A 57,671-nucleotide genomic window follows, 5' to 3' on the forward strand; every position below is an offset into this window, starting at 1 on the left:
CCTGGTATTCCTTGAGCCAGCGGTAAATAGTTTGTGAAGCAATGTTAACAGCTTTGGCCAACTGCGGTACGGACTTATTTTTATCCAAAACAAGTTTACATACCTGGATTTTGAAATCCTTGGTGTACTTTTTTTGACTTCTCATAAAGACGCTCCTTCCTCCAGAAAAGTCACGCTTTCTACTGTCTAAATATATGGTACACCTTTCCACTCTGCACTCTTCCCTCTGCACTGTTTTTTCGGCACATAAAAACGGCCCTCCTTTGGGGAGAGCCGTTTTTTGCTTTCAATCGGTTGATTAGAAGGTGATGTTCAGTTCGGACCACAGGGTGCGGGCATGTGTGCCGGCGAAGTCCCCTGCATCGCCATTCTTGTCTTTCAGGTCATAGTATTCCACAGTAGCAACCATGTTCTTGGCTACAGTCAGGTTGCCGCCGAACATGTACCCTTTGAACCCGGTGAACGGGAACATGTAGTAATCACCGTTCATGGTGTGAGCTACTACAGTCTGTGCGCTCTGGTCATAATATTTGGCATACAGGCCCCAGGTGCCCGGTTTGCTGGTTTCAGCACCAGCATAGTTCAGGCCGAATACATAGCCGTCATCATCCAGATCCAGTCCGGTACCTTCTTTAAATGCATCAGCTTCATCAGCATCACCTTTCAGGTACATGGCACTTACGTTCCATTTCCCTGCAGTATAATCAGCACCCAGAGTCCAAATCTTGTTGTCGCTGTAAGCATAGCCAGGATCCAATGCATTCAAGAAATCCTGATTATCCACTTTGGTGTAGGTTGCTTCCGCATGCAGGTTGCCCCATCTGCCGCCCAAAGCTGCAGACCAGTAATCATCTGCTACAGATTCATTATTCTCTTTCCCATATACTACGTTGTTGGCCATTTTGCCGTAAGCAGCGGACAGATAGCCCTGGCCGAATTTCACATCGGCACGGACAGCATCAGCCCGGTCATCGAATACGTTCCCGTCGGCAATAAAATCATTGAAACGGCCAGCAGTCAGGTTCACAGCACCGATATTCCCAGTCAGATAAGCTCTCTGGAATTCAGTAGTGCTGTCGCCGGACTCGTTCTTGCCTTCAAAGCTCTGTATATTCTGGAGCATCCCTACATAATGCCAGTTGTCATTCACTTCCCCAGTGAACCACAGACGGGTACGCAGTTTGCTGTCAGATTTGTCAGCAAGATCTTCTTTATTCAGTTTGTCGACCCGATTTCCGCTGGCAACTCTGTTGTGGATACGGGCAGCCCCGGTAACCTTCACATTATCAGCGTTCTTTTCCAGTTTGGCAACACGAACACCCAGGTTGTCCAGTTCATCAGCGAATTCGCTGACCAGTTTGTCATCAGCACCGATAGCGCCTTTGGCCAGAGCCTTGGCAACAATCTGAGCCATTTCATAACGGGTCATGGTCTTGTCGCCTTTGAAGGTGCCATCAGGATAGCCGTCAACTACGCCGGCAGCAGCCAGTTTGGCAACAGCGCCGTAAGCCCAGTGGCCGGCAGGCAGATCGGAGAAGGGGTTGGCAGCGAAAGCGGTGGCGCTTACGCCCAGAGCCATAGCCATGGCAAATACTAAGGATTTTTTCATTGGAGATTCCTCCCTGATGTTATTTTTATCCAGGCAGTTCCTTCTGTTTTCTCCATTCCCGCGAGTCTCCTTGTTTCCTCTGTTCCTGGCAGAAAATTCCGGTCCCTGACCGGGATAAAGCAAGTGTGAATTATTTGTCATCTTTCATAAATTTACCATATTTTGAATGTGAACGCAACGAAGCAAGGTAAATGATATTACAGAAGTTAATTATTGTACTGTTTGAAACAATTTTGTATGTATTTTTATAAAAAAAAGACGGTTCCCGAAGGAACCGTCTTTTGGTTTGTTCTGTAATTAGAAGGTAACAACCATCTGAGACCACAGGGTCTTTGCATGGTTATCGGTAGCACCCTTATCCTTCAGGTCATAGTATTCAACCTGAGCTACCATGTTCTTGGCAACAGTCAGGTTGCCGCCGACCATCCAGCCTTTGAAGCCTTCAGGACCGAAGGAATCATAATGACCGTTCATGGTGTGGGCAATGTAGGTAGCACCACCCTGATCGTAGTATTTACCGAACAGGCCCCAGGAACCAGGTTTAGCAGAGGAAGCACCTTTATAAGCCAGGCTAGCTACCCAGCCATCGTTGTCGGGTTCTACGCCGTCAATCTTGTCATCAGCATCGCCGTGCAGATACATAGCGCCGATTTTCCAATCACCAGCTTTGTAGTTGGCAGCGGCAGTCCAGATATTGTCAGAACCTTTCACCCAACCATTCTTATATACTTTTGCATCAGCATTGGCGGTATTCAAATCTTTTACATGCAGATAGTTGGCTTCCAGGTTCAGGTTGCCGATGTCTCCGCCCAGTACAACCTGAGTGAATTCATCTGCTTTGGATTTCTTAGTAGCGAAATCCTGGTTAGCCATTTTGCCCCAGGTTGCGCCCAGGTAGGTAGCACCGAATTTGGTGTTGGCGTTCACAGCATCCACACGGGTATCATAAATGTTGCCTTCAGCATAGGTGCCATTGTAACGGCCAGCGGTCATGTTCACAACACCAAGGTTACCGGTCAGGTAAGCTCTCTGGAAACGGGTTTCGCTGTCACCGGAGTCATTCTTACCTTTGTTGTTCCAAGTTTGTTCGTTCTGCAGCATGCCAACATAATGCCAGTTGTCATTCACTTCGCCGGTGAAGAACAGACGGGACCGGGTCTTGGTATCGCTGCTCTTACCAAAGTCACCAGTGGTATGATCATAGTGAGTCCGGATGTTCCCGGTGATCTTTACAGCATCAGCGTTCTTTTCCAGTTTGGCAACGCGAACGCCCAGGTTGTCCAGTTCATCAGCGAATTCGCTGACCAGTTTGTCGTCAGCACCGATAGCGCCTTTGGCCAGAGCCTTGGCAACGATCTGAGCCATTTCATAACGGGTCATGGTCTTGTCGCCTTTGAAGGTGCCATCAGGATAACCGTCAACTACGCCGGCAGCAGCCAGTTTGGCAACAGCGCCGTAAGCCCAGTGGCCAGCAGGCAGATCGGAGAACGGGTTGGCAGCGAAAGCGGTAGCGCTTACGCCCAGAGCCATAGCCATGGCAAATACTAAAGATTTTTTCATGGGATATTCCTCCTTAGGAATCACAGAGTGAATTCCCCGGGAACGTCCGGCTGACCTCTGCCGCGAGTATCCTTGTTTCCTCTGGCTCTTTCAGCGTTCTGTCCCTGTGAAATTCGCATTACTATTGTGACAACTTCTTGTCACGATGTTATTTTAACACAAGATTACAGAAAAAAGCAAATTTGTGAACTTATTTTGGCTATGGATTACATTATTATTTGTTTTATTCTTTATAGTTCATGTTTTTATCACATATTTTAAAATTTATAGCACGAAAAAAGGACGATTCCAACGAATCGTCCTTTTTATATTGGTGATGAAAAACCCACCACCATGCTCCGCATGGTCCCCCGCCCTTAAAAAGGGCGGATATAGAAGGGACTGGCTGGGTCCCCCGCCCTTAAAAAGGCGGATATATAGGGACTGGCTGGGTCCCATCCTAAAGAGATGGATACCCAAGGAGGAATGATGAATTAGAAGGTTACTACCATCTGAGACCACAGGGTCCGGGCATGAGAATCGGATTCTTTGCCCTTCAGGTCGTAGTATTCAACCTGAGCTACCATGTTCTTGGCCAGGGTCAGGTTGCCGCCAACCTGATAGCCTTTGAAGCCTTCCCCGTTGAAGGAATCCCACATACCGTTCATGGTATGGTAAATGATGGTGGGAGCTCCCTGATCATAGTACTTGGCGAACAGGCCCCAGGAACCAGGTTTGGAAGCAGCAGCACCCTTGTAGCCCAGGGATACTACATAACCGTCATCATCGCCGTTCTTATAGTCGCTGTTTGCCAGGGTGTCATCGTCACCTTTCAGGTACATGGCCCCGATCTTGAAGTCGCCGGCTTTGTAGTTGGCCCCAACAGTCCAGATTTTGTTGTCACCGGTGAGGCCGTTGTCGATGTACGGGTTTACATCATCGGCCTTGGTGTAAGTGGCAGCCAGATCCAGGTTGCCGATGCTGCCGCCCAGTTCAGCATTCCAGAACTTGTCTGCTACGGAATCATCTTTGGTCCATTTACGGCCAGCGATGGTTCCCAGATCGCCATCCGTCCAGCCATAGGTATCCTTGCTGGCCATCTTGCCGTAGGCAGCGCTCAAATAAGCCTGGCCGAAAGGAACTTTGAACTGAACCGCATCTACACGGTCATCGTACACATTGCCTTCAGCAATGGTCTTGTTGAAACGGCCGGCTTGGATATTCCAGACACCGATGTTGCCGTCCAGGTAAGCTCTCTGGAAGGAGGTGTCGGAATCGCCGGATTCGTTCTTGCCCTGGAAGTACTGGTTGTTTTCCAGCATGGAAACGTAATGCCAGTTGTCGTTGACTTCCCCGGTCAGAAACAGACGGGTACGCAGACGGGACTGGGATTTGTCGGCTTTGCCGGTGGTCTTGCCACCTTCATTGTTGTAGTAGCTGGCACGGACGTTGCCGGTGATCTTTACGTTGTCAGCGTTCTTTTCCAGTTTGGCAACGCGAACACCCAGGTTGTCCAGTTCATCAGCGAATTCGCTGACCAGTTTGTCATCAGCACCGATAGCGCCTTTGGCCAGAGCCTTGGCAACGATCTGAGCCATTTCATAACGGGTCATGGTCTTGTCGCCTTTGAAGGTGCCATCCGGATAGCCGTCAACTACGCCGGCAGCAGCCAGTTTGGCAACAGCGCCGTAAGCCCAGTGGCCAGCAGGCAGGTCGGAGAAGGGGTTGGCAGCGAAAGCAGTAGCGCTTACGCCCAGAGCCATAGCCATGGCAAATACTAAGGATTTTTTCATAGGAAAACACTCCCTTGAATGATATTTGTCCTGCCCCCGGGTTTCCTTTCCGGCATCCTCCAGATTTTTCCGTGCGAGTATCCTTGTTTCCTCTACGTACACATTCCGGATTCTTCCATCCATTGGCCCATCAGCGGGACGGCGTGAATTTCTTCACACTGCCAGTGTAGTATGGTGAAAAAAAAGAAACAAGGCGCCTGGGGGAAAGTTTCCACTTTCGCCTGATTGTGCCTTGTTTCTTCGCATTTTACAGGAGTCATTTTTGTGACTTGCCAGTCCGTTGTTTCACTGTTTTATCACAAAGGAATCTTTTGACCAGTACCACGGCTGCCAGTCCATCCACTGCGGACGGTTCAGAAAGCAGGGCCGTGGGCAGCAGCTTTTTCCATCCCCGGGGCGGATTCAGCTGCCAGTAGAGTTTTTTGGCCTCCTGGGTGCTGCCGTATTCATCCACTTCATAAAGGGGCAGCTGGGGAAACGCCTCCGCCAGCTGCCGATACATGGTCTTTGAAGTTGTGCCGTCCCCCAGTACGCAGCCGGCGGGACGGTCTGCAGCCAGGAACTCTTTCAGATGGTCCAGGAACCCTTCCGTAGGCAGGATGGCCTGGCGGACCAGGGTTCCATCCCCGACCACCAGGGCGGCACCGGTTTTATCCCGGCCCGGATCCACCCCCAGATAAAGCTCAGTTTTCTTCACGAGGCAGACCTCCCACAGGACGGATTTCCAGATCCAGCAATACAGGCCCGGCCACGGTAATATCCCGGCGGGCCTTGGCGGTGATTACCACTTTGCCGCCCAGGCTGCGGATCTTTTCGCTGGCGTTGGACAGTTCGGTGCTGGTAATGGCCCCCACGTCCCCGGTAATGGGATTGGGGATCACCCCGTCGGCCTGGGCTGCCCGGTTCACGGCCTTCAGGAAGGCCATGAGGGCCAAGTCGGATTCGTTGGAATTGGGATCCACGGTAATGGACTGGGTAAGGATCAGGGTATCTTCCGGATAGACCACCTTGTCCCCCACCATTTCCAGACGGGACACCACCACTTCGCCGGACAGGATGTTGCCGGCGGCGCAGACACGAACGTACATGTCCCCTTTGGCTTTTTCCAGGTTGGAAGCAGCGTTCTCCACCGCTTCCCGGCTGAGCCAAATCACCGGTGTGGAAGGATCCACCCCGATGCGGCCGGCTACCTGGATGTTGGCCTGGTTCAGGAATTCCTGGAGCTGTTTCTGGGTGTTTTCTTCGCTCTGGCCGCTTTTCAGCACCCCGGAATAGAGGATTTCGCCGCTGCGGAACACCACGTGGCCCTCCCGGACGGCCACAATGCCTTCCCGGAGTTTTTTGGCAGTGTCTTCCAGGGATTTCACATCCTGCTGGAGCTGGTCACGGGCGGCTTCCGCCTGGCGCACCTGTTCCTGGGCCTCCTGGAGACGGGTGCTGGCTTCCGCATACCGGGCCTGGAGCTGCCCCAGGTCGGCCTGGGCCTGCTGCATCTGGGCCTGGGCGTCCTTCATCTGGGCTTCAGCAGCAGCCTTCTGCTGCCGTGCCTGTTCCGCAGCCTGGGTGGCTTCACTGATTTTTTGGTCCAGTTCTTCGATTTTAGCACTTTGGGCGGACAGTTCTTCGTTGGCCTTGTCCCGGGTGGCGGTAAGAGAGGCGATTTCCGCCCGCATCTGCTTCATGCCGAACAGGGCCGTGCGGACCTCCTTGGAGGCAATGGTCAGGACGGTGATGGTCAGGGCGGCAACCAGCATGCCGCTGACAATTGTCATGACCACGGAGGTGTCATGAGGGCGCAGGCCAAAAAGCCGGAGCCGTTTTTTGCCGATTTTGCTTCCCAGTTTGTCTCCCAGATAGGCGATCAGTCCGCCCATCAGGGCCAGAACCAGGATCAGGGTAATGCCGGTCATGGGATGCGCTCTCCTTTCGTGTGTATATTATCCTGTACATTATAGCATAAAACCGGGGCTCGTGGATGAGCTCCGGTTTTATGCGGTCAGCGGCCGATGGAAAGCAGATGCTGCTGCATCTGCTTTTGAACATATCTGCCCTCCGGGCGGCCGGGACGGGCTCCCCTGCGGGGAGCCCCTACAACGTTGGTGTCAAAGATGCAGCGGAAAATCCGTTTCCCGGACCGTAGGATCGGACATCTGATCCCAACGAGGTAGGGGCGCGCCAAAGGCACGCCCTTCCCGGCCTGCGGGTTTCACAGTCAAGAAATCAGATCACCCTTTCCGGCTCTTCCCGGTCTTGTAATCGATGGTGATGCCGGGCTGGTTGTTGTAGACGAACACGTTGAACTGGACGCCGGCCCCCTTGTCTTCCACGCTCCAGGCTTCCATCTGTACCCCCCGGGCCACCAGATCATTTCCCTGGAAAATCGGGGTCACCCGATACAACACGTGATGGTTGGTTTCTTTTACGTAGTCGGCCACCATATTTTCAAAGGGCAGCATGCCGGTAACATTGAGATACCGGGTGCCGGTGATCAGGTTTTTGGGGTTGGCGTTTTCCGCTGTCAGCTGATACCCGATGAGATGGCACCGGTTGTACAGATATTTCCCATCAATGCCCTCATACTTCACGGTCTGCCAGCCGGAGGGCTTGACGCTGCCGATGGGGCCCCGTTTCTCCGTGGGCATGGTTTGCCGGCTTACATTGGCATAGGCGGGGCCGCAGCGGCCCAGGCTGTCCAGATCACTGTACCGTTCAAAGGACTTTTTGGTCTTGTCCTTGTCGGGGAAATCGGGCACATTGTTGTTCAGCACCACATAGGGCTTGTTGGTAAAGGCAGGGATGGAAGAAAGGTCAAAGGAGGGCTGGTTCTTCCCCACTTGTTGGGTGACTTTGGCGGTGTTTTTGGGGGCTGCCTTTTTTTTGGCCGGCTGGGAGGACCCGCAGGCGGTGAGCAGCAGGGACAGGGAAACCAGGAGGGCGGACAGGAACGCTGTGAGTTTTTTCATTTTACATATACCTCTTCTGTAATTTTGTCATGGGAAGAACCGGCAAAATCGGCGGTGGACACCTTCTGCCAGCCCTGATTCAGGTCGATGTCAAAGAAAAAGTCTCCGGGGTAGGCCCGGTTCCAACGGTAGAGGATGATCTTTTCGATCCGGTCTAGGTACGGGGCCGCCGGGCGGTCTTCCAAAAGGCAGTATTCCCCGGGCCCGGCCTGGTCCAGGAAATCTTCTGCCACGCGGATATTGGCCGCAGGCGGGTCGAACAGGCCGGCGGTATAGGAGCACATCCAAAGGGGTGCCTCTCCCACCAGATCCAGGATATGGGCCCGAAGGACCCGGTCCTGGCTCTGGCGCCGGTGATTGAACAAAAGGCCGCCGGAATCATCGACGGCAGTGATGAGGATCATGGGATTTCCCTCCTTGGCAGGGTCGCGGGCCACAGGTCGTGGGTCCCGGGCTTTGTTGGTGCAGCCGGAAGTACGGCTGCTTGTCCATATATGGTATTTATTATATCATACTGTGAACAAAAGTTCACGTTCCATTCGGATTTGCAGATCAATTGGCCCGCGGCTCAGGGCCCGCGACCGCAAAAAAAGCTGCCTTCCGGCAGCTTTTTGCTATACATTATCCTTTTTATAAATCATCCAGCACCCGAAGGCTCCGCAGAGGAGGTTGGGGGTGGCGGCGGCCAACAGGGGCGGGATCACGCCGCCCTGTCCCAGGCCGGTCATGAAGGTCATGATGGAATAATAGATGAAAATGATCACCACGGAAAAGCCCAGGCCCATGGACGCCCCGGTCCGCTGGGACTGGACCCCCAACGGCACCCCGATGAGGGCAAAGAAGAAGCTGGCCAGAGGCACGGTGAACCGGCGGTAGATTTCCATCTCATACTTGCTGGTGGGCATGTACTGGCGTTTCAGGATGTCGATGTACATCTTCAGTTCCCCAATGGTCATCTGGTCCGGATCTTTCTGGTCCAGGGTAATGGCCTTGGGGGTCTCGCTGATGGGCAGCACCTGCTTGTCAAAGGTCATGGTCCGGGCCACCCCGTCTTTCCCGGTCAGGTCGGTGATGGTGCCCCCTTCCATGATCCAGGTCCCCTGGGTCCATTTGGCCTGAGGGGTCCGCTGGATCCGGGCCACTTTTCCGTTGTCCCAGTCTTCGATGGTAATGTCCTTCATCATCCCCTGCTTCTCGTCGAAGGTCCGGGCATAGGTAAGCCGTACCAGCTGGCCCTTGGACACCTGTTTGATCAGCACATGGTTCTGGGTCCGGGGCTTGGTATCCCGTTTGATTTCCACTTTGATGATCCGTTCATATTCGCTTTTGGCAGGAGGGACCACCTTTTCGGCCCACACCACGGAAAACAGGCTCACCACGAACCCGGCTGCCAGGATGGGGGCGGCGATCCGGCGGAAGCTGAGCCCCCCGCTGCGCATGGCGGTGATTTCACTGTTGCTGGACAGCTGGCCCATGGTAAGGAGGGCCGCCAGCAGCATGGACATGGGGAAGGTATAGTTGATCACTTCCGGCATGAGACACAGGAACAGCCGGATCAGGGAAGAATAGGAAGCCCCGTACTGGGTGATGTACTGGGTCACCCGGAACAGGAAGGAACTGGCCACAAAAATGGTGGAAAAGGCAGCCACCCCGAACAGGAAGGGCTGCATCATCTGTTTTAAAATGTACTTATCTAAAATGGACATGAGCAGCCTCACATTCTGAAATTATCGCCCAGATAGAACTTCCGGGCCACCGGATCTTCGGCCACCTGCTGGCTGGTGCCTTCCACCAGGATCTTCCCGGCGCTGAGGATATAGGCCCGGTTCACGATGCTGAGGGTTTCCCGGACGTTGTGGTCGGTGATCAGCACCCCGATGCCCCGCTTGGCCAGATGGGCCACCATCACCTGGATATCCGCCACTGCAATGGGGTCGATGCCCGCAAAGGGTTCGTCCAGCAGGATGAAGCCAGGATCCGTAGCCAGGGCCCGGGCGATCTCCACCCGCCGCCGTTCGCCTCCGGACAGGGCACTGCCCTTGCTTTTCCGGATGTGGCCGATGTGGAATTCCTGGATCAGGTCTTCCATCTTTTGCCGGCGTTTGTCCTTGTCCGGTTCGATTTCTTCCAGGATGGCCATAATGTTCTCTTCCACGGTAAGCTTCCGGAAGATGGAGGCTTCCTGGGGCAGATAGCCAATGCCCTTCAGGGCCCGTTTGTACATGGGAAGATCGGTAACGTCCTCGTCATCCAGGTACACATGGCCGGTATCCGGATGTTCCAGACCCACGATCATGTAGAAGGAAGTGGTCTTCCCGGCACCGTTGGGCCCCAAAAGTCCCACAATGGTCCCCTGTTCCACTTCCAGGCTGACTTCGTTGACCACCCGCCGCCCGGCGTATTCTTTTACCAGTTTTTCCGCACGTATCTTCACTCTTGACTCCCTTTATCCAATTTCAGTCTGGCCGATGGTCATGAGATGGCCGGGCCAGTTGTAAAACTTATACAGGAATTTCGGCACATTGGCCAGCCCTGCCAGGCTGAATACCGGCTGTGCCCCGCTCTCCTCCTTCTGGGAGGTGCTGTCCTGGGGCATCACCACCATCTTCACGTTCCCTTCGCCCATGGCCACTTTGCCCCCGGCCCCGGTAATGGTCAGGGTATCCCCGCTGACGGTATCGTCATTCTGGGTGGCGGTGGCATGGCCGATGAGCCGGATGGTGCCGTCGGCTTCCTTGGTATTGTAAATGGCCCGGTCCGCTCTGGCAGTCAGGTTCCGGGGCGGGCTGATCAGCCGCACGTTGCCGTCGGCGTTGGCCACGCCGGTGCCCATGTTGTATTTCATGTTGGCGGCATCCAGGCTGGACCCATCATCCATGGTGAGCTGGGCCCAGGATCCGATGGTCTCCGCAAACTGGGCATCGGAATCGTAATCCACCTGGGCGGCCCGGAGGGTCTTGTCCTCTTTCCGGAGCACGGCGTTGCCAATGGCGGAAAGGAATTTCCCCTTGTTTTTGATGATCAGTTCAGAGCTGGTCAGATGGGCATCCTTCTGGTCGGCCACCACGGACCCGGTAAGTTTTCCTTCCCCGGTCTTGGTGTTGTAGTCGGCTTCTTCCGCACTGGCGGTGCCGTCATCGTGGCGGATCTTCACATTCCCCACGGCAGCGGCCTGGCCGCTTTTGAAATCATACTGCACCTGATCGCCGCTGATGGAGGACGCCGCCCAGCAGGCAGAAGTAACGGACAGAAGGCCTGCCAGGAGTCCCAGCACTGCGATTTTCTTTACGTTCAGCATTAAAATTCTCCCTTCTGTACGTGAGCATCCTCTTCCAGTTTGGCCTGGTCCAGGGCAACATTGAAGGTTGCCTTTTTCGCCGTGGCCACCGTATCGTCTTTCTTCAGCCGGACATTGCCCTCACCCACCACCATCTGATCTTTGTTGATCCAGGTGAATTTGTCCGCCACTGCATCTCCTCCGTCGGAGGTGGTGCCGTGAGGATTCTTGGTAAGGACCACGTCCTTGGTATCCATATGGACTTCCCCTTCGTCAGCAGTCACGGTCATGGTCCGGCCGTCGTCCTGGTAAAAGGTCCCGCTGATGCCCTTCATGTGGGCCAGCTGGGCTTTTTTGTCATAGAGCAGGGACTGGACGGTAAGTTCCCAGACTTTTTTCCCGTTTTTCGTTTCCTGGATGGTGGAGCCGTTTACTTCCTGGAGCACGTCCTTGCCGTTTTCCTGGACCTTGCCCGTGGTGGGCTTGCTGCTCAGGAGCCAGGCAATGACGCCTCCCATCAGGAGCACAGCGGCTGCAATCACCAGCAGTGTACGACGTTTTTCTGCGAGCATGGAGGCATCCTTTCTTTACCCGTTCCAGGGAGTGTTCCAGCGGTGCTGGAACCAGATCCAGTTGTCCGGATACTGGCGGATGATCTTTTCCACTTCCTGGGTCATTTTCAGGGTAATCTTATAATCATCTTTTTCCTGATTTCCCGTATCTTCATAGTAAATGGGTTCTTTCACAAACACCTGGTGGCCATAGCCGCTGGGTTTGCGGACCATGAAGATGGGCACCACCGGAGCTTTGAACTTCCGGGCGAAATAGGCCGGCCCTTCCGGGGTGGAAGCCATCTTCCCGAAGAAGGGAACGAAAATCCCATGGTAGCCTCCGTCCTGGTCGGCGATGAGCCCCAGCATCCGTCCCTTTTTCATGGCACGGGCGCAGCCCAGGATCTCGTTGGTGCCCCGGGCGAAGATTTCCTGTCCCACCCCCCGGCGGAGCTCATTGAGGAAATCACTGTATACCGGGTTGGGCTGGGGCTTCTCCACGGCACTGAGGGGAAATCCGTTGAGGGCCAGAGCGGCTCCCAGCCATTCCCAGTTGTCCATGTGGCAGGCCAGCATCACGACCCCCCGCTTTTTGGCCAAGGCTTCCCACAGGATATCCGGCCGGTCGAAGCTGACCAGGCCCCGGATGTTGTCCTTGTTGAGGGCCGGCATGTAGAGGATCTCCATGGCGGTCATGCCCAGGTTCAGGAACAACCGATGGATAATGGCATGGGCTTCCCGGGCCGTAACCCCCATCCGTTCCTGGATGGTTTTTTCCGCCCGCACCCGCTGTTTTTTGGCAATATGCCAGTATAGTTTACCACAATTCCGTCCCAGCCGCACTACGAATTTGTAGGGCAGCAGGGACAGGAACCGGCTCAGGCCTTTCAAAAATCCGTAAAGCATTACTGTCTGTCTCCCTGTCCCTGGATTTCGTAACTGCGGACGATGCCGTCCCACAGGCCTTTGGCCTTGAGGATCCGTTCGATCACATCCCGGACGGCTCCGTGGCCGCCGTTGCAGGAAGAGACCAGCATGGCCCGTTCCCGGACTTCCGGGGCGGCATCTGCAGGAGCAAAAGTCACCGCCGCCCGTCCGAAAGCGGGCAGGTCGTTGAGATCATCCCCCATAAAGGCGGTTTCTTCCAGCGGAATGTCCAGTTCGTTGGAAGCCTGCTCCAGCACTTTGCCTTTGTAGACCACGTTTTCGTATATGGAGCTGATGCCCAGTTCCATGGCCCGGTGGAGAACGATTTCGCTGTGGCGGCCGGTAATGAGGGCCACCTGGATGCCGTGGCGGAGGGCCAGGCTGATGCCCATGCCGTCCCGGGCGTCAAAATGCTTGGACAGTTCTCCTTCCTGTCCGATGATGATGCTGCCATCGGTCATGACCCCATCCACATCCAGGGCCAGGAGACGGATCTTGGCCAGTTGTTCTTCTGTAATCATTTATACCACTCCCTGGTGTACCAGATCAGTAATATGCAGCAGCCCCACCACTTTCCGGTCCTGATCCACTACGGGCAGGACGGTAATGGGCCGGGGTTTGTTGGATTCCATAAGGTGCAGGGCTTCGGCGGCCAGTTTGTGATCCAGGATGGTCTTGGGATTTCGGGTCATCATCTGGGAAACCGGCCGGTTCAGGCAGTCCAGATCCTTGGCGATGCCTCTCCGGATGTCCCCATCGGTCAAAAGTCCCTGAAGATGCTGGTTGTCATCCACAACAGAGACAGCCCCCACGCCCTTGTCGGTAATGATGAACAGGGCATCCTTGACGCTGATGTCCGCATGGACCAGGGGATTTTCGTCCCCTTTGTGCATCACATCGTCCACCGTAAGCAGCAGCTTCCGTCCCAGGCTGCCCCCGGGATGGAAAATGGCGAATTCTTCCGGGGTGAATTTCCGGGCGCTGAGGAGTTCCATGGCCAGGGCATCCCCATAGGCCAAGGCTGCCGTGGTGCTGCTGGTGGGAGCCAGGCCCAGGGGGCAGGCTTCCCGTTTCACACCCACGTTCAGGACGATATCCGCATTTTTCGCCAGGGTGGATTCCGGATTCCCCACCATGGCGATGACTTTGGCGCCGATCCGCCGGATGGAGGGCAGGATGTTCAGGACTTCTCCCGTTTCCCCGCTGTTGGACAGGGCCAGGACCACATCCATGTCCGTGACCATGCCCAGATCCCCGTGGATGCCTTCCGCCGGATGGAGGAAAAAGGCCGGGGTGCCGGTGCTGGCCAGGGTGGCAGCGATTTTTCGGGCGATGATCCCGGATTTGCCCATGCCGGTGACGATGATCCGGCCTTTGCAGTGGAGGATCATCTCCAGCGCGGCGCCGAAATGGTCATCCACCCGGGGCAGCAGCTCCAGGATGGAATCCGCTTCGATCTGCAGTGCTTCTTTGGCTTTTTCAAACATACCGGTTACGCCTCCCTGCGGCCGATGGCGTCGATGGCTTTGGCGTCCGCCAGGACCTGTTCCAGATCATCCAAGGCAATCATGTTGGGGCCGTCGGACAAGGCTTCTTTCGGGTTGTCGTGGGTTTCGATGAAGAGCCCGTCAACCCCTACAGCAGCTGCCGCCCGGGCCATATGGGGCGCATATTTGCTCTGGCCCCCGGAGCTGGTGCCCTGTCCGCCGGGGATCTGGACACTGTGGGTCACGTCCATGATCACCGGGAAGCCCAGGTCCCGCATAATGGGCAGGCTGCGCATATCCGTCACCAGGGTGTTGTAGCCGAAGCTAACGCCCCGTTCGGTGAGCATCAGATTCCGGCTTCCGGAACCCACGATCTTGTTCACCACATTTTTCATGTCCCAGGGTGCCAGGAACTGGCCTTTCTTCACATTGACCACTTTCCCGGTCCGGGCAGCTTCCACCAGCAGGTCCGTCTGCCGGCACAGGAAGGCGGGAATCTGGATGATGTCCAGGACTTCGGCAGCCTTTTCCACCTGCCAGGTTTCGTGGACGTCACTGATCACCGGCACATTCAGATCTTTCTTGATCTGGGCCAGGATCTGGAGACCTTCTTCGATGCCCGGGCCCCGGAAGGAATCCAGGGAAGACCGGTTGGCTTTATCATAAGAAGCTTTAAACACATAGGGCAGGCCCAGCTTTTCACAGATGGCCTTGGCCCGTTTCCCGATGGCCAGGCTCCGTTCGTAGCCTTCCAGCACGCAGGGGCCGGCCATGATCAGCAGCGGGTGACCCTGTCCCACCTGGTAGGGTCCGATCTTGACGATTTCCATGGGATTACTCCTTTCCTTCCTGGTCCAGTTGGGCGAAGATTTCGTTGGCCCGGTCCAGATCAGCCTGGGTGTCGATGCCCACGCCCTGGAAGTCCGTAGCCAGGACTTTAATCTTTACGCCGTTTTCCAGGGCCCGGAGCTGTTCCAGCCCTTCCACCCGTTCCAGGGGCGTGGGCAGGAGCGCCGCAAACTTCAGCAGGAAGTCCCGGCGGTAGGCGTAGATGCCGATATGCTTCCATACCTTCACTTCCGGTTCTTCATTCCGGGGATAGGGAATCAGGCTCCGGGAAAAATACAGGGCGTAGCCGTTCTGGTCGGTGACCACCTTTACCGCATTGGGGTTCTGGTAGTCCTCCGGATTCATTTCCGTTTTGCAGGTGGCCATTTCCAGGTCGGGATTGTCTGCAAAGGCCTGGGCCAGGTCGTCGATGACCTGGGGCGGGATCATGGGTTCGTCGCCCTGGACATTGACGATCACATCCACATCCTCGAAGTTGAGAGCCACTTCCGCCAGCCGGTCGGTGCCGCTGGGATGATCTTCGGAGGTCATCACAGCCCGGCCGCCGAAGGCATTGACGCAGTCCAGGATCCGCTGGTCGTCGGTGGCCACCAGCACTTCATCAGGGATCCGGGCCAGAGCGGCCCGTTCATAGACCCGCTGGATCACGGGTTTGCCATGGATCAGGGCCAGGGGTTTCCCTGGCAGACGGGTGGACCCGTAACGGGCCGGAATTACACACAGTACTTTCATTTGGACGGATTCTCCTTTTTAATGGCGGCTTTGATGGTATCGGTAAAGGCTTCTTCGCCGCTGGTAATCTGGATTTCCATATCCAGGATGTACAGAGGCACATCCCGGTGGAGGTAAATAAACTCTGTGGGGATTTTCACCGCATCTTTCCCGGTGGTGACCAGGGCTTTGACGCCCCGGCTGATGGCCCGGTCCATGATGTACTGCATTTCCACCATGCCGTAATCGTGGTGGTCCGGATACCGGATGGCTTCCACGATGTTCAGGCCTTCGGCGTTCATGGTCTGCTCAAAGGAAGAAGGGTTGCCGATGGCGGAAAACACCATCACATGCTTGCCCCGGAGGGCTTCCAGAGGCAGGGCCTTGGACATGTCGTTCTTGTACCAGTCTGCGATCTCGATGTAGTCGCAGGGTTTATGGATGCTCTCGGCAATGGGAGCCGCCGGAGCGTATTTGTGCAGGGTGTCGCAGAGAGTGGCCCGGGAAATAGGGGAACTCTGGTCGCATTTGGTCAGGAGGAACAGCCCTGCCCGGCTCAGGTTGCTGAGGGGCTCCCGGAGCGTGCCCCGGGGCAGGATGCAGCCGTTGCCGAACATGTTGAGGGTATCCACCAGCACCACGTCCAGGTCCCGGTACAGCTGCCAGTGCTGGTAGCCGTCATCCAGGATGATCACTTCCGCCTTGAACTTGTCCACGGCGAACTGGCCCGTAATGGCCCGTTCCTTGCCGATGACCACCGGGATCCCCGGCAGCTGCTTGGCCATGAGGAACGCTTCGTCCCCGGCTTCATAGGCGGTCATGTAGATTTTCTTCCCATCGGACACCACCCCGATCTTTTCTTCCCAGTGGGACCGGTAGCCCCGGTTCAGGATCACCACCCGGTAGCCCAGTTTCTGGATCATCAGGGCCACTTTCTGGGCGGTGGGGGTCTTGCCGGTGCCCCCTACGGTAATGTTGCCGATGCTGATCACGCAGCAGTCCAGTTTGGTCCGGGGTACCAGCCCGGCGTTGTAGCAGAACAGCTTCAGCCGGACCCCGGCTTCATAGAGCACGGAGAGGATCCGGAGGAAGGCCAGGACGCACCAGTCCAGGATCCCGTTGTCTTCCCCGTGGGAAAGCTGGATCAGGTACTGGGTCACCGCATCCCCGGGACGCATCCGGGGGCTCACTTCGTCGTTGATGTTCCGGGTATTGATCTTGTAATGGGTGTTCACCATGCTTTCGGTGGCAGTGAGTTCCAGCAGCTCCTTCAGGTAGCCGATGGTCCGCACGGCGGCGCCCCGGTTTTCCCGGATCACCTGGAGAGAGGCATCCCCCATCTTTTTCCGCAGGGCATCGTCTTTGAAGATCTTCAGGAACATGTCCGTCATTTCCTTGCCGTCATGGATCTGGACACAGGCCCCCACTTTGCTCAAAAGGGCGAAGGAATCCTTGAAGTTGGACATACTGGGCCCCACGATGATGGGTTTGGCATGGGCTGCCGGTTCCAGCACATTGTGGCCGCCGTGGTTGATCAGGCTGCCGCCTACAAACACCGCATCCCCCACTGCATAGATCCGGCCCAGTTCTCCGATGGTGTCGATCAGGACCACCTGGTATTTGGGACGGGGATTGCTCATGGCCTTCAGAGAGGACCGAAGACCCAGAGAAAGACCGTATTTTTCCGCCAGCCGGGTGATTTCATGGATCCGGCCAGGCTTCCGGGGAGCGATGATGAGACGGGCCTGGGGGAATTCCTTCCGGATGTCCAGGAAGCTCTGGAACAGGGTTTCCTCTTCAGTAGGATGGGTACTGCCGGCCACGATCACCGGGTAGTCCTCTTCCAGCCCCAGTTCATCCTTGTACTGCTGGAGATCTTCCGGGGTCACTTCCGCATAGGTCTGGTCGAATTTGGTATTGCCGGTCACAAAGATCCGGCGTTTTTCCGCCCCCAGATGCTGGATGTATTCCGCATCGATGGAGGACTGCATGCAGAACCGGGTGACGCTGCCCATCATGTCGGCCAGGATGCCGAACAGATACCGGTAGCTTTTCACGGATTTGTCGGAGATCCGGCCGTTGACCATCATCACCGGGATCCGGCGCAGCTTGATGGCCCGGAGGAAGTTGGGCCACAGTTCCGTTTCCACCGGCATGAAGATCCGGGGCATGATCCGCTTCACAAAGGATTCGGACACAAAGGGCAGATCCAGGGGGAAGTAGATGATGGCATCGGCTTCCGGGATGATCTGGTGGGCCATGTTGTAGCCCCCGGTGGTCACGGCAGACACCAGGATCTTGGCATCGGGCATGGCCTTGCGGATTTCTTTCACCAGCGGGCTGGTGGCCACGATTTCCCCTACGGAAGCACCGTGGATCCAGATGCAGTTTTTATGGGCAACGGCTGCGATTTCTTCATCCCGGATGAACCCCAGGCTCTGACGGAACCGGCGGGGAAAGCCTTTTTCCCGGAAATACCGCCAGGTAAAGTAGGGCAGGATCACAAAGATGAACAAAACTGTGGCCAGGAAGTTATAAATATAGTACATACATTGACCTCGTTTTCATTGGGCTTGGCTTGCTTGGAAGGAAGGCGGCTGATCAGCGGGCAGGGACCTCCGTCCCGGCCGGTGCCGTTTCCTGGTCTTCCAGTTTCCGGACTTCCGCCTGTTCGGCTTTTTCCCGGTACTGGATGTCGTGTAGGTGAGCATAAAGCCCGTGACGGGCCATCAGTTCCTCATGGGTGCCGGCTTCCACGATTTCCCCATGATCCAGTACCAGGATCTTGCTGGCGTTCTGGATGGTGGACAGCCGGTGGGCGATTACAAAAGAGGTACGGCCCACCATGAGCCGGTCCAGGGCTTCCTGTACGATCCGTTCACTTTCCGTATCCAGGGCGGAAGTGGCTTCGTCCAGGATCAGGATCCGGGGATCCTTCAGGATGGCCCGGGCAATGGCAATGCGCTGGCGCTGGCCCCCGGACACGTTGATGCCCCGGTCTCCCAGGTAGGTGTCATACCCCTGGGGCAGGTTCTGGATGAATTCGTCCGCATTGGCGGCCTTGGCGGCGGCCAGCACTTCTTCCCGGGTGGCATCCAGCCGCCCGTAGAGGATGTTGTTGTATACCGTGTCGTTGAACAGGTTGGTTTCCTGGGGCACAATGCCTACCTGTTCCCGGAGGGAAGATACGGTTACGTCCCGGATGTCGTGGTCATCGATGAGGATGGCCCCTTCGGTCACGTCATAGAACCGGGGCAGCAGGTTGGCGATGGTGGATTTGCCGGCACCGCTGGGCCCCACCAGGGCAATGGCCTGGCCGGGCTGGGCGGTAAAGGTCAGGTGCTTCAGGATGGGTTCATCCGGATTGTAGGAGAAGGACACGTCACGGAATTCCACCTTCCCTTTTACAGGAGGCAGGGCAATGGCATCGGCCTTTTCCGGAATCTTTTCGTCCAGATCCAGGATGCTGAACACCCGGTCTGCAGCGGCCAGGGCTTTCTGGATGTTCCCCAGCACCCGGGCGATCCGCTTGATGGGGTTGGAGATATTCACGGCATAGACCAGGAAGGCGATCAGGGACCCGGCGGTAATGTCACCGCTGAGCACCCCCCGGCCCCCGAACCAGATAATGGCGGTGACCCCCAGGGCGGCGATGAATTCGATCACCGGGGACAGGGTACCCATGAGCCGGACGCTTTTCATGTTGGCATCGAAGTTCTTCCGGTTGGTCCGTTCAAACCGGGCGATTTCATAAGGCTCCCGGACGAAGGACTTCACCACCCGGCTGGAAGACAGGGTTTCCTGGAGCACGGAGGTGATGTCGGCGGTGGCCTGCTGGATCCGGTGGCCGGTTTTCCGGATCTTCTTGCCGAAGAAATCCATGAAGAACAGTACCACCGGGAAGGTGCAGAAAGCGAACAGGGTCAGTTTCCAGTCCAGATAGACCATGGCACAGATGGAACCGATGAGGACGGAAGTTTCCGTGATGATTTCCACCGAGTTGTCCACCATGGCGCTCTGCATGGCCTGGACGTCGTTGGTCACATAGCTCATGATGGTGCCCAGTTTGTTGGTGTCATAGAACCGGGTATCCAGTTCCATCATCTTTTTGAACACCAGGCCCCGGATGTCAATGACCACGCTTTCCCCCACATAGTTCATCAGGTAGTTCTGACCGTAGTAGGTAATGCCCCGGGCAAAGAAGATCACCACGATTCCCAGAGCGATCAGGTTCAGCAGCTGGGCATCGTTGTTGATGAACACCTTGTCGATCACGTCCCGGACGATCCAGGGCACGTACAGGTTGGCGGCGGAGGTGAGCACGGTGCAGACCCCTGCCAGGGCCAGACGGGGCAGATAGGGTTTGATAAAGCGCAAAATTCGCAGATAGAGGTTCATGGATTCTCCTTTGCTGTTTCAAGGATCAGACGGGCGGTCCGTTCCACGGCACCGGGCTGACCCAGCTTGGCAACGGCCTTTTGCATTTCTTCCCGGACAGCGGCGGCGTTGGCCGGCTCCAGGAAGTGGAGGACGGCGGCAGCCATGTGGTCCGGGGTCATGTTTTCCTGGATCAGTTCCGGAAGGATTTCCTTCCCGGCCAGGATGTTGGGCAGGCCGATGTATTTCACATAGACCATGTGTTTGGCGATCCACATGCTGAGAGGACTGGCGGTGTAGCAGATAACGCTGGGCAGCCCGCAGAGAGCCGCTTCCAGGGTCACGGTGCCGCTGGTGGCCAGGGCCACGTCGCAGGCCCCCATCACATCATAGTTGTGTCCTTCCACCACTTTCACCGGCACAGGACTGGTCTGGAGGATGGACTGGAGCAGGCCGGCGTCAATGGACGGGGCCTTCTGGAGGACGAATTCCGTTTCCGGCCGCTGCTTCCGGATTTTCGGCAGGGCCCGGAGCATCACCGGCAGCACCCCGGTGATTTCCTTCACCCGGCTGCCCGGGAGCAGCAGCACCACCGGATGGCCGGGCCGTTTGCCGATCAGGGCTTCCGCCTCCTGGGGGCTCAGGGTGGGCTGGACAATATCCACCAGCGGATTCCCCACAAATTCCACCGGGGCTCCCGCTGCTTTGTAGACTTCCGCTGCAAAGGGGTAGATGCAGGCCACTTTGGCGGCCAGCCGGGCCACGTCTTTGGCCCTCCCCCGGCGCCAGGCCCAGGCGGAAGGAGGGATGTAGGAAAATACCGGGATCCCCAGCTTTTTGGCTTCTTTGGCTACCCGCATGTTGAAATCCGGGTAGTCCACAGTTACGAACACATCGGGCTTCCGTTCCTCCATAAGACGGCGGAAAGCCTTATTCAGCCCCAGCAGACGGGGCAGGGCCTGGAGGACTTCCACAAAGCCCATGACGCTGTAATCTTTATAATTGAACACCACTTGCCCACCGGCTGCTGCCAGGGCATCACCGCCCATGCCAAAGACTTGGGCCGTGGGGTCCTGCTGCAGGATGGCACGGGTCAGTGCAGCGGCATGAAGATCGCCGGAGGCCTCCCCCGCAGAAATGAAAACTTTTGTCACCCTGTTGTCTCCTCTCTCATCTGAACATAAATGTACAGTTTATTATATCACATAACAAAAAAGGGGGTGTGAAAAAATTCACACCCCCTCCACCGAAGCCAAAATGGGCTGTGAAAAAATGAAGATCATTTTTTCACAGCCCATTTTTATTTTCCTTCCGGATCCTTCATGGCCACCACCGTCAGTTTGTGACGGTTGGCCAGGTCCAGGGCCTTTTCCCGTTCCACCAGGAGGGTCCGTCCGGCTTCCATGACGATGCCGGCACAGCCGGATTCGATCATGGATTCCACGGTCTTCACCCCGACTCCCGGCATGTCGAACCGGTTGTCCTGGGCGGGTTTGGCGGTTTTGGCCACAATGGCCCCTTTGCCCAGTCTGCCGCCCCGGAGGATGCAGGCATCGGTGCCTTCAATGGCTTCCACAGCCATGATGGCCTTGTTCTTCACCACCACAGTCTGGCCGATGTCCAGGCCTCCGATCTTCTTGGCCATGGCAAAGCCGTACTTCATGTCTTCCCATTCTTCCGGTGTGGGCTGGCGTTTGCTCAGCACCCCTTCCAGGGGCATGAGATCCGTCAGGAACAGGGTCTGGTCCATTACATGGATCCCCATGTCTTCCAGCTTGGCCACCAGGGCGTTCATGATGGTGTCATCGTGCCGGTCCGGCAGGGACATAAGGATCTTGATGGCCTGCCAGTCCGGGACCAGGATACCTCCGGAATAGAGGATTTCCTTGGTCACCTTGCCGATCATGGTGACTTCATCCACCCCTTCCTGCTTCAGGGTCTTGAAGATTTTCCCCACTTTGCCGATGTTGATGGCATAGAAAGCATCCGCCTCTTTTTCCAGGTCTTCATGGGTGCCGGGGACCAGGGCCACAGCCACCGTCCGATAACCGGCCTTTTTCGCCCCCCGGACCACATCCACCGGCAGATGGCCCACCCCGGAAAGCACCCCTAAGGTCTTCCCCATAGGCTTACTCCCGGATACCGTGGGCGGAAGCCCGGCAGATGCCTCTTTCCACCGTGCGCAGGAAGCGCATGAAGTGTTCCACTTCTTCGTAGCTGTCCAGTTCCAGTTCCATGGTCTTGATGGCATCGGACAGGGACAGGCCTCTCTTGTAGAGGATCTTGTAGGCTTTCTTCAGCTCCCGGCGGACTTCCATGGGAATGCCTGCCCGGGAGATTCCCACGCTGTTGAGCCCTGCCACATAGGCCGGGTTCCCGGCCACGATGACGAAAGGCGGAACATCCTGGGAGATCCGGCTCATGCCGCCGCACATGCAGTTCCGGCCGATTTTGGTGAACTGATGCACAGCGGTAAGTCCCCCGATGACGGCCCGGTCTTCCACGATCACATGGCCGGCCAGGGTGGCCACATTGCTCATGATCACGTTGTTGCCTACGATGCAGTTGTGGGCCACGTGGGTATAGGCCATCATCAGCACATTGTTGCCGATCCGGGTTTCATTGCCTTCTCCCACAGCCCGATGGACCGTGGCGCATTCCCGGATGGTCACGTGATCACCGATGATGGTTTCCGTATCTTCGCCTTTGTATTTCAGGTCCTGGGGGACTTCGCCGATGCTGGCACCCTGGAAGAATTCGCAGTTCTTCCCGATGGTGGTCCGGCCGGTAATCACAACGTGGGGATGAATGATGGTACCTTCACCGATCTTGACATGTTCACCGATGACAGAGTACGGGCCAATTTTCACGTTGGGGCCGATTTCCGCACCCGGTGCAATAATGGCTGTCTCATGTATCATACTAGAATCTGCTGTCATTGTTTCACTCCACCTTTATTGTTTATTTTCCGCCAGCGCAAAGAAGAAGTCCCCTTCGCAGGCCGGCTCTCCGTCCACTGTACCTTCACAGTGGGCCACACCCATATTGCCTTTGATTTTCGTAATGATGGCGGTGGTCACCAGCTGGTCCCCCGGTTTGATGGGACGGCGGAAACGCACCTTGTCGATTTTCCCGAAGACGGCGATCTTGCCCCGGTTTTCTTCCGGATACAGCAGGGTAACGCCGCCCACCTGGGCCATGGCTTCGATCAGCAGCACCCCGGGCATAATGGGATTCCCAGGGAAGTGGCCGATGAACTGGGGCTCATTCATGGTGATGTTCTTGATCCCCACGGCCCGCTTCATGGGTTCCAGTTCGATGATCCGGTCCACCAGCAGCATGGGATACCGATGGGGCAGAATCTTTTGGATTTCCTGAATGTCTAATGTAATCATATCCTTACTCCTTACTTCTTTTTTCTCTTTTCCGGAAACCGGGGTATGTCTGGGATGATATTCATGGAGCCGCCGATATTCATCGATCTGCCGGGACACATTATCGTTGAAGGCGTGACCGCTCTTCATGCAGATGATATGGGCATGGATGGGGCCCAACAGGTACATGTCCCCGATCACGTCCAGGATCTTGTGCCGGATCAGTTCATCCGGGAACCGGGGGGTGGACAGGATCTTGTCCTTGCTGAACACCACTACATTCTCCAGGTTGCCTCCCAGGCCCAGGCCCATTTTCCGCAGTTGGGCGATTTCATCTTCAAAGGCCACGGTCCGGGCGGAAGCCACTTCCTTCAGGAAATTATCTCCCTTATCTTCCACGTCCATCACCTGGGTTCCCAGGAGAGGATGGGGATTGATAGAGGTAAAGGTGATCCGGAAGCCCTCGTAGGGCAGCACCACAATGGAGCGGTCTCCGTCGTAATGGGAGAAGGCCCGGTCCACATGGTACACCTGGCGTTCCCCGTCCTGTTCCTCGATGCCCGCCTTCAGGATCTCATCGATGAAGGCCTGAGCGGAGCCGTCCCCCACCGGGGGTTCTGCCGAAGACATTTCCACGTAGCAGTTGTCGATTTTCAATATGGCCAGAGCCGCCATGAGATGCTCGATGGTGGTGACGCTGGCTCCGTTTTCCGTCAGGGTGGTGGCCCTGGTGGTAGCAGTGATGTTGGAGGCCACGGCATGGACCTGGGGCCGGCCTTCCATATCTGTGCGGATGAACACGATGCCCGTATCCACCGGTGCCGGGCGCAGGGTCATTTCCACCAGCTTCCCGGAATGGAGCCCGATGCCGTCACAGGAAGCCGCCTGTTTCAGGGTGTGCTGTTTTTCAATGGTCATAAATCACACGCCTTTCTTATACTTTTCATACCGTTTGCGGCCATCCTTCCAGCGGTCGTGGACCCAGAACCACATGGCCGGATCCAACCGGATTTCCCGCTCAGCGATGGCTACCAGTTCTTCCATTATAACACGGACGTCCTCTGAACGGTTAGCTGTTTTCTCCGTGTGGAGGGCCGGATAGATCCGGGCGGTCAGGGTTCCGTCAGGGTTGTTGTGCATGAACAGGGGCACAATGGGAGAACCGAACATCCTAGACAGATGGGCGGCTCCCTGGGGAACCCGGGAAGGTTTGCCGAAAAACAGCAGATGTTCTCCGGTATGGGCGGAATCCTGATCGTACAGGATCCCCACCAGATGTTTCTTTTTCAAATAACGGCCGATGGCCAGCATGCTGTTTTCCCCATGGTTGTAGGTCACATGCTGCCCCACCATCTGCCGGTAGTCGTTGATGAATTTATCCATGGCCCCGTTGTTCTGCTTCCGGGTAATGGACAGGATGGGATAGCCCAGAAGGGCCATGGAAGCCCCCAGCATCTCCCAGTTGCCATAGTGGGCGGTGCACATGATCACCCCCTTATCTTCCGCATAGGCTTTTTCCAGGTTCTCCAGTCCTTCGAAATGGACCAGCTGCCGGAAATTGTCTTTGGTGATCAGGGGATATTTCAGCACTTCGATGAGCATCCGTCCGAAACGGTAGATGCTTTCCCGGGCAATCTGTTCCGCCTGCGCTTCATCCACCCCCAGGCAGTCCCGGATGTTTTCCCGGGCCATGTACCGGCGCCAGGCCGGCACCACCCGCCATCCCAGATGCCCCAGCACCCAGGCCAGGGCCCGGTTCAGACAGTCCGGCTGGTGGCACACCAGCCAGCTGATGAACTCCATGAGCTTGTACGCAGCCATCCTGCATCCTCCTTAAAAGGTAAGGTCCATCCCTCCGTACAGGTGATGGTCTCTCACACCCACCTGGGCCTGGATGAATTTCCCCACCGGGATGCCGGCGCCGTAGTTGAAATGGCTGCCGTCATATTCTCCCATGAGATTCATGGAAAGACCCAGGAGTCTGGTTTCTTTTTCCACGGCATAGAAACCGTGCTTGTACTGGTCTCCGGTCCCCACCCCGCCGTGGATCTTCCAGCCGGCGGCCAGGGCCTTGGTGACAGCCACATAGCCCCGCCGGTCATTCCGGTCTCCGATATCCTCCACGCCAATGGCGATAGCAGGGGTCAGCGGGGTTTCCCGGAGCACCTGGAGTTTGGCGCTGACGGTGCCGTAGGATCCGTCATGTTTGGTATCCACATGGCTGCCGGCCACTTCGATGCCCAGAGGCAGGGCGATGTTGCCCCGTACATTCCGGCCTTCCTTGGTCCAGTCCAGTCCGGCGGACACATGGCCGGGCATCCGGACGTAGCCAGAAGGGGCGTTGATGATGCCGCTGGTGCCGCTGGGAGTGGTTTTGGCTTCTGCAGCCCCAAAAGGCAGCGCCGCCAGGGCACACAGCAGGGCAGCGGTCAGTTGTCTCTTCATGGTTGTTCCTTCTTTCCTTTTTCCAGTGCTTCCACGGTTTTTTCCAGCTGACGGAGCCGTTTCAGGGCAGCTCCCAGCTTCCGTTCATTGGCGGTCTGCCGCAGCCAGTCCACATGGGGCTGGGCAGGGAAGCCGGCCCACACCACATTGTCCGGCACGTCGCTGATGATCCCGGTACGGCCGGCAAAGGTGCAGTTGCTGCCGATTTTCAGATGGCCGGCGGTAGCAGCCTGGCCCCCGAAGGTGGTGTTGTTCCCAACAGTGACACTGCCGGAAATGCCCACATGGGCCACCAGGATGCAGTTTTCGCCGATGATGTCATTATGGCCCACATGGACCAGATTGTCGATCTTGGTGCCTTTGCCGATCACCGTGCTGTCCACGGTAGCCCGGTCGATGCAGGTGTTGCAGCCGATTTCCACATCGTCTCCCAGGACCACGTTCCCGGTCTGGAGCACTTTGGTGTGTTTGCCGTTGGCGGTGATGTACCCGAAGCCGTCTCCGCCGATGACACAGCCGGCCTGGAGAATCACCCGGTCCCCCACCACACAGTCTTCCCGCACCGTCACGTTGGAATACAGGGTGCAGTCAGCACCGATCTTCGCATGGCGTCCCACGTACACATGGGGATAGATCACCGTGTTGTCCCCGATTTCCGCATCTTCCGCCACATAGGCAAAGGGCAGGATGGCCACATTCTTCCCCACTTTGGCCGTGGGATGGATGAAGGCGTATTGGCTGATGCCCTTTTTCACCGCTTCCGGGGGACGGAACATCTGGAGCAGCACCGCAAAAGCGGCCCGGGGATTTTCCACGGCCAGTACAGCCTGTTCTCCCCTGAATTCCGCTCCCCGGGGAATCATGATGGCCCCGGCCCGGGACCGTCCGGCCACTTCCAGATAGGGAGGCACCGCAAAGGAAATCTGATCCTTCTGGGCTTCTTCCAGTCCATTGACCCCCTTGAGGACCATTCCGGGGTCACCCTGGAGGATTTCCCCTTTCAACAATGTTGCCAGTTCCTGTAAGGTTTTTTCCATTTCCAGCATCCTTTCCATTTCATGATGGTACGGGAAAAAGGGCGAACAGTGTCCGCCCTTATCGAATCTTATTTCATTGCTTTGATGATGTCATCGGTGACGTCCACACCGCCCTGAGGGACGGCTTCCTTCACCAGGATGGCGCTCAGGTTCTTTTCTTTGGCAACGGATGCGGCGGCCGCGTCAAAACTGCCTTTCACCTTGGCCTGGGCTTCTGCCTGGAGGCTGTGCATCTTCTGGCTCTTTTCCGTCAGAATCTTCTGGGCTTCTTCCTGGCTCTTGCCGGCGGTTTCCTGGTTCAGTTCCTCTTCCATGGCCTTGCCCTTGGTCTGGAGGTCCTGGGTGGCATCCTTGAACACCTGGCTTTCCGTCTGGACCTTATTCATGTCCACCACACCGAACTGGGCGTTCCGCCCGCAGCCAAAGGACAGCATGGCTGCTGCCACTACACAGAGAATCATTGCTTTTTTCATGTTGTTCCATCCCTCTTAGTAAACAATTTGCTGGACGACCGTGTTCACTTCGTCAGTGATGTCGTCGGCGCTGATATTGGCTCTCGGATTCCGGAAAATCAGCGTGTATTTCCGGCTGAGATTGACTTTCTTAATGGCGCTGAGGATATCACTGTCGATTTCCTCCCGCATCTGTTTTTCCTTGTCTTCCTGCTGCTGGATCTCCTTGTCCATGGACTGGAGCAGTTTATCCAGTTCCGGCTGGCCTTCCTGGTTCTGGGGAGTTTTCCCGGTGAGAGAAAGCCCTGTCTGTTCCTGGACCACCTGACCGGCCAGTTCCTTGGAAAAGGCCTGGAGCCGTGCCTGGGAAGCAGCCACGTCCGCAGCCATCTGCTGCTGGAGCCACTGCTCCTTTTCCGCTTCCACATCCGCCCGGTCCTTCTGGCGTTTGTCCAACAGTTCCTGCTGTTCCTGGAGAAGCGCTTTCTGGGCTTCATCGCTCATTTTCACGCTGCTCAGCTTCAGCCGCAGGTTGAACAGAGGGATCCGGTATTTTTCTTCCACCGCATCCCGGTCCGCCTTCACCCGGCTTTCCGCTTCCTCTTTCAAGGCTGCCCGTTTTTTCCGGAGCAGGTCCTGTTCCTGGGCCCGTTTCTCCGCCACCTGGGCAGACCACTGGGCTGACTGGAACTGGCCCTTGCCGGCTTCCCGGACTTTCTTCATCTGTCCCAGGAGAGCCAGCTGCTGCTGGCCGTTTTCCTTCTGCCGTTCCCGCAGCCATTTGGCGGTTTCCAGCTGTTCCTTCCGGCGCTGCCATTCCTTGTACTTGGGGTGCTGTTCCACCAGCCGGTCCCAGTCCACCACGGCGAACCGTGGCTTGTCCTGCCGGAAGGGAAGCTGCCACCGGGAAAAACCGCAGCCGGACAGGAGAAGAAGACCTGCCAGCAGAAGACTGAGCCATCTGCCCATGAGCCATCCCCTCCTGTCCCGGAATTATTTCTTGGCTTTTTTCAGCTGGGCGGTTACATCCGCCGTAACGTCCAGACCGCCATAGACCACAGCACCCTGGTTGACCACCACGGTGAGGCCCTTGGTCTTGCCTACGGCCACAATGGCGTCATCCACTTCTTTCTTGACCGGTTCAATCAGTTCCTTCTGCTTGTCTTCCAGTTTTTTCTGGTATTCCGCAGCCAGTTTCTGTTTGTCCGCATCGCTCATGTTCTTGGACTTTTCTTCAAACTCCTTCCGGCTGTCTTCAGCAGCCTGCTGGAGCTGGGTCTGGGCATCTGCCAGACCGGGAGCCGCAGCCATCACCTGGTTGTAGTTCACTTTGCCGATGGCCGAATTCATGGTGGCGTCACCGCCTCCCAGGTTCTTGCCCTGGATGGCCAGGACGAAGATCCCAACCACCATAATGGCCGCAATAGCCAGAGAAATGACCTTGACATTTTTCTTGTGGGCCAATTCCATCATTTTACTATCCCTGCTTCCTTGTTATGCAATTTGTTTATCAGAACTGACCGCCAAAGCTGAAGTGGAAGCGGCCTCCACGGTCGCTGCTTTCCAGCCGGTAGCCATAGTCTAGCTTAATGGGACCCAGCGGGGAATTGATCCGGAGACCGATACCCACAGAGTTCTTCAGTTTGCCCAGGTCGTAATTGGATTCGTCGTATTCCTTGCTCCAGGCGTAGCCTGCATCGGTAAAGAATACCCCCTGGACTTTCTTGATGATGGGATACCGGAATTCCAGGGATCCCTTCACCATGCTGTTGCCCTTGAACTGGTCATCCCGGTAACCCCGGAGGATGTCGCTGCCGCCTAAGCTGAAGCGCTGGGACAGAGGCATATCCCCGTTGGCATAGCCGGCTCCCAGGTTGAGAGCCCACACATTGTCCTTGCCCATCCGGTAGTAGTACCGGTAGTCGGCCTGGTATTTCTGGAAGTTGAAGTCCCCGCCGAAGGAGGCCACTTCCACGGAATAGGCCGTCCGTTTCCCTTCCCGGGGATCGTAGATGTTGTCCCGGGTATCCAGGGTACGGGCAAAGGTGATGCTCCGGGTGATCCCGAAGTTCTTCTTCATCCGTTCGTGTTTGTCCCAATCGAAGTCGTCAGGATATTCGTGGATATAGTCATAGCCATTTTGTCCGGCTTCGAACCACTGAGTGCCGTAGCCGCTGACGGGTTTCTTGTATTTGTCGTCCCGGTTCTTCAGGGTGATGCTGTTGGTGATGAATTCGTTGTCGGTGACCCGGCTGAAGAACAGTTCCTCACCGGTACGTTTCTTGTAGTACCGGGCGATTTCATCCCCGTCCCGATTGTAGTCCACGTACTCGTTGGTCATGTTGTAGAAGGTGAAGCCGGCAGTAGTTTCCTTGTCATCGATCCAGGGCTTCACATAGGACACTTCGAAGTTGGCCTTGGTTTCAGAGTCGCCGCCGAATTCCCAACGGGCGCTGACACTGTCCCCGGTGCCCATGAAGTTCTTGTCCCCGATGCTGACCATACCCAGGAAGCCGTCGGCATCACTGTAGCCGGCGCCGATCCCGAAGGTACCGGTGCTGGTTTCCACCACGGACACTTCCACGGAAACAGTGTTGGGCATCTGGCCCGGGTTCAGACGGATGTTCACGTCTTCAAAGAAGCCCAGGTTGTAGATCTTCTGCATGGCCCGGCGGGCTTTCTTGGCATTGAAGGGTTCGCCCTTCTTCATGCGCATTTCCCGGATAACCACGTAATCCTTGGTCTTGGTGTTGCCCTTCACCCGGAAATCTTCGATGACCCCTTCCGCCACCTGGACGATGAGCCGTCCGTCCGGCTGCATCCGCACATCGGCCACTTTGGCCAAGATGTAGCCCTGCTGGCTGTAAAGGCTTTCCACCTTCCGGGCGCCGATGTTCACATCCCGGGAGTTCAGGACCTTCCCGATGGGCAGATCCAGTTCTTTTTTAATGTCCCCGGTAGAGATCACCGTGTTCCCTTCAATATCCAGGTCCGTAAGCACAGGATTTTCTTCCAGCTGGTATTTGATCTGGACCCCTTCCGGGACTTTGGTGAACACCGGACGAATATCGTAGAACCAGCCGGTTTCGTAGAGAGCCCGGATATCATCCTGGAGCCCTTCCTTGGTGAACTTGGTGCCGGCCGGCATCTTCAGCACGTCTGCCAGTTTGGCCGGATCCTCATGGGAGGCGCCTTCCAGGGTGACCTTGGTGACAGTCTGGCCGATAAAGGGAAGGGATTCCTTTTCCACTTTGGCATACTGGTTTTCCTGGGTGGTGATATCATAGTCGGACAGGACGGACTGCTGGAGGATACTCCGGCCCGGCAGCTGCTTGTTCTGGGCTTCCTGGATTTCCTTCTGCTGGGTCATCCGGGCTTCCAGCTGTTCTTCATCAGCCTGGGCCTTTTCCTGTTCCTGTTCCAGTTTCTTCTTGCCGACCTTTTCGATATAAGTGACACCGTTCCGGCGGACTTCCCGATATCTGGGCTGTTCTTCTTCAGCAGGAGCTGCTGGAGCAGCCGCTTCCGCCGGCTGGGCAGCAGTCTGGCTCTCCGGAGCCACCTCGATGGTTCCGATGCCCTGTCCTTCTTTGGCGGCCGTTTTGTGCGGCCCCAGTTCCACTTCCTGGCTGTGGGTGATTTCTGCGGCATAGACCGGAGTGGTCATGGCCAGAGATGCCAAGACAGCGACGGACAGCTGCCGCCAGTTTACATGTTTTTTCATAGAGTACCCTCCGTACAGGTTTTTGCTGTCAGTATCTACTTGAAAATCAACGATTAATTATACCATATCCCGTTTATTATACCTTCTATGGGATAATATTTCCAGTCCTGGAGTGTGAAAAAAGGGGTGTGAATAAATTCACACCCCGGTCACAGGCTGTTGCAAAGGCAACAGTCCCTTCTTTTAAAACCTCGTCCGATACTGTACCCCATACCACCGGTTGTTGTCTTCATCGATGGATACACCCAGATGGACTTTGGGAGCCACCCGGTACCCGGCGTACAGGTTATGTTCTTCTCCGTCGAAGCTGGTGGTATAGCCCAGCAGCAGCTTCCGGCCGAAATACCGGCTCAGCAGCACGTTGTACTGGCGCCGTTCCTGACCGGTGGCTTCGTTGGCCCGGTTGGTATCTGCGGAGAAGGATACCAGGTTCTGGACATTGCCGCTGTAGATCCGCAGTTCGTCCAGACCCAGGGCGTCCTTGATGGCGTCTTCCACATCCGCCAGGAAGGTCATCTGGAGCCCGGCATCCACCAAACCTCTCCAGGCATCGTCCCCCAGGCTGGCGTCGTCGGTTTTCAGGGTCAGGAACCGCTTCAGGGTGTTTTCATCCTGGGGCGGATCACTGGACAGTTTGATCACAATGTTGTCCAGGCTGAGCGGCCCGCTGGCCTTGGCCAGGATATTGTACTGTCCCAGACGGGTAAAGGCCGACATGTTCACATTGGGCACAAAGGTCCCAGGACGGGGCCAGTAGATTTCCCCGAACCCGATGTTGAACGGAGTGCCCAGATATTTCAGCCGGCTGCCCCGGTTCACCCGGATGCTGCCGTTGATCTGGGGAAAGGCCGTGCTGCCCATAATGTGGAACTGGCCTTTCAGCCACAAGTCCATAAAGGCTGCATTGTACAAATGGAGATTGTTCCCCAGGTCCACGTCGATATCCAGTCCGATGTCCGAATTTCCCTCCCCGAATTCCGGGATGGCGGACAGCCCCAGATACCCTTTGTCCAGTTTGATGTTCCCGCTGAGGAAGGGTTTGTTTTCCTTGTGCTCCAGGTCGAAGTTCCCGTTGAGTTTCCCCTTCACCATGGAAGAGACCAGTTCCACATCCTTGATGGCCAGATTCAGATGGTAGGGTTTCCCGGACACATCATTGAGAAGATAGGAACCGGATGCGGTGATGCTGCCGTTTTTCCCGGTAGTGGTGGAGAATTCCTTCAGGGTAATGGTCTTGCCGCTGAATTCCCCATGGAACTTCATGTTGTCGAAAGTATTGTCCAGGCCCCGGAATTTTACGGTACCCCCGTCCAGATCAATGGATCCGTTCAGGCTGTAGTCCTCCAGGGTACCGGTAATATCCACCCGGCCGCTGGTGGGGCCGTCCGCCCACTGGACCCATTTGGTCAGGGTGGGCAGGATGGCCAGGTTCCCGTTGTCCAGACGGACTTCCAGGTTCATCCGGGACTGGGGATTCTTCCGTTTGGACACCGGCCGGAGCAGGTCCATGGGGAAAGTGCCGTAGGCACTGATCTTGTACACGTCCCGTTGGATCAGGAACTGGTCCAGATGGAACATGTCATTCCGGAGGGTAACCATGCCGTACACATTGTCAAAAGCCACTCCGCTGATGCTTCCCTCCTTCATTTCCAGAGAGAAGTTCCCGTTGGGATCGTCCAGGTTCCCTTTCAGCTGGGCCACAATGTTCAGTTTTCCGTTCACATCCGGAGGATTGTCCATGCCCACGGTGAGCAGCTTGGCATTGGCCTCACTGGTGGCCAGTTCCAGGTCGATGGTCCGTTTCCGCATGTCAAAGTTCCCCTGGGCGGCCAGGAGCCCGCCGCCGCTTTCCCGGGCCTGGAGCTTCCGGATCTGCCACAGACCCAGATGGGTGTAAATATCGAAATCCGCCGAAGCAAAGGGCACTCCGGCCACTTTCCCGTCTTCCACTTTGCCGATGATTGTCATGCCGGTCCGGGGGCCGTCCGGATTGGCTTCGATACGTCCGGACAGATAGCCGTCCACGTCCGCTTTGATGCCCCCCATCTGGAGCAGGGACCGGACATTGCCTTTGGTTACGTCCACGGTCCACTGGAACAGCTTCCGGTCAAAGTCGAATTTGGCTTTCAGGGCATAGTCCCCGCCGGTTTTCTGCTGGAAGGTGCCCTGGAAGGTGTTTACATGGCCGGCCTGGCTCTGGAAGGACAGGGCCAGCCCGGTGAATTCCACTCCGTTGATCAGCACGGAATCCGACGACAGGACCCCCTGGAACAGGGGCCGGCTGGTGTGGCCGGTAATGCTGCCGCTGAAGTTCACGAATCCGGCCAGGTCCACACTGTCCTTCAGCCAGGGCAGCCGGAGCAGGTTGATGTTTTTGGCGTCCATCCCCAGATCCAGGAACCCGTCCCGGCTGACGGTGCCGCTGAACTGGGCAGCGCAGGTCAGAGCCTGGACATGGAAATCTTTCAGATGAAGGAGCTTCCCGTCATAGGTGTAGTCTCCGTCCACTTCGTCCACCAGGAATTTGTTTACGGACCCGTCCCAGGCGTGGACATGGCCGGTGAAAGAAGGATTGGACAGGGTCCCCTTCACGGCAATGGTATTGGTCAGATTCCCGGTAACCGGCCAGGGGGAATGGAAAGCTTCGCTGAAGGGCTCCAGCCGGACGCCCCGGGTTTCCAGGGTCAGGTCCAGCTGAGGCTCGCTGCCGGAAAGGTCCACGCTGCCGTCCAGTACATGGGTGCCCTGGGCCAGGTTCACTTCCACCTTGTGGAAGCTGGCTTTCCGGTCCTTCCATTCCAGAGCTCCGTGGGCTTCCTGGATGGTCTGGCCCAGCAGTTCTCCCTCCCGGAAGGAGAAGGCCCCGAAGGCTCCCGGTGCGTCGGCGGTACCGGATAGGAGCAGGTGGGTGGAAAGCAGACCTTTGCCTTCCTGGCCCACAGCGGCCAGGAGAGGATCCACCGGCAGGTCGGTAATATAGATATCTCCCTGGAGCTGCCCCCCTTTCAGACTGGCGGTGCCGGCCAGGGCGCCCCCTTCTTCCGTATAGCCGGAAATCCGGCTGAGGGTGAAATTGCTGCCGTCCATGGATCCATCCAGGGCAATCTGCTGGAGCTTCAGGTTCCCCCAGGCAAGGGACAGATCACTGGAAAGGGTTTCCATCTGGAGCGTCCCGTCCTGATACTTTCCTGCGGCATACAGGGTACCGTCCAGGATCAGGCTGCCCAACCGGGGCACAAAGGTTCCGGCGTCCACCTGGTCTGCCGTAAGGGCCGCCTGGCCCTCCTGGTTTTCCCAGTCGTAGGAGGCCTGTACCGCAACAGTGCCCCCGCCCAGGCTGGCTTTGGCCCCATCGGTTTCCACCCGGTGATCCCGGAAGGAGAAGGGCAGGGTCACCTGGTCCGCCTCATAGCCCTGGAACGTCAGGGCCGGACTGGTGAAGGTGCCGCTGCCGGTAAGATCCTCTTTGGTCCCGTCCACAGCCAGAGTGCCGCTGACCGTGCCGGATACAGGCAGGTCCAGAGGCAGAGCGGACAGGTCAAAATCGTCCAGATCCGCCTGGAGTTTTTCCGCCCGGGGATTTTGGAGATCCGTCAGATCCACGCCCCCGGATACACGGATTTTCTGCCCGTCCACCGTCACTTCCAGATCCCGGGCCTTCAGCCGCAGCTGATCAAAGGAAAGGCCCCCATCGGCTCCCAGAACCAGATCATGGCCATTCCAGCTGTAGACGGCCCCCACCTGGCGCAGCTGGGCCCGGCCGGAAAGCTGGCTGCCTGCCGCGTTGTTGGTCCAGGTGATGGAAGCATCCGTCAAAGCCCCGGTAAGCTCCGTCACCGGCAGGAACTGTTCCGCCAGAGGGCTGAAATCCTGGAGTCCCATGAGATCTGTCTGGGCGGTCAGGGTTCCCTGCCGGTCCGTGTCCAGGGTACCGGCTACATGGATGGACTGATTTTTCCGGGTCACCGTCAGATCCAGGGCAAAGTCCGGGTTCCGGGCCGGATCGATGGTCCCTTCCACCCCAGCATCCCAGGTGCCGTAGGGAAGCTGAAGCGTTACCCGGCCGTCCCGGATGGCAATGAGAGCCTTGAAATCCGTGCTGGAACTCTGGCTTTCCTTCAGGAGATGGGCCACATTCCATTCCTGTTTGTCGTCCTGGACCAGGTACAATTCCGGTTCATCCAGGGTGATCCGGGTCAGGATGCCCACCGAGCTGCTCCCATTCAGGAACTTCAAAGGGTCTACCTGGAGGGACAGAGCCGGGATCTTGGCCACCAGATTCCCTCCTGCATCGGTCAGCTGGAGATTCCGGGCGGTGAAGGTCAGGTCCGGGCTCACTTCCATGGTTTCCATCTGCAGTTGTCCGTTAATGTATTCCCCGGCGGCATTTTCCACCAGAGGGATGGCCCGTTCCAGGCCTGCAGGAAGGAGCAGCTTCCACAGGACCAGGTACAGCAGGACCAGCACTCCGGCCAGAAAAGCCAGCCGTTTTTTACCTTTGGTACCCATCAGGGCCTCCATATCGATTGTCGTGAATCGTGGGTCGTTCATCGCGAAACCCACCACCATGCTGCGCATGGTCCCCCGCCCTTGAAAAGGGCGGATATAAAGCGCGGGCTGCTGCCCGGCGCTTACAAGGGAAATGCAAATTAATTAATTTATCATACACAACATAAGTATAACAGGTATGGAGGGAAAAAGAAAAGGGCTGTTGCCTGCGCAACAGCCTCTTCTTTGCTCTTTTATTCGTTTTCCACAGGAACACCCATGCTCTGTTCCAGCAGGGCAGTGGAAGTATTGTAGTCATACAGTGCCTGGATGTAGTTGTTCTTGGCGGTGGTGAGGGCCACGGACGCATCCATTACGTCGGTGTTGGTCCCTACGCCGGCCCGGTACCGGAGCTGGGCGATACGGTAATCTTCTTCCGCCTGGGCCACAGCCACTTCCGTGGTCTTGATCCGTTTTTCCGCTTCCCGCATGCTCAGGTAACTGGTCCGTACGGCCAGGCGCACCTGATCACTGATCTGCCGGTAGCTTTCCTGGGCTTTCACCACATTGGCCTTGGCTTCCCGGACTTTGGCGGCGTTGACCCCGTAGTCCCAGATGTTCTGGGTGATGTTGAGCCCCACCGTCCAGTTGTCCCGGTTCTGGCCCGGGAAGGTATCATTGCTCCAGGCGTTGGAAGCTCCCAGGCTTACCTGAGGCAGGCTGCCGGAGTTGGCGATCTTCTGGGCGGCCTGGGCCATGCCTACGGAAGCTTCCGCCTGGTGGATTTCCGGCCGGTTGGCCATGGCATAGGTCACGCAGTTGTCCAGGGTGTAGTCGTTGGGTTTGTATTCCAGTCCCTGGCTCAGGTTCAGCCGGGTGGCAGTGGGCAGCCCGATTACGTTGTTCAGGGAGGAAACAGCCACTTCATAGTTGTTTTCCGCCTGGGTCAGGGTCTGCTGGGCGTTGACCAGTTCCACCTGGGACCGGAGCACGTCGGCTTTGGCCACTACCCCTACGGCAAACTGGGCCTGGGTGTTCTTCAGATGTTCATCCAGACGGTTCACGGTTTCCTTGTCCAGGTTCACGGTGTTGGCGGCCTGGAGCACATCATAGTACCCCTTTTCCGCATTGTACCGGGTGGTCTGGTAGGAACTGCTCATCCCATACTGGTAGTAGTCCAGGTTCTTTTTGGCTTGGTCGATGACCCCTTCCAGACGGCCTCCAGTATAGATGGGCACCGTAATGCTCACTTGATTGGAATGATTGTTGCCGATGACATTGGACTGGTATTTTTCTGTACGGCCGCTGGTATGGGAGAAATCAATGCTCCCCCACCGGGACCCCTTGGCCTGGTCCAGTTCTGCCTTGGCCGCGTCCAGCTCAGCAGCAGAGATCTTGACGCTGGAGTTGTTGTCCAGGGCCATGCGGACGGTTTTCCCCAGGTCCAGGTTCACGGTTTCCGGGGTGGCGGCCCCCACTGTATGGATAGAAAGGGCGCTCAGGATGACAGCGCTCAGAATCATGCTTTTGGTATGGAAATGCTTCACAATCAGACCCTCCTGTACTTTCTGACTACCTAGTCAGCTTTTATTATTATAATCAGTTGAAAAAGTAAAGTCAACCAAACACTTTTTAAACTTTTTGTCAGAATCTGGCCCGAAGCCCCAGGTAGGTGGTGTCGGAACCATGATCAAGCACGTCCATGCTCTCTCCGATCAGGGAAAGTTTGGGACTGAAGGCCCATTCCGCCCCCACTTTCAGTTTGGCATCATCGAAATCATAGAAATCGGTGAACAGCTTGAATTTGGGAGACAGGATCCAGTCGGCTCCCACGCCGAATTCTCCTTCCATGACTCCGGCCCGGCCCCAGATGTACTTGTTCAGCTTTTTGTTGTAATGGAAGTCCACTTTGTCCCGGTCCCCGATGTCCGAAACCCCCAGATAAGCATAGGTATCTTCCTTCAGGGGCAGCTTCACTCCCATGTCCGTCCGCCATTTGCCTTTTTTGTCATTGTACAGCACATCCGCCTGGACCTGGGCATCGGTGACCACTCCCAGGATCTTGTCCGCCTTCACAGTGGTGGATTTGGCATGGTGGATGGTGTCCTTCAGGTCCTGCTGAGTCTGAGGGTCGGTGACCACATTCTGCAGGGCCTCTGCCGTGTTCTGGATCTTCTTGCTGGCATCCGCCATATTGGCTGCCATGGCCGCCACGTTCTGACCGGTGGCTCCATCAGCATCTGCCTTGTCCATAATGCTGTTCATATGGACGGACATTTCCTTCATCTGGCCCACCATGGTGCGGATATCACCCTGGTTCTGCTGGGCCATGGTGGCCAGGGCCTTGGTGAAGTCGTTCATGTTCTTGGCCACTTCCCCGGTCTGGACAAAGCCTTCCCGCATGGATTTCTGCACGTTCTTGTCTCCGAACACATTGCTGAAGGCATCCACCACCACTTCCAGCTTGTCCAGCACCCGGCCGGAGGAATCCATCAGTTTGTCGATGCCCCCTGCCTGCTGGCCGGTAATGGTTTCCCCTGCCTTGAACACCAGGCCGGTGGCGATTTTGGGAGGAGCGATGGTGACGAATTTGGTGCCCATGACCCCGTCCATACCGATGCTGAACTGGGAGTTACGGGGAATCTTCTGTTTTTCATCCATCTTCATGACCACTTTCACCTTGGACCCGTCCACGATGATGTCATCCACCTTCCCTACCGGGACCCCGGCGAACCGGACTTCATTGCCCACTTTCAGGCCGTTTACATCGTCGAACATTACATTGAGTTTGTAGGTCCGGCCGGCAAAACTGAACACCCCCAGGAAGGTGAGCATCAGGGCCAGGATCACGATGCCCCCCAGGGTGACGGCACCGACTTTGACTTCATCTGCTTTCATGATTTTACTCCTTGTCTTCCAAAATATCACTGCGCAGGAACGCCCGCACCAGGGGTTCCCGGGTATGTCTGGCTTCGTCCACCGTGCCGGAAAAGACGATGTGTCCATGGCTGAGCATAAGGATCCGGTCTGCACAAAGGAAGGCGGAAGCCATGTCGTGGGTCACCAGTACCCCGGTGATGCTCAGTTTTTTCTTGGTATCCAGGATCAGCTGGCTGATGTTGGTGGCCATAATGGGGTCCAGCCCGGCGGTGGGTTCATCGTACAGGATAATGTCCGGCTGGAGAGCCAGTGCCCGGGCCAGGCCCACCCGTTTCTGCATGCCCCCGGACAATTGAGCCGGGTACACATGCTCGTTGCCGGCAAGGCCCACCGCTTCCAGCAGGTCCCTGACCCGCTTCTGGATGGCTTCTTCCGACATGCTGGTGTGCTGGCGCAGGCCGAAGGCCACGTTTTCTCCCACATCCAGGAAATCGAACAGAGCGGAATACTGGAACACCATGCCCATATGCTGGCGCAGCTGGTTCCACTGGTCTTCCGTATATTTTTCCACCGGCTGGCCCTGGATCAGCACCTGGCCCCCCTGGGGCTTCAAAAGGCCGATCAGCAGCTTCAGCACAGTGCTTTTGCCGGTACCGGAGGGACCGATCACCGCCAGGGTTTCCCCTTTGGCCACGGAAAAATTCACCCGGTCCAGGATCACCTTGGGCCCGAAGGCCATCTCCACATTCCGGAATTCAATGACAGGTCGTTCCATTTCAGCCTCCATGGACATACAGGATCACCGACAGGAAATAGTTGGCGATAAAGATCAGGATAATGGACAGCACCACGGATTTGGTGGTGGCCATGCCCACACCCTCAGCCCCCTGCTGGGCGTTCAGACCCTTGTGGCAGCCGATGATGGCAATGATGGCTCCGAACACGGCGCCTTTGATCAGCCCGCCGATAATGTCCCAGGGTTCGATGAAGCTCTTGATGCTTTCCAGGAACATGTGGGAATTGATCCCGGCGTAATTTTCCGCCACGAACCAGCCCCCCACATCCCCCACCAGGTTGGCATAGACCACCAGCACGGGCATCATGAGCACAATGGCCAGGAGCCGGGGCGCCACCAGATAGCGGATGGGGCTCACGGCCATGACCCGGAGGGCATCGATCTGTTCCGTGACCTTCATGGTCCCGATTTCCGCCGCAATGGCCGCCCCGATCCGGCCGGCCACCACCACCCCTGTCAGGATGGGAGACAGTTCCCGGCCCATGGCAATGGCCACGATGCCCCCTACGGAATCCGCCGCTCCGAAACGGACGAATTCCTTGGCGGTCTGGACGGACATGACCATACCGGTGCACAGGATGGTCATGCTCACAATGGGCAGGGAATCAGCCCCCAGCCGGGCCATCTGCCGGAGGACTTCCCGCCGGTCCGCACTGCCGGCCGCCTGACAGGCTGCCAGAAACAGGTTGACCACCCGGCCTGTACGGGCGCACAGGTCCACCATTTTACGGCCCACCCAGCGGCAAAGATCACGACATCCCATGGAAACAACTCCTTCCCTGCATGATTTCAAAAATACGTTACTGATTATTATAACCTATCTGGATGAAAAAATGTAGAAAAAAGGGGGTGTGAAAAAATTCACACCCCCGGTCACTGGTCTCTTGTCACTGGGCACTGGCCGTTGACCAGTGACAAACAAGGGGCTGTGAAAAAATGATATCTCATTCTTTCACAGCCCCTTTTCTTACCGTTTCTTCACATCCACAGTAATGCTGCTTTCCCCGGTTATAATGAAATCCAGGGGGAATTTCTGCTTGTATTTGCTGCCTTTCAGCAGACCGGTGATGGCGCTGCTCATGCTGCCGGAGGTGGTTCCCGCCGCCCGGGCCGCAGCCCGTCTGCTGGGCCGGCTGTCCCCGTAGGAGGGCATCAGGTCCACCACCACTTCGTTGTTGGCATCCATTTCATTGAATTCCGTCAGGAAATCCTTGAACTGGCGCTGGGAAGACTGGAACATGGCGCTGTCGTCCTCTCCGGTGCCGTCCCCTGCATCCTGTCCCTGGGCGGTGTTGGCCCCGTTCCGGCTGTTCCGCTTGGCCAGGGCCTTGCTGATCCAGGTGGTGGCATTGCCGCTGCGGACGATCAGGTTCATGGGACCCGCCGGCTGCTTGTCCGGGATCTTGAAGTTGATGGTCCGGGTGATTTCCTCAGACCGGTAGGGCTTAAAGGTCAGGGTAATGGGCAGGTTCCCTCCCTGGACTGCCGTGAGAGGCGCCGAGGCTCCCACCATTTCCGCCACTTCACAGCTGGAGGTGGTTTCCACATCCACATTGATGTCCTGGATGGTCACCTTGTCGAACCTGTTGTTCATGAGCATATCCGTAGCCACGTTCAGTTCTGAATCGGTAAGCTTCCCGATGTCCGAAGCGCTGTAGAACATGTTCTCCCGCCGGAGCCGGATGGGGCCTTCCTTTTCTCCCTGGGCGGTGATGGTGAACCGGATCCGGGAGGTGCCCCCTCCCTTTCTGTCCTTGGCCATGCTGACGGTGTTGTAAGTCACCCCGTCCACCAGGCTGGGCACCAGGTCCTCATCGGTGATCAGCTGGACATTGCTGCTTTTGTGCAGTCCCCGGTCCTTGTCGGTGACGGACACGTACATGGGGATGATGGGCGCGTTCTCCCCCTCTTTCCCTGCAATGCCGCTGAGACGGTCCTGGCTGATCCGTCCCAGGGTCTTGCCGAGGGTCCCCACTTTGAAAGCGCTCTGGATGTTGGGCACGGAAGCAAAGATCCAGGCATTGGTCATGAAATAGTTGGAATCCCCGTGCTGAAGGAAGGGATGGCCAAAAGCCAGGATCCGTCCTTCATCGTCTGTCCAGGTTACCGTGCCGATGGCTCCGATGACCATATCTCCCCGGACCATGGAAACCCCCACGGAACTTCCCGGTTCCAGCTTCACATTGTCCAGTTGTTCCGTCCCTCCCGGCACGGCATAGGAGGTAAGGCCGAAAGGAGACAGGTTTTCGTTCAGATGGGCCACCCCGTCAGCGGTAAAACCGCTGACCATGAGAGGGGTGCTCTTGGGCAGGAAGACGGAAGGCCGGGGATCGGTCTCGTCAAAGAGCCGGAGCATTTCGTTGATGGGGGTCAGGAAACAGTAGTTGGGGTCGGAAAAAGCCTGACCATAGGCCACGGCTCCGGCCAGCCGGCCGTCGATGTACACCGGGCTGCCGCTCATGCCCTGGGCGATGCCCCCGCTTTCCTTCAGCAGAGGGCCGGACGCCTTGATCAGGATGTTGTAGCCCCCGGTTTCCGTACCGGTGACCCCCAGGACTTCCACATCAAAGGTTTCGATGTCCGCTCCCCGGATCACTGTTTTCCCATATCCCTTCATGCCCGGTTTCAGCTCTTCCACGGCAATGGTGGGAATGGCGGCACTTACCAGGGAAACCGCCGCCACAAGGCAGCCCAGGGTCAGCACCAGGAGCCGCTTCCACTTGAAACAACGCATAATTCCTCCTGTAAAAAAGAGGGTGTGACTGTGTATTTCACACCCTCTGGTTCCTGTAATTATCAATAATGGAAAAAACTGCCTGCATCAGGGCTGGATGGTGGCCACCACCTGGTCCGCTGCAATCTGGCTGCCGGGAGCCACTTCCACGGAAACCACTTTCCCGCTGCAGTTGGCACGGGCTGCCGGTGCCGTCCCGGTCAGGGTCTTCACCGTAACCAGCACAGAACCTTCCGATACCTGGGTGCCCACGGAAACCACCGTTGCCACCTGGCCGGAGAGACTGCTTTTCTGGGGCTGCACCCCTGCCGCCTGGGCAATGCCCAAAGCCAGCAATACCATCAGCAAGGCTGCTGCCCATATTTTTCTGTTTTTCAGGATTTTGTGTAACATGATCAGCACCTCTTTTCTTTCGTTTGTTTATTATATACCGAAGGAGAGGGGAGATGCAAGGGGGCTGTTGCCGGTAAGGCAGCAGCCCCCTCTTCAGGTCTCGGGTCTCGAGTCATGAGGCTCGGGCCACTGGATAGAACCTGTCCTTCGGCCGGGTTCTTCTTATTGTGTATAACCGTAGGGGGCGCAGGCCCGGCGCCCCGCAAAATGCGCAGATCATCGATAATTTGGCGGGCTGCCCGGCGTGCAGCCCCTACGGCACCGATTTACACGTTCAAAAATTTGCCTGCAAATTTATCATTCGGCTCCAGACTTCAGACTCCCGACTCAAGACTGAAATAAGTGCCGCCTCTGGCGGCACTTATTTCCTGAACACCCCCAGAGCCACCCGGACCGGGCGCTCGCTGCCATCGCTGGGATCGTTCATGATTTTGCCGTTGACCACCATTTCGCTGGAGCCGCCTCCGTCGAAGTTCATAGCCCGGTCAGCCCCCAGCTGGACGAAGTACCGGCCGAATTCGGTGAGAGTCATGCCCACGCTGCTGTCGGACCGGCCGTCAGCCACTACAATCAGCACAGTGCCGTCTTTTTTGATGCCCACCCCGGTCCGGGGAGCCCGTCCCTGGGCGATGTCATCGGCGATTTCTTCTTCCTCGCTGGTCACCTGGACCCGGCCGTCCCGGACCAGCTGAGGCCCGGCGGACCCTACGGAAGCTGCACTGTCCGCAGCCTGGTTTCCCAGGGTCTGAGTCACCGTGACTTTGTCTCCGGTCCGCAGGCCGTTCAAAAAGGCGGCGGCACTTCCGTTGCCGGAAAGCACCGTGGTGCCGGGGGCAAGGGCCATGCTGCCGGCCCCTTTCCGGATATCCCGGACAATCCCGCCATTCAGAAGAACTTCCGTGCCGTAGGCATTGGTGTCCGTCGTGTCGTCATACCCGTCATTGTACAGGATCAGTTCGTTCTGCAGCCGCATCCGGTTCAATCCGCCTATGGAGAAACTTTTTCCGTCCGGCCGGGTTACAGTGCCGGTATAGGACAGCCCGGGCTGGATGGAAGGAGTTCCCGTACGGGGAATCACCAGCCCGGTCCGGGGCGTGCTTTCCATGCCCAGCCATTTGTTCTGGATTTTCAGGTTTCCTACCACCCAGATGTCACTGTCGAAATAGGAGGCGTTCACCAGAGCCACAGCCCCGGACCGTTTCTGGATCATGGACAGGGTCCCCCGCTGGATGGTCTTCCCATAGCCGGGGATGAAGTCCAGACGGAAGTCACTGGAAGGGGCCAGGGTCAAAAGATAAGTCTTCACCCGGCCGGCTCCCAGATTCACGGTGCTTTCCCGGTAGGTGAGCCCCTTTCCCAGCCACTGGGAACTTCCCGCCGCCGGTTTTCCGGCCGTACCGGTGCTGGTTCCGGACCGGGGAAAATCCACTACCAGCCGCTGGGGATTCTTCAGCAGGAAAATCTTGTACACCGGCACCGTCTTCCGGAAGACCACCACCAGCCGGCTGTTCTTTCCCTGGGGTTCCAGATAGGCCTTCTGGATCCGGGGATCCCGGAGCCGGACCATTTCCGTCCGGTCCGCCTTTCCCTTCAGGTCAACGATCAGCTGGTTCCCGGTGACCCGGGCCGTATAAGAAAGAGGGCTGTCCAGGTTCATGACCACCCGTGCCCGGTTAGGGGTAACCCCGCCCCGGAGAGCGCTGACCCGGGCCGCCTGGGCCGTCGGCAGAGAAGCCGTCAGCAGCACCCCCGCCAGAAGAATTCGTGCCATCCATTGTCTGTAACTGTGGTTCATTGTGATTGATCGCGTTCCTTTCGTAAAAAGGGGGTGTTGCGCAGGCAACACCCCCTTTATTTTCCTTCCAAAATTTCCAGCAGCCCCGGATCATCCAGGGCCATGCCGGCCCCCCGGGCCACACATTCCCTGGGATGGGCCGCCACCCGGGTCCTTACGTGAGTCCCGGCTTCGATGCACTCATCCAGCCCTTCCAGCAGGGCGCCCCCGCCGGTAAGGACGATGCCTTCTTCCAGCAGGTCCGCTGCCAGTTCCGGCGGTGTCTTTTCCAGCACCTGATGGATGCAGGACAAAATGGCGGTGAGGGGTTCCTCCAGTCCGGCCACCGTATCCTGGGAGGACAGGCGCAGGCTGGTGGGCAGGCCGGTAATGTTGTCCCGGCCCCGGATGATCTTGGTGCTCCGGCGTCCCCGCCGGCTCACGGTACCGATTTCCAGCTTGATTTCTTCCGCCAGGGGCCGTTCAATCTGGATGTTCAGCCGGTCCCGGAGATGACGGATCAGCCCTTCGTTGAAGGCCTCCCCTCCCATCCGGAGTGAGGCTGCCTGGATGATCCGTCCCATGCTCATCACCGCTGCACTGGTGGTACCGCTGCCGATATCCACCACCATCCGGCCTCTGGGTTCCTGGATGGGAAGCCCGGCCCCCAGGGCTGCCGCCAGAGGTCCCTCGATCAGATAAGTCCGGGCGGCTCCCGCTAAAAGAGCCGCTTCCGTCACCGCCCGCCGTTCCACCCCGGTGACTCCCGTGGGCACACAGACCATGACTCTGGGCTTGAAGAACAGATTCTTCCCCACCACCCGGTCCAACACTGTTTCCAGAAGGCCTACGGAAGCGTCGAAATCTGCAATGACCCCGTTTTCCAAGGGCCAGACCACTTCCCACTGGCCCTGGCCGTTCATTTCCCGGGCCCGGGAACCGATGGCACCCGTCTTCCCGGTAGCTGGATCGATGGCCACCACCGTAGGCTCTTCCAGCACGATCCCCCGATTTTTCATGAACACCCGGGTGGAGGAAGTCCCCAGGTCGATGCCCACGTCCACCGGATTGAACAGCCGGGCGAACAGGCTTTTTTCAGTGTGCTTCATGGCGCATCAGCCAACCCGCTGGATGTCGGCTCCCAGTCCGGTCAGCTTGTCCACCAGGTTTTCGTAGCCCCGGTCGATGTGGTAGATATCGGTGATTTCCGTCACCCCGTCTGCCACCAGACCGGCCAGCACCATGGCTGCACCGGCCCGCAGGTCCGTAGCCCGTACCTGGCAGCCGTACAGTTTGGGAACCCCTTCCACAATGGCGGCCCGGCCGCCGTTGGTCCGGATATTGGCCCCCATCCGCAGCAGTTCATCCACATGCATGAACCGGTTCTCGAACACGGTTTCCAATACAGAGCTCTGGCCTTTGGCAATGCACATCATGGCCATGACCTGGGCCTGCATGTCCGTAGGGAACCCGGGATAAGGCAGGGTCTTGATGGTAATGGGCTGGAGTTCCTTAGGTCCCACCACATGGACACTGCTGATGTCTTCTTCCACAATGGCCCCTGCTTCCCGGAGCTTGGCAATGAGCGGCTTCATGTGTTCGCAGAGCACATTGTCCACCAGGATATCCCCCTGGGTCATGGCTCCCGCCACCATATAGGTGCCGGCTTCGATCCGGTCCGGGATCACCGCGTGTTCCCCGCCTTTCATGCTTTCCACTCCGTCGATGCGGATGGCAGTGGTACCGGCGCCTCTTACCTTGCCTCCCATCACGTTGATGTAGTTGGCCAGGTCCACGATTTCCGGTTCCTGGGCCGCATTTTCAATGATGGTGGTGCCTTTGGCCATGGACGCCGCCATCATCAGGTTTTCCGTGGCTCCCACACTGGGGAAATCCAGGTAGATGGTGGTGCCCACCAGACCGTGGGGGGCAAAGGCTTCAATGTAGCCGTGGCCTTGTTCGATGGTGGCCCCCAGGGCTTCGAACCCTTTCAGATGGATATCGATGGGCCGGGTGCCGATGGCACAGCCTCCGGGCTGGGAAATCTTGGCCCGGCCGATCCGTGCCAGCAGGGATCCCATGACCAGGAAAGAGGCACGCATGGTGCTGACCAGATCATAGGGAGCTTCCCAGCCGGTAATGTTGTGGCTGTCGATTTTCAGCACATGAGGGGTGGAATGATCCACCTTCAGCCCCAGACATTCCAGTACTTTGCAGATGGTGCTTACATCCTCCAGTTCCGGAACTTCCAAAATTGTACTGCCCTCCGTCCCCAGAACGGATGCTGCAATGATGGGCAGCACTGCATTTTTGGCCCCGCTGACCCGCACAGTTCCTGTCAGCCGATGACCACCCTTTACCACCAGTTTCTCCACGCCTGATTCCACACCTTTCCTTGCCTGCAGGGAAGCCGGGCTTCCCTCTTTTTTCCTGCCTCTATTGTCGATGGATGCCCCATTGTCTGGCATGACGTTTCTGCTGATTGCTCAGCTGTTCATCCAGACGGAGTCTCATTTCATGCTTTTCCCGATACCGGGCGGCCTTTTCCCGGGCCACTTCTTCCGGATCTGCCTGGGCCAGCTGCCTTTGCTGCTGTTCCCACTGCTGTTTTTCCCGTTCCGCCTTTTCCCGCCGTTTCCGGGATGCGGCCCGTTCCTGGGCTTCCCGTTTCTGCCGGGGCGTCAATTTATGGTCATACAAGAACTGGGCCCGCCGGATCAGATACAGCGGCACCGCCACCGGCATCAGCAGAAAGGTTCCCAATACCCACAGGTTCTTGTGCTTCATGCCAATGCTGTGGCTGTCCAGAAAAACCACCCAGGTCACAAGACAGCAGACCACCAAAACAATCATATTGGACAAACCGTACGGCACCCCCCTTAATGTCTACGGAACTTCCCTTCTCTGTCCATTTTTATAACTAGATTATTATACCATAGAACGTTCTGTTTTCCATAGAGGGAAATAAAAAAAGGGGCTGTTGCATAAGCAACAGCCCCGTCAACGGTCGGTTGTCAACGGGCAAAGGAGGTGCCTACTGGCACCCCCTTTAAAAATTCCTCGTATGGGTCCGCAGCCGATCCGCCAGGATGTTGTAGTAGACTTCTTTTTCCTGGATGGTCTTTCGTAGCTTGCGGATCTGTTCTTCGTCTGTTGCGGCTTCCAGCCGTTCATTGAGCTCGACCAGTTCCAGCCGCAGCTGCCCCATTTTACTGGCAGCCATTTTGCTGATAAAGTCCACAGCGGATCCCCCCTCTGCCTGCTGCAGTGACTTTGTGCTACAGGATCATTCTCCTTCTACGGGATAGGGCTGTACCTTTCCCACCAGGGATGCCGTCCTGAGCCGGGCTTCCGCCCGCCGCAGGATCTTCTCCGTATGGGCCACGTCGGTAAGCGCGTCGGGATGGTCCAGTCTGGCCTGGGCCTCGTCCCGGATCTGCTGATATTTGGCCACATCGATTTTCTCTGCTCTTTGGGCTCTGGGCGTCAGGATCACAACCTGGTTGTCCTTGACCTCTGCGAATCCCCCTTCCACATAGACCAGGATCACCTGATTGTCTTTATCCTGCAGTTTCAGTGCACCTTCCCCCAAGACTGCAATCATGGGGCCATGGTTGGCCAGGATGCCAACTCCCCCATTGACTGTATTCAACAAGACATAGGAAATATCCTCCCTTTTCACCAAAATTTTTTCCGGTGTGAGGACTTCCAGTTTCATTAACCTGGCCATGATCATGCGCCTTTCAGTTTCTTGCCCTTGGCCACGGCTTCATCAATGGACCCTACCATGTAGAAGGCGCTTTCCGGCAGATCGTCGTGTTTGCCTTCCAGGATTTCCTTGAAGCCCCGGATGGTTTCGGACAGGGGAACGTATTTCCCCGGCTGGCCGGTGAACTGCTGGGCCACGAAGAAGGGCTGGCTCAGGAACCGCTGGACCTTCCGGGCCCGGGATACGGTGAGTTTGTCCTGTTCGTTCAGTTCTTCCATCCCCAGGATGGCGATGATGTCCTGGAGTTCCTTGTACCGCTGGAGGATTTTCTGGACTCCCCGGGCCACTTCATAGTGTTCCTGGCCGATGACCAGAGGATCCAGGATCCGGCTGGTGGAAGAAAGGGGATCCACTGCCGGGTAAATGCCCAGTTCCACGATTTCACGGCTGAGCACCGTGGTGGCGTCCAGATGAGCGAAGGTGGCGGCAGGTGCCGGGTCAGTCAGGTCGTCGGCAGGCACATAGACGGCCTGGACGGAGGTGATGGAGCCGCTCCGGGTGGAGGTGATCCGCTCTTCCAGGGCACCCATTTCGTTGGCCAGGGTGGGCTGGTACCCTACGGCGGAAGGCATACGGCCCAGCAGGGCGGAGACTTCAGACCCGGCCTGGATGAACCGGAAGATGTTGTCGATGAACAGCAGTACATCCTGGCCTCCCACATCCCGGAAATATTCCGCCATGGTAAGACCGGTGAGCCCCACCCGCATACGGGCTCCCGGGGGTTCGTTCATCTGTCCGTACACCAGGGCCGTTTTGTCGATGACCCCGGATTCCTTCATTTCTCCCCACAGGTCATTCCCTTCCCGGGTCCGTTCCCCGACCCCGGAAAATACGGAATAGCCCCCGTGGTTGGTGGCCACATTGTGGATCAGTTCCATGATCAGCACGGTTTTGCCTACGCCGGCCCCGCCGAACAGACCGATCTTGCCCCCCAGAGAATACGGGGCGATCAGGTCCACCACCTTGATGCCGGTTTCCATGATCTTGGTTTCCGTGGCCTGGTCCGCCAAAGCCGGAGCCGGCCGGTGGATGGGCCAGTGGTCCGCTGCCTGGACCGGGGTGGGATCATCATCCACGGTTTCTCCCAGGACGTTGAACACCCGGCCCAGACAGCCCTTGCCTACCGGGACCGTAATGGGTTTCCCCGTATCCCTGGCTTCCATGTTCCGGGTAACCCCGTCGGTGGAACTCATGGCTACGGTACGGACCACATCATCCCCGATGTGCTGGACCACTTCCGCGGTAAGATGCACATGGATATTTTTCGATGCCTGGGCATCGATGACGATTGCATTGTAAATGGCCGGCAGTTCCTTATCCGGGAACCGGATATCCACCACCGGGCCCATGACCTGGACCACTCTGCCCACATGGCCCCGCTGTTTGGCGGAGAGATGGGCAACGGCCCTGTCGATTGCTTGTTTCTGCTCTTCCGACACGATGGGTGCCTCCCTTATTTCAGCGCTTCCGCGCCGCTGACGATTTCATTGATTTCCGTGGTGATGCTGGCCTGCCGCACCTTCTGGTAATAGACCTGGAGCTTGCCCAACAGGTTCTGGGCATTGTCCGTGGCCGTGCTCATGGCCGTCATCCGGGAAGCCAGTTCACAGGCGGAGCTTTGGATCAGCGCCGTGAAAATCTGGCTGCGCAGATAATACCGGGCCAGGTAGGGCAGCATCTGGGCCGGTTCCGGTTCGAAGATCAGGGTGGGATAATCGGTGGGATCATCGTCCTCCCAGACTTCCTAGGCCTGTACCTCCAGGCTGTCCTTGGCCTTGGGCTGGACCGGCAGCAGCTGCACGGTTTTGGGGATCTGGATCATGGCAGATTTGAAATAGGTGAAGATCACGTCCACTTCGTCCACTTCTCCGTGGATGAACATGGATTCCACCGTGTCTGCAATGTCTTCCGCCGCCTCAAAGGTGGGCTTTTCGGAAAATCCGCTCCAGCTTTTGGCAATGTGGTAGCCCCAGTGGTTCAGCCCGATCTTCATCTGCTTCCCCACCGCCAGGAGAGGAGAATCCTCCCGGCCCCGGAGCTCCACTCCGGCGTATTTCACCACGTTGTTGTTGTAGGGGCCTGCCAGCCCCTTGTCGGAGCCCATGATTACATAGGCGGTCCGGTACACCGGCCGTTTTTCCAGCAGGGGATTGGATTTCATGTCCAGATGGGCCATCACCGAAGGATCGCTGACGGCTTCCTGGAGCAGGCTCTTGAGTTTCTCCGCATAGGGAAGGCTGGCGTCAGCCCGCTGCTGGGCCTGATGCATCCGGGCAGAGGCCACCATCTGCATGGCCCCGGTGATCTTGCTGATGCTGCCGACGGTTTTCATATGGGCACGGATGCCGCTGGTATTTGCCATCAGGGATCACCTGCCTTACATGCCGTCTGCGCTGCCGGGCGCAAACATTTTGCCAAAGTCATCCAGGGCGTCGTCCAGCTGGGCCTTCAGTTCATCAGTGAATTTCTGTTCTTTTTCCAGGGTGGTGAGGATGATGGAACAGTGGTTGTTCAGATACCCCAGCATCTCATGTTCATACCGGGTCACATCCTCCACCGGGATCTCATCCAGGAACCCGTTGTTCACAGCGTAAAGGGAAATAACTTCCTGGGCCATGGACAGGGGCTGGTACTGACCCTGTTTCAGCATTTCCGTCACCCGGGCGCCCCGGTCCAGCTGGGCCTTGGTTTCCCGGTCCAGATCGGAACCGAACTGGGCGAAAGCCGCCAGTTCCCGGTACTGGGCCAGAGACAGCCGCAGGGTGCCGGCCACGGATTTCATGGCCTTGGTCTGGGCTGCGCCCCCTACCCGGGATACGGACAGCCCGGAGTTCAGGGCCGGCCGGACACCGGAGTTGAACAGGTCCGTTTCCAGATAGATCTGGCCGTCGGTGATGGAAATCACGTTGGTGGGAATGTACCCGCTCACGTCCCCGGCCTGGGTTTCAATAATGGGCAGAGCGGTCATGGAGCCGCCGCCGTGTCTGGCATTCCGGCGGCAGGCCCGTTCCAGCAGCCGGGAATGGAGGTAGAACACGTCCCCAGGGTAGGCTTCCCGTCCCGGCGGACGGCGGAGCAGCAGACTCATGGCCCGGTAGGCCACCGCGTGCTTGCTCAGGTCGTCATAGACGATCAGTACATCTTTGCCCTGGTCCATGAAATATTCCCCCACAGCCGCCCCGGCATAGGGAGCCAGGTACTGCATGGGGGCCGTATCCGCGGCGGTGGCCGCCACGATCATGGTATAATCCGATGCCCCGTACTGTTCAAAGGTATGGAACAGACGGGCCACGGAAGAGGCCTTCTGGCCGATGGCCACATAGATGCAGATCACACCCTTCCCCTTCTGGTTCAGGATGGTATCCACCGCAATGGCGGTTTTCCCGGTGCCCCGGTCCCCGATGATCAGTTCCCGCTGGCCCCGGCCAATGGGCACCAGGGCATCCACGGCCTTGAGGCCGGTCTGGAGGGGCACATCCACCGGCTGCCGGGCGGCAATGCCCGGTGCCTGGTGTTCGATGGGATAATGGGCGTAGGTCTTGATGGCCCCTTTCCCGTCCAGGGGCTGGCCCAGAGGGTTCACGATCCGGCCCAGCATGGCTTCCCCTACGGGGATTTCCATGATTTCACCGGTACGCCGGACCAGGTCCCCTTCCTTGATTTCCGTGGCGCCGCCCAGAAGGACGATCCCCACTTCCTTTTCCCGGAGGTTCTGGACCATGCCGTACACCCCGTCATGGAGGGCAACCAGTTCCCCGCTCATGGCACCGCCCAGCCCGGAGGCCGTGCAGATGCCGTCACCGACTTTTTCCACCACGCCGATTTCTTCCAGGTCCACGTCGTCCTTAAAGGACTGGACCCCCTGGGTCAGGGCCTGGGTGATGTTCTGGGTATGGTCCAGATCCTGGTCGCTGAGATGGATTTCCTTCATCAGGGCATCCATCTTTTCCAGCTGCCGTTTCATGGTGGCATCAAAGATATGGTCGCCGTACTGGATCAGTACGCCGCCCACCAGCCGGGCATCCACTTTCTGTTCCTGGAGCCGGACCGGTTTTCCGAATTTCTCTGCCAGAAGCTCCTGGAGCAGCTGGGCTTCTTCCGGAGCCAGAGGCTGGGCCGTGGTCACCGTCAGGGAGAGGAGAGACTCTCCTGCAAAAAGAGCCTGGTCGTCCTCGGTGAGGGTCAGCCGGTCCAGGATCTGTTTCCACAGAGCTTCCTTGTTTTTACTGTTCATAGGTTGATACTGCCTCCACAGTTCCTCTGAAGGGACTTTTATTTTTTCTGTTCTGCCAGGGTTTCATCAGTAATCCGGGTGATCCGCTGCTGGTCTTCTGCAGAATCCAGCTTTTCCTGGAGGACCCGGCCTGCGATTTCCGTGCTCAGGGCGATGATCTGTTCCCGCACGTCCAGCAGAGCCTTCTTTCTTTCCATTTCCACAGCCTGCCGTCCGGAAGTGAGCAGTTCTTCCCGTTCCTTCTGGGCGTTGGCCATGGCTTCATCATGGAGCTGCTGGGCCATGGCGTTGGCCTTGGACACAATGTCGTTGGCTTCCTTCTTGGCGTTCTGCAGCTGCTGCACATATTCCTGCTTCAGGGCTTCCGCCTCTTTCCGGGCATGATCCGCCTGGTCCATATCCTTGACGATCTTGGTCCGGCGGTCATCCATGGCCTTCAGCAGGGGTTTGTAGGCAAATTTGGCCAGGACCCACAGCAGGATGATGAAGTTCACCACCTGGGCCACCAGCGTATAATTGATACTTACCATTCCCTATCGCTTCCTTTCTCCCCAAAGGGGTGCATGCCTCTTATTTTACAAAGGGGTTGGCAAACACCAGCACAATGGCGATAACGGAGGCGATGATGGGGATGGATTCCACCAGGCCGATGGCGATCAGCATGTTCACCTGGAAGCTGCCTGCCTGTTCCGGCTGACGGGCCATGCATTCCAGAGCCTTGGAAGCCACGGTGGAGTCCCCTTTGGTGGCCCCCAGGGAAGCCCCTACGCCAATGATTGCTGCTCCCAGGATGGAAGCCACGATGATCAGGGTATTGTTGTCTATCATTTTTTTACATCCTTTCTGTTTTCCAGATTCTTATTTTTTGGAATGGACCTGTTTGAAGATCGGCGCCAGGGCGATCACCGTCAGCATGGTAAAGATAAAGGCCTGGAGGAAACCGATGACCAGACTGAATCCGACCCACAGGTTGGGCACCACCCAGGGCACCAGCATGTACAGCACAGCCAGGAGGATTTCCCCGGCCAGGATATTCCCGAAAAGACGCAGGGCCATGGTCAGGGGCTTGGCCAGCTCCTCGATGATGTTCAGAGGGAGCATCAGGGCAAAGGGGGTCACCAGATGCTTGAAATAGCTGGGCCCCTGCTGGATGATCCCGATGATGTAGGTGGCCACAGCCACGGTAATGGACAGCCCCAGGGCCACGTTAATGTCATTGGTGGGCGAAGAGAGATGGACCCCCAGGGAAGGCATCAGGCCCAGTTCGTTCCCCACAAAGATGTACAGGAACAGGGTCAGGATGAAGGGCGTGGCCATCCGACGGCCTTCCACCCCCAGGTTGGCATCCATCAGTTTTTCCAGCCACTCCACGATCATTTCCACCAGGTTCTGGATTCCATAGGGAATCTCCTGCACCCGCCGGGTAGCGGCAAAGACGATGGCTGCCACAATCAGCATGGTAAGCCAGGACATATAGATGGTCTGCATGTTCAGGGTGACCCCCGGCAGGACCTGTGTGGTCCCGTAGTGGATGACTTCTGAACCGGCAGCTTCTGCAATTCCCATAGACTTATCACTTCCTTTGTATTATTTCTTGTTTTTTATAGGAAACTCTGACAATTCAGGGTTTCCGGCATCCGGGCCGGCTGCGGGCCAGCTGGATGATCAAACCAAGATTCAGGATCAGGAAACCGGAAAGGACCAGCACCGGCTGCCATTTTCCCCGGAGTGCCGCCAGGGTGAACCCCAGCAGTACGGCGATTCGCAGGAACATGAGCCGGTGCATGGAAAGGGCGGCCTGGGCCGGTTCCTTTTCCATCCCCCGCCGGACGCCCCAGAGAAACAGGGCCGTGTCCGCCAGGCCGGCGGCGGAGCCCAGAAGGGCCCCGGGCAGGGTTCCTCCCAGCAGGAGCACCGCCAGCAGGAAAGCCAGTCCCAGAGCCAGCTGTTTCAGAAACAGCGACCGGAGCTGACGGCCCAGGCGCTGGAACAGGGTTTCCATAGGGTCTTACTTTTCCTGTCCCCCATGGAATTCCGGCATCAGATCCACCGGATACCCATGGGTATGGAGCAAATAGGTGACGATCCGTTTGGCAGCCTGGCCGTCCCCATAGGGATTCACGGCTTCTGCCATGGACCGGTAGTATTTTTCATCGTTCAGCAGCCGGCAGGTGGCAGCATACACATCCTCCTTGCCGGTGCCGATCAGCTTCACCGTGCCGGCGGTAACGGCTTCCGGCCGTTCCGTGGTGTTCCGGAGCACCAGTACCGGTTTCCCCAAGGCCGGTGCTTCTTCCTGGATGCCGCCGGAATCGGTGAGGACAATGTCCACCCGGGCCATCAGGTTGGCAAAGGGTTCATAGTCCATGGGTTCCAGCAGATGGACCCGTTCCATTTTGCCCAGGACCGCTTCTGCCACTTCCCGGACCTTGGGATTCTTGTGCATGGGAAAAATGGCTTCCGCTTCCGGATTGTCCTTCAGCACTTCCTTCAGAGCCTGGTATACGTGGCGCATGGGAGCCCCCAGGTTTTCCCGCCGGTGGGTGGTCATCAGGATCAGCTTGTGGTCGGAACGGATGGCTTCCTCCAGTTTGGGGTTGTGGAAATCGAAATGATCCTTCACCGTGGCCTGGAGGGCATCGATCACCGTATTCCCGGTGACGTAGATGTCATCTTCCTTGATGTTTTCCTTCAGCAGGTTGGCTCTGGCGTTGCTGGTGGGAGCAAAATGCCAGTCGGTAATGGCTGCGGTGAGTTTCCGGTTCATTTCCTCCGGGAAGGGAGAATATTTGTTGCCGGTGCGCAGTCCTGCTTCCACATGGCCAACGGGGATCTGTTTGTAGAAAGAAGCCAGCGCCCCCACAAAGGTGGTAGTGGTATCCCCATGGACCAGCACCAGATCCGGCTGGGCTTCTTCCAGCACTTCCTTCAGCCCCATAAGGGCACGGCTGGTCACATCGTACAGGGTCTGACCAGCGGTCATGATGTTCAAATCATAATCCGGTTTGATCTGGAACAGCTCCAGCACCTGGTCCAGCATTTCCCGGTGCTGGGCGGTAACTGCCACAATGGGTTCCAGCATATCCGGGTACTTTTTCATTTCCAGCACCAGGGGACACATTTTGATGGCTTCCGGCCGGGTCCCAAAAATCGTCATGACTTTCAATTTTTTCATTTTCCTTCGCCCCTATTTCATGATCTATCCTGTAAAATCCCGATTTTTCTTGCGCCAATGAAGATCACCGCCAGCAGGAAGACCAGCAGTGCAATGGCATAAATCCCCTCCATTTCCGTCAGGAGCACTGCCGTAAGGCAGAGTCCTGCACTGATCAGATACATGAAGATCACTGCCTGCCGCTGGCTGAAGCCCATGGCCAGCAGGCGGTGATGGATATGTCCCTTGTCCGGACTGAAAATAGGCCGTCCGTTCCGGTACCGGCGGACAATGGCAAAGGCCGTGTCCATAATGGGCAGCCCCAGGGCAATGGCCGGCACCAGAAGAGCAATGGTGGCCGCGCTTTTCACAGCGCCGAAAATGGAAATGGCTGCCAGCATGTAGCCCAGAAACAGGCTCCCGGTATCCCCCATGAAAATAGTGGCCGGATTGAAGTTGTACCGGATGAAGCCGATGATGCCTCCGGCCAGGGCCGCGGTGATCACCGCCACCGGATACAGTCCCTGTTGGAGGGCCACCATGATCACCGTGACAGAGGCAATGGCGGACACCCCGGCTGCCAGGCCGTCCAGCCCATCAATCAGGTTCACCACATTGGTGAAGCTGACGATCCAGAACACGGTAAAAGGGATGGACAGGTAGTTCAGATAGAAATACCCGCCCCAGGGATTGTTCAGCCATTCGATCCGGACTCCGAAGAACACCGGCACCAGGGCCGCAATGATCTGGCCCACCAGCTTCACCTTGGCGGCCAGCTGGAACATGTCATCCAATATACCCACAATGGCAATGACCGTACCTCCCAGGAGGATGCCCACCACGTCCCGGGTCAGTTCCATGGTGGAAACAGCCGCAGCCATGAACCCGATGTAAATGGCCAGGCCCCCCATCCGGGGCATGATCCTGTGGTGCACCTTCCGGGCATTGGGCCGGTCCACAGCGCCGATGCGGAAAGCCAGCTTCTTCACAAAAGGAGTCAGGACCCAACTGATGATCAGGGAAATGCTCAATGCCAGTAAATACGTTTTCACAAAACAAGCCTTTCTGCGGATTGCCCGCCCAGGGAAATTTACTTTCCCTTTTCCTGGAAAATTTTCTCTGCACTTTTGCTCATACAAAGTTATTATAGTACAGTTTTGGAAAATCTACAATTTGTTCCCCTGTTTCCTTTGTGACATTTTCTCCATTTTTCTTCCCGTTCTTTTTCTCCTCCAGCCATTTGGTGCCAGTTTGTTTACAGGCTCTTTGCTCCGTGTTACACTGAAAAGAATCGGAGGTGTTTCCATGAATGAACTGATCCAGCTGTTTGCGGTGTTCGCCCGGATCGGGGCGGTCACTTTCGGGGGCGGCTATGCCATGCTCCCCATCCTCCAGGCGGAAGTGGTGGAAAAATACCACTGGGCCAGCGAGGAAGAACTGGCGGACTATTATGCGGTGGGCCAGTGTACCCCTGGGGTCATTGCGGTGAATACGGCCACCTTCATTGGCATGAAACGGAAAGGGGTAACCGGAGGGATCATTGCCACCCTGGGGGTAGTGTTCCCCTCTCTGGTGATCATTACGGTAATCGCCGCCTTCCTGTCCAACTTTGCCCAGCTCCAGTTCGTCAGGGATGCCTTTGCCGGGATCCGGGTCTGCGTCTGTGTGCTGATCTTCAACGCCATCAAAAAACTGGCAAAAGGGGCTCTGGTGGACAAACTGACCATAGGTCTGTTCCTTCTGGTCATGGGGATCAACCTGTTCTCCAGCATTTCTCCCGCCTGGCTGGTGGTCCTGGCCGGCGTGGTGGGTCTTTTGGCCAAAAAAGCGGGAGGTGAGCTGTAATGGGCCTTTTTGTGCAGCTGTTCTGGGAATTCTTCAAAATCGGCCTGTTCGCCATCGGCGGCGGCATGGCCACCATTCCCTTCCTGGCCAAGCTGGCTACTGCCACCGGCTGGTTCACAGAAACGGATCTCTTGAACATGATCGCCGTATCTGAATCCACTCCCGGCCCCATCGGGGTGAACACCGCCACCTATGTGGGCTATCACATTGCCGGGATCCCCGGGGCAGTGGACGCCACCTTCGGCCTGATCACCCCGTCGGTAATCGTGATCATCATCGTGTCCCAGTTCCTGAAGAAGTTCGGGGACAGCAAATACGTGAAAGCGGTAATGTACGGGCTCCGGGCCGCTTCCGCCGGTCTGATCGCCGCAGCGGGGCTCATGGTGGCCCGGGTGACCCTGCTCCATCCGGAAGCCTGGAAGCAGGGTGACCTGGCCGGGGTGCTGAATGGCCGTTCCCTCCTTCTGGCCCTGGTACTGGTGTTCCTTA

The 57,671-nt window shown here is 57.2% G+C and carries 53 protein-coding genes and 1 pseudogene (1 of these 54 running past the window's edge); 2 read left to right on the forward strand and 52 right to left on the reverse strand.

Features of this window, described 5'->3' with window-relative positions; translation table 11 throughout:
• The 52 genes and pseudogenes from FX155_RS11720 to FX155_RS03595 form a co-directional block, all read right to left on the reverse strand.
• Positions 1-145, reverse strand: a 145-nt coding sequence (locus FX155_RS11720) for a transposase (protein ID WP_154487782.1), incomplete at its 3' end; no start/stop codon positions are given.
• Between the two features lie 153 nt (positions 146-298).
• Positions 299-1,609, reverse strand: coding sequence for an S-layer homology domain-containing protein (locus FX155_RS03345; protein WP_154487783.1), 1,311 nt, complete (start codon positions 1,607-1,609; stop codon positions 299-301).
• 297 nt (positions 1,610-1,906) lie between these two features.
• Positions 1,907-3,169: an S-layer homology domain-containing protein gene (locus FX155_RS03350; protein ID WP_154487784.1), complete on the reverse strand. Its 1,263-nt coding sequence runs from the start codon at positions 3,167-3,169 to the stop codon at positions 1,907-1,909.
• Positions 3,170-3,642: 473 nt separating this feature from the next.
• Positions 3,643-4,941, reverse strand: a complete 1,299-nt coding sequence (locus FX155_RS03355; RefSeq protein WP_154487785.1) for an S-layer homology domain-containing protein — start codon at positions 4,939-4,941, stop codon at positions 3,643-3,645.
• Positions 4,942-5,197: 256 nt separating this feature from the next.
• Positions 5,198-5,638 carry a pre-16S rRNA-processing nuclease YqgF gene (locus FX155_RS03360; RefSeq protein ID WP_154487786.1) on the reverse strand — a complete coding sequence of 147 codons (441 nt, stop codon included), beginning with the start codon at positions 5,636-5,638 and terminating at the stop codon, positions 5,198-5,200.
• Entirely contained in the window at positions 5,625-6,851 is a 1,227-nt protein-coding gene (locus FX155_RS03365; RefSeq protein WP_022486897.1) for a DUF3084 domain-containing protein, read from the reverse strand. The genes FX155_RS03360 and FX155_RS03365 overlap by 14 nt, the downstream gene beginning before the upstream one ends.
• A 315-nt stretch (positions 6,852-7,166) precedes the next feature.
• Positions 7,167-7,904 (reverse strand): DNA/RNA non-specific endonuclease, encoded by a 738-nt coding sequence (locus FX155_RS03370; protein ID WP_154487787.1) that lies wholly within the window; start codon positions 7,902-7,904, stop codon positions 7,167-7,169.
• Positions 7,901-8,308: a ribonuclease Z gene (locus FX155_RS03375; protein WP_154487788.1), complete on the reverse strand. Its 408-nt coding sequence runs from the start codon at positions 8,306-8,308 to the stop codon at positions 7,901-7,903. Before FX155_RS03375 ends, FX155_RS03370 begins: the two co-directional genes overlap by 4 nt.
• A gap of 210 nt (positions 8,309-8,518) precedes the next feature.
• Positions 8,519-9,610: an LptF/LptG family permease gene (locus FX155_RS03380; protein ID WP_012939015.1), complete on the reverse strand. Its 1,092-nt coding sequence runs from the start codon at positions 9,608-9,610 to the stop codon at positions 8,519-8,521.
• 8 nt (positions 9,611-9,618) lie between these two features.
• Positions 9,619-10,338, reverse strand: a complete 720-nt coding sequence (gene lptB, locus FX155_RS03385) for an LPS export ABC transporter ATP-binding protein (RefSeq protein ID WP_022486894.1) — start codon at positions 10,336-10,338, stop codon at positions 9,619-9,621.
• Between the two features lie 12 nt (positions 10,339-10,350).
• The gene (locus FX155_RS03390) at positions 10,351-11,202 is read right to left on the reverse strand and encodes an LptA/OstA family protein (RefSeq protein WP_022486893.1); all 852 of its coding nucleotides are present in this window, start codon (positions 11,200-11,202) and stop codon (positions 10,351-10,353) included.
• Positions 11,202-11,753, reverse strand: a complete 552-nt coding sequence (lptC, locus tag FX155_RS03395) for an LPS export ABC transporter periplasmic protein LptC (RefSeq protein WP_022486892.1) — start codon at positions 11,751-11,753, stop codon at positions 11,202-11,204. Before lptC ends, FX155_RS03390 begins: the two co-directional genes overlap by 1 nt.
• A gap of 15 nt (positions 11,754-11,768) precedes the next feature.
• Positions 11,769-12,638, reverse strand: coding sequence for a lysophospholipid acyltransferase family protein (locus tag FX155_RS03400; protein ID WP_022486891.1), 870 nt, complete (start codon positions 12,636-12,638; stop codon positions 11,769-11,771).
• Positions 12,638-13,180 (reverse strand): KdsC family phosphatase, encoded by a 543-nt coding sequence (locus tag FX155_RS03405; protein ID WP_022486890.1) that lies wholly within the window; start codon positions 13,178-13,180, stop codon positions 12,638-12,640. The genes FX155_RS03400 and FX155_RS03405 overlap by 1 nt, the downstream gene beginning before the upstream one ends.
• Positions 13,181-14,146 (reverse strand): KpsF/GutQ family sugar-phosphate isomerase, encoded by a 966-nt coding sequence (locus FX155_RS03410; RefSeq protein WP_022486889.1) that lies wholly within the window; start codon positions 14,144-14,146, stop codon positions 13,181-13,183.
• Positions 14,147-14,151: 5 nt separating this feature from the next.
• Entirely contained in the window at positions 14,152-14,976 is an 825-nt protein-coding gene (kdsA, locus tag FX155_RS03415) for a 3-deoxy-8-phosphooctulonate synthase (protein WP_022486888.1), read from the reverse strand.
• A gap of 4 nt (positions 14,977-14,980) precedes the next feature.
• A complete protein-coding gene (gene kdsB / locus FX155_RS03420; protein ID WP_022486887.1) occupies positions 14,981-15,727 on the reverse strand; it encodes a 3-deoxy-manno-octulosonate cytidylyltransferase in 747 nt (248 codons plus the stop codon).
• Complete coding sequence (gene lpxK, locus FX155_RS03425; RefSeq protein ID WP_022486886.1) at positions 15,724-18,255, reverse strand: tetraacyldisaccharide 4'-kinase; 2,532 nt, start codon at positions 18,253-18,255, stop codon at positions 15,724-15,726. The genes kdsB and lpxK overlap by 4 nt, the downstream gene beginning before the upstream one ends.
• A gap of 52 nt (positions 18,256-18,307) precedes the next feature.
• On the reverse strand, positions 18,308-20,104 hold the full coding sequence (msbA, locus tag FX155_RS03430) for a lipid A export permease/ATP-binding protein MsbA (RefSeq protein ID WP_154487789.1): 1,797 nt from the start codon (positions 20,102-20,104) through the stop codon (positions 18,308-18,310).
• Positions 20,101-21,237, reverse strand: coding sequence for a lipid-A-disaccharide synthase (lpxB, locus tag FX155_RS03435; RefSeq protein WP_326831106.1), 1,137 nt, complete (start codon positions 21,235-21,237; stop codon positions 20,101-20,103). The genes msbA and lpxB overlap by 4 nt, the downstream gene beginning before the upstream one ends.
• A gap of 146 nt (positions 21,238-21,383) precedes the next feature.
• Complete coding sequence (locus FX155_RS03440) at positions 21,384-22,208, reverse strand: LpxI family protein (protein ID WP_154487790.1); 825 nt, start codon at positions 22,206-22,208, stop codon at positions 21,384-21,386.
• 4 nt (positions 22,209-22,212) lie between these two features.
• On the reverse strand, positions 22,213-23,022 hold the full coding sequence (gene lpxA, locus FX155_RS03445) for an acyl-ACP--UDP-N-acetylglucosamine O-acyltransferase (RefSeq protein WP_022486882.1): 810 nt from the start codon (positions 23,020-23,022) through the stop codon (positions 22,213-22,215).
• Between the two features lie 15 nt (positions 23,023-23,037).
• Positions 23,038-24,375: a UDP-3-O-acyl-N-acetylglucosamine deacetylase gene (gene lpxC, locus FX155_RS03450; protein ID WP_154487791.1), complete on the reverse strand. Its 1,338-nt coding sequence runs from the start codon at positions 24,373-24,375 to the stop codon at positions 23,038-23,040.
• Between the two features lie 3 nt (positions 24,376-24,378).
• Positions 24,379-25,278: a lysophospholipid acyltransferase family protein gene (locus FX155_RS03455; RefSeq protein WP_022486880.1), complete on the reverse strand. Its 900-nt coding sequence runs from the start codon at positions 25,276-25,278 to the stop codon at positions 24,379-24,381.
• 12 nt (positions 25,279-25,290) lie between these two features.
• Positions 25,291-25,902 (reverse strand): YjbH domain-containing protein, encoded by a 612-nt coding sequence (locus tag FX155_RS03460; protein ID WP_022486879.1) that lies wholly within the window; start codon positions 25,900-25,902, stop codon positions 25,291-25,293.
• Complete coding sequence (gene lpxD, locus FX155_RS03465) at positions 25,899-26,939, reverse strand: UDP-3-O-(3-hydroxymyristoyl)glucosamine N-acyltransferase (RefSeq protein WP_022486878.1); 1,041 nt, start codon at positions 26,937-26,939, stop codon at positions 25,899-25,901. The genes FX155_RS03460 and lpxD overlap by 4 nt, the downstream gene beginning before the upstream one ends.
• Before the next feature lie 68 nt (positions 26,940-27,007).
• Positions 27,008-27,412 carry an OmpH family outer membrane protein gene (locus tag FX155_RS03470; RefSeq protein WP_012939033.1) on the reverse strand — a complete coding sequence of 135 codons (405 nt, stop codon included), beginning with the start codon at positions 27,410-27,412 and terminating at the stop codon, positions 27,008-27,010.
• A gap of 15 nt (positions 27,413-27,427) precedes the next feature.
• Positions 27,428-28,360 carry an outer membrane chaperone Skp gene (locus FX155_RS03475; protein WP_154487792.1) on the reverse strand — a complete coding sequence of 311 codons (933 nt, stop codon included), beginning with the start codon at positions 28,358-28,360 and terminating at the stop codon, positions 27,428-27,430.
• A gap of 24 nt (positions 28,361-28,384) precedes the next feature.
• Positions 28,385-28,864: an OmpH family outer membrane protein gene (locus tag FX155_RS03480; protein WP_022486876.1), complete on the reverse strand. Its 480-nt coding sequence runs from the start codon at positions 28,862-28,864 to the stop codon at positions 28,385-28,387.
• Positions 28,865-28,901: 37 nt separating this feature from the next.
• Complete coding sequence (locus FX155_RS03485) at positions 28,902-31,115, reverse strand: BamA/TamA family outer membrane protein (protein ID WP_154487793.1); 2,214 nt, start codon at positions 31,113-31,115, stop codon at positions 28,902-28,904.
• Positions 31,116-31,298: 183 nt separating this feature from the next.
• Complete coding sequence (locus FX155_RS03490) at positions 31,299-35,624, reverse strand: translocation/assembly module TamB domain-containing protein (RefSeq protein ID WP_154487794.1); 4,326 nt, start codon at positions 35,622-35,624, stop codon at positions 31,299-31,301.
• A gap of 233 nt (positions 35,625-35,857) precedes the next feature.
• A complete protein-coding gene (locus tag FX155_RS03495) occupies positions 35,858-37,150 on the reverse strand; it encodes a TolC family protein (protein WP_288310437.1) in 1,293 nt (430 codons plus the stop codon).
• 97 nt (positions 37,151-37,247) lie between these two features.
• Positions 37,248-38,501, reverse strand: coding sequence for an MlaD family protein (locus tag FX155_RS03500; RefSeq protein WP_154487795.1), 1,254 nt, complete (start codon positions 38,499-38,501; stop codon positions 37,248-37,250).
• Between the two features lie 4 nt (positions 38,502-38,505).
• Complete coding sequence (locus tag FX155_RS03505) at positions 38,506-39,258, reverse strand: ABC transporter ATP-binding protein (RefSeq protein WP_154487796.1); 753 nt, start codon at positions 39,256-39,258, stop codon at positions 38,506-38,508.
• Position 39,259: 1 nt separating this feature from the next.
• On the reverse strand, positions 39,260-40,042 hold the full coding sequence (locus FX155_RS03510; RefSeq protein WP_154487797.1) for an MlaE family ABC transporter permease: 783 nt from the start codon (positions 40,040-40,042) through the stop codon (positions 39,260-39,262).
• Positions 40,043-40,246: 204 nt separating this feature from the next.
• Entirely contained in the window at positions 40,247-42,013 is a 1,767-nt protein-coding gene (locus tag FX155_RS03515; RefSeq protein ID WP_154487798.1) for a SpoIVB peptidase S55 domain-containing protein, read from the reverse strand.
• A gap of 87 nt (positions 42,014-42,100) precedes the next feature.
• Positions 42,101-42,406 (reverse strand): acetyl-CoA carboxylase biotin carboxylase subunit, encoded by a 306-nt coding sequence (locus FX155_RS03520; protein WP_022486866.1) that lies wholly within the window; start codon positions 42,404-42,406, stop codon positions 42,101-42,103.
• A 361-nt stretch (positions 42,407-42,767) separates the two neighbouring features.
• Positions 42,768-44,177, reverse strand: coding sequence for a phosphodiester glycosidase family protein (locus tag FX155_RS03525; RefSeq protein ID WP_229778417.1), 1,410 nt, complete (start codon positions 44,175-44,177; stop codon positions 42,768-42,770).
• An 80-nt stretch (positions 44,178-44,257) separates the two neighbouring features.
• The gene (locus tag FX155_RS03530) at positions 44,258-45,289 is read right to left on the reverse strand and encodes a rod shape-determining protein (protein ID WP_022487384.1); all 1,032 of its coding nucleotides are present in this window, start codon (positions 45,287-45,289) and stop codon (positions 44,258-44,260) included.
• 6 nt (positions 45,290-45,295) lie between these two features.
• Positions 45,296-46,555: a UDP-N-acetylglucosamine 1-carboxyvinyltransferase gene (gene murA / locus FX155_RS03535; protein ID WP_279127828.1), complete on the reverse strand. Its 1,260-nt coding sequence runs from the start codon at positions 46,553-46,555 to the stop codon at positions 45,296-45,298.
• Between the two features lie 61 nt (positions 46,556-46,616).
• The gene (locus FX155_RS03540; RefSeq protein WP_154487800.1) at positions 46,617-47,042 is read right to left on the reverse strand and encodes a hypothetical protein; all 426 of its coding nucleotides are present in this window, start codon (positions 47,040-47,042) and stop codon (positions 46,617-46,619) included.
• 187 nt (positions 47,043-47,229) lie between these two features.
• Positions 47,230-47,421: a hypothetical protein gene (locus FX155_RS03545; RefSeq protein WP_012939048.1), complete on the reverse strand. Its 192-nt coding sequence runs from the start codon at positions 47,419-47,421 to the stop codon at positions 47,230-47,232.
• A 45-nt stretch (positions 47,422-47,466) separates the two neighbouring features.
• On the reverse strand, positions 47,467-47,910 hold the full coding sequence (gene atpC, locus FX155_RS03550; protein ID WP_154487801.1) for an ATP synthase F1 subunit epsilon: 444 nt from the start codon (positions 47,908-47,910) through the stop codon (positions 47,467-47,469).
• Between the two features lie 2 nt (positions 47,911-47,912).
• The gene (atpD, locus tag FX155_RS03555; RefSeq protein WP_347567404.1) at positions 47,913-49,364 is read right to left on the reverse strand and encodes a F0F1 ATP synthase subunit beta; all 1,452 of its coding nucleotides are present in this window, start codon (positions 49,362-49,364) and stop codon (positions 47,913-47,915) included.
• Positions 49,365-49,402: 38 nt separating this feature from the next.
• Positions 49,403-50,311 (reverse strand): annotated as a pseudogene (gene atpG / locus FX155_RS03560) (ATP synthase F1 subunit gamma).
• A gap of 15 nt (positions 50,312-50,326) precedes the next feature.
• On the reverse strand, positions 50,327-52,183 hold the full coding sequence (atpA, locus tag FX155_RS03565; RefSeq protein WP_022487390.1) for a F0F1 ATP synthase subunit alpha: 1,857 nt from the start codon (positions 52,181-52,183) through the stop codon (positions 50,327-50,329).
• A 38-nt stretch (positions 52,184-52,221) separates the two neighbouring features.
• Entirely contained in the window at positions 52,222-52,713 is a 492-nt protein-coding gene (atpF, locus tag FX155_RS03570) for a F0F1 ATP synthase subunit B (protein WP_022487391.1), read from the reverse strand.
• A gap of 40 nt (positions 52,714-52,753) precedes the next feature.
• A complete protein-coding gene (gene atpE / locus FX155_RS03575) occupies positions 52,754-53,011 on the reverse strand; it encodes an ATP synthase F0 subunit C (RefSeq protein WP_022487392.1) in 258 nt (85 codons plus the stop codon).
• Between the two features lie 30 nt (positions 53,012-53,041).
• Positions 53,042-53,749 carry a F0F1 ATP synthase subunit A gene (gene atpB, locus FX155_RS03580; RefSeq protein WP_154487802.1) on the reverse strand — a complete coding sequence of 236 codons (708 nt, stop codon included), beginning with the start codon at positions 53,747-53,749 and terminating at the stop codon, positions 53,042-53,044.
• A gap of 55 nt (positions 53,750-53,804) precedes the next feature.
• A complete protein-coding gene (locus FX155_RS03585; RefSeq protein ID WP_154487803.1) occupies positions 53,805-54,185 on the reverse strand; it encodes a hypothetical protein in 381 nt (126 codons plus the stop codon).
• 6 nt (positions 54,186-54,191) lie between these two features.
• Positions 54,192-55,358 (reverse strand): non-hydrolyzing UDP-N-acetylglucosamine 2-epimerase, encoded by a 1,167-nt coding sequence (wecB, locus tag FX155_RS03590; RefSeq protein WP_022487394.1) that lies wholly within the window; start codon positions 55,356-55,358, stop codon positions 54,192-54,194.
• A gap of 17 nt (positions 55,359-55,375) precedes the next feature.
• Positions 55,376-56,389: a glycosyltransferase family 4 protein gene (locus FX155_RS03595; protein WP_288310428.1), complete on the reverse strand. Its 1,014-nt coding sequence runs from the start codon at positions 56,387-56,389 to the stop codon at positions 55,376-55,378.
• Between the two features lie 253 nt (positions 56,390-56,642).
• Between FX155_RS03595 and FX155_RS03600 the strand changes: the two genes are divergently transcribed.
• Both FX155_RS03600 and FX155_RS03605 read left to right on the forward strand, forming a co-directional pair.
• Positions 56,643-57,182 (forward strand): chromate transporter, encoded by a 540-nt coding sequence (locus tag FX155_RS03600; RefSeq protein ID WP_022487396.1) that lies wholly within the window; start codon positions 56,643-56,645, stop codon positions 57,180-57,182.
• A protein-coding gene (locus FX155_RS03605) for a chromate transporter (RefSeq protein ID WP_154487804.1) crosses the window boundary here: on the forward strand, positions 57,182-57,671 show its 5' portion. The gene runs 83 nt beyond the window's last position; 490 of the gene's 573 nt are visible here — the first part of the coding sequence; it begins with the start codon at positions 57,182-57,184; the stop codon falls past the right edge of the window. The genes FX155_RS03600 and FX155_RS03605 overlap by 1 nt, the downstream gene beginning before the upstream one ends.

Source organism: Acidaminococcus fermentans (assembly GCF_009696675.1).
Taxonomy (GTDB): domain Bacteria; phylum Bacillota; class Negativicutes; order Acidaminococcales; family Acidaminococcaceae; genus Acidaminococcus.

Excerpts from the sequence above, each read along its gene's own strand:
- FX155_RS03345 (WP_154487783.1), bottom strand. The coding sequence starts at position 1,609 with ATGAAAAAATCCTTAGTATTTGCCATGGCTATGGCTCTGGGCGTAAGC.
- FX155_RS03350 (WP_154487784.1), bottom strand. The coding sequence starts at position 3,169 with ATGAAAAAATCTTTAGTATTTGCCATGGCTATGGCTCTGGGCGTAAGC.
- FX155_RS03355 (WP_154487785.1), bottom strand. The coding sequence starts at position 4,941 with ATGAAAAAATCCTTAGTATTTGCCATGGCTATGGCTCTGGGCGTAAGC.
- FX155_RS03365 (WP_022486897.1), bottom strand. The coding sequence starts at position 6,851 with ATGACCGGCATTACCCTGATCCTGGTTCTGGCCCTGATGGGCGGACTG.
- FX155_RS03370 (WP_154487787.1), bottom strand. The coding sequence starts at position 7,904 with ATGAAAAAACTCACAGCGTTCCTGTCCGCCCTCCTGGTTTCCCTGTCC.
- FX155_RS03375 (WP_154487788.1), bottom strand. The coding sequence starts at position 8,308 with ATGATCCTCATCACTGCCGTCGATGATTCCGGCGGCCTTTTGTTCAAT.
- FX155_RS03380 (WP_012939015.1), bottom strand. The coding sequence starts at position 9,610 with ATGTCCATTTTAGATAAGTACATTTTAAAACAGATGATGCAGCCCTTC.
- FX155_RS03390 (WP_022486893.1), bottom strand. The coding sequence starts at position 11,202 with ATGCTGAACGTAAAGAAAATCGCAGTGCTGGGACTCCTGGCAGGCCTT.
- lptC (WP_022486892.1), bottom strand. The coding sequence starts at position 11,753 with ATGCTCGCAGAAAAACGTCGTACACTGCTGGTGATTGCAGCCGCTGTG.
- FX155_RS03400 (WP_022486891.1), bottom strand. The coding sequence starts at position 12,638 with ATGCTTTACGGATTTTTGAAAGGCCTGAGCCGGTTCCTGTCCCTGCTG.
- FX155_RS03405 (WP_022486890.1), bottom strand. The coding sequence starts at position 13,180 with ATGATTACAGAAGAACAACTGGCCAAGATCCGTCTCCTGGCCCTGGAT.
- FX155_RS03410 (WP_022486889.1), bottom strand. The coding sequence starts at position 14,146 with ATGTTTGAAAAAGCCAAAGAAGCACTGCAGATCGAAGCGGATTCCATC.
- kdsA (WP_022486888.1), bottom strand. The coding sequence starts at position 14,976 with ATGGAAATCGTCAAGATCGGACCCTACCAGGTGGGACAGGGTCACCCG.
- kdsB (WP_022486887.1), bottom strand. The coding sequence starts at position 15,727 with ATGAAAGTACTGTGTGTAATTCCGGCCCGTTACGGGTCCACCCGTCTG.
- lpxK (WP_022486886.1), bottom strand. The coding sequence starts at position 18,255 with ATGTACTATATTTATAACTTCCTGGCCACAGTTTTGTTCATCTTTGTG.
- msbA (WP_154487789.1), bottom strand. The coding sequence starts at position 20,104 with ATGAACCTCTATCTGCGAATTTTGCGCTTTATCAAACCCTATCTGCCC.
- FX155_RS03440 (WP_154487790.1), bottom strand. The coding sequence starts at position 22,208 with ATGGGGAAGACCTTAGGGGTGCTTTCCGGGGTGGGCCATCTGCCGGTG.
- lpxA (WP_022486882.1), bottom strand. The coding sequence starts at position 23,022 with ATGACAGCAGATTCTAGTATGATACATGAGACAGCCATTATTGCACCG.
- lpxC (WP_154487791.1), bottom strand. The coding sequence starts at position 24,375 with ATGACCATTGAAAAACAGCACACCCTGAAACAGGCGGCTTCCTGTGAC.
- FX155_RS03455 (WP_022486880.1), bottom strand. The coding sequence starts at position 25,278 with ATGGCTGCGTACAAGCTCATGGAGTTCATCAGCTGGCTGGTGTGCCAC.
- FX155_RS03460 (WP_022486879.1), bottom strand. The coding sequence starts at position 25,902 with ATGAAGAGACAACTGACCGCTGCCCTGCTGTGTGCCCTGGCGGCGCTG.
- lpxD (WP_022486878.1), bottom strand. The coding sequence starts at position 26,939 with ATGGAAAAAACCTTACAGGAACTGGCAACATTGTTGAAAGGGGAAATC.
- FX155_RS03470 (WP_012939033.1), bottom strand. The coding sequence starts at position 27,412 with ATGAAAAAAGCAATGATTCTCTGTGTAGTGGCAGCAGCCATGCTGTCC.
- FX155_RS03475 (WP_154487792.1), bottom strand. The coding sequence starts at position 28,360 with ATGGGCAGATGGCTCAGTCTTCTGCTGGCAGGTCTTCTTCTCCTGTCC.
- FX155_RS03480 (WP_022486876.1), bottom strand. The coding sequence starts at position 28,864 with ATGATGGAATTGGCCCACAAGAAAAATGTCAAGGTCATTTCTCTGGCT.
- FX155_RS03485 (WP_154487793.1), bottom strand. The coding sequence starts at position 31,115 with ATGAAAAAACATGTAAACTGGCGGCAGCTGTCCGTCGCTGTCTTGGCA.
- FX155_RS03490 (WP_154487794.1), bottom strand. The coding sequence starts at position 35,624 with ATGGGTACCAAAGGTAAAAAACGGCTGGCTTTTCTGGCCGGAGTGCTG.
- FX155_RS03500 (WP_154487795.1), bottom strand. The coding sequence starts at position 38,501 with ATGAAAGCAGATGAAGTCAAAGTCGGTGCCGTCACCCTGGGGGGCATC.
- FX155_RS03505 (WP_154487796.1), bottom strand. The coding sequence starts at position 39,258 with ATGGAACGACCTGTCATTGAATTCCGGAATGTGGAGATGGCCTTCGGG.
- FX155_RS03510 (WP_154487797.1), bottom strand. The coding sequence starts at position 40,042 with ATGGGATGTCGTGATCTTTGCCGCTGGGTGGGCCGTAAAATGGTGGAC.
- FX155_RS03515 (WP_154487798.1), bottom strand. The coding sequence starts at position 42,013 with ATGCGTTGTTTCAAGTGGAAGCGGCTCCTGGTGCTGACCCTGGGCTGC.
- FX155_RS03520 (WP_022486866.1), bottom strand. The coding sequence starts at position 42,406 with ATGTTACACAAAATCCTGAAAAACAGAAAAATATGGGCAGCAGCCTTG.
- FX155_RS03525 (WP_229778417.1), bottom strand. The coding sequence starts at position 44,177 with ATGGCACGAATTCTTCTGGCGGGGGTGCTGCTGACGGCTTCTCTGCCG.
- FX155_RS03530 (WP_022487384.1), bottom strand. The coding sequence starts at position 45,289 with ATGAAGCACACTGAAAAAAGCCTGTTCGCCCGGCTGTTCAATCCGGTG.
- atpC (WP_154487801.1), bottom strand. The coding sequence starts at position 47,910 with ATGGCCAGGTTAATGAAACTGGAAGTCCTCACACCGGAAAAAATTTTG.
- atpA (WP_022487390.1), bottom strand. The coding sequence starts at position 52,183 with ATGAACAGTAAAAACAAGGAAGCTCTGTGGAAACAGATCCTGGACCGG.
- atpF (WP_022487391.1), bottom strand. The coding sequence starts at position 52,713 with ATGGTAAGTATCAATTATACGCTGGTGGCCCAGGTGGTGAACTTCATC.
- atpE (WP_022487392.1), bottom strand. The coding sequence starts at position 53,011 with ATGATAGACAACAATACCCTGATCATCGTGGCTTCCATCCTGGGAGCA.
- atpB (WP_154487802.1), bottom strand. The coding sequence starts at position 53,749 with ATGGGAATTGCAGAAGCTGCCGGTTCAGAAGTCATCCACTACGGGACC.
- FX155_RS03585 (WP_154487803.1), bottom strand. The coding sequence starts at position 54,185 with ATGGAAACCCTGTTCCAGCGCCTGGGCCGTCAGCTCCGGTCGCTGTTT.
- wecB (WP_022487394.1), bottom strand. The coding sequence starts at position 55,358 with ATGAAAAAATTGAAAGTCATGACGATTTTTGGGACCCGGCCGGAAGCC.
- FX155_RS03600 (WP_022487396.1), top strand. The coding sequence starts at position 56,643 with ATGAATGAACTGATCCAGCTGTTTGCGGTGTTCGCCCGGATCGGGGCG.